Annotated in this window: 45 protein-coding genes and 5 pseudogenes (1 of these 50 running past the window's edge); 15 read left to right on the top strand and 35 right to left on the bottom strand. The window is 70.9% G+C overall.

The features are described 5' to 3' along the window. Positions 1–197, bottom strand: partial view of a DNA alkylation repair protein gene (locus tag ACH4MY_RS35005; RefSeq protein ID WP_398008553.1) — the beginning only. The gene continues 442 nt to the left of window position 1, outside the view; only the first 197 of its 639 coding nucleotides appear in the window; it begins with the start codon at positions 195–197; the stop codon falls past the left edge of the window. Positions 198–360: 163 nt separating this feature from the next. Between ACH4MY_RS35005 and ACH4MY_RS35000 the strand changes: the two genes are divergently transcribed. Then, positions 361–726 (top strand): DUF1304 domain-containing protein, encoded by a 366-nt coding sequence (locus tag ACH4MY_RS35000; RefSeq protein WP_398008424.1) that lies wholly within the window; start codon positions 361–363, stop codon positions 724–726. A 98-nt stretch (positions 727–824) separates the two neighbouring features. Here the strand turns inward: ACH4MY_RS35000 and ACH4MY_RS34995 are convergent, their stop codons facing one another. The 4 genes from ACH4MY_RS34995 to ACH4MY_RS34980 form a co-directional block, all read right to left on the bottom strand. Beyond that, a complete protein-coding gene (locus ACH4MY_RS34995) occupies positions 825–2,405 on the bottom strand; it encodes a hypothetical protein (protein ID WP_398008551.1) in 1,581 nt (526 codons plus the stop codon). Positions 2,406–3,228: 823 nt separating this feature from the next. Continuing rightward, entirely contained in the window at positions 3,229–3,609 is a 381-nt protein-coding gene (locus ACH4MY_RS34990; RefSeq protein WP_398008422.1) for a DUF6113 family protein, read from the bottom strand. Continuing rightward, entirely contained in the window at positions 3,606–4,496 is an 891-nt protein-coding gene (mshB, locus tag ACH4MY_RS34985) for an N-acetyl-1-D-myo-inositol-2-amino-2-deoxy-alpha-D-glucopyranoside deacetylase (RefSeq protein ID WP_398008420.1), read from the bottom strand. Before mshB ends, ACH4MY_RS34990 begins: the two co-directional genes overlap by 4 nt. A gap of 51 nt (positions 4,497–4,547) precedes the next feature. Beyond that, positions 4,548–4,742 carry a hypothetical protein gene (locus ACH4MY_RS34980; protein WP_030207665.1) on the bottom strand — a complete coding sequence of 65 codons (195 nt, stop codon included), beginning with the start codon at positions 4,740–4,742 and terminating at the stop codon, positions 4,548–4,550. A gap of 181 nt (positions 4,743–4,923) precedes the next feature. Here ACH4MY_RS34980 and ACH4MY_RS34975 point away from each other — a divergent pair, with 181 nt between their 5' ends. Beyond that, the gene (locus ACH4MY_RS34975) at positions 4,924–7,095 is read left to right on the top strand and encodes a prolyl oligopeptidase family serine peptidase (RefSeq protein ID WP_398008418.1); all 2,172 of its coding nucleotides are present in this window, start codon (positions 4,924–4,926) and stop codon (positions 7,093–7,095) included. A 1-nt stretch (position 7,096) separates the two neighbouring features. Here ACH4MY_RS34975 and ACH4MY_RS34970 read toward each other — a convergent pair whose 3' ends face one another. The 16 genes and pseudogenes from ACH4MY_RS34970 to typA all read right to left on the bottom strand — a co-directional run bounded on the left by ACH4MY_RS34970 (position 7,097) and on the right by typA (position 25,855). Continuing rightward, positions 7,097–8,035, bottom strand: a complete 939-nt coding sequence (locus ACH4MY_RS34970) for a hypothetical protein (RefSeq protein ID WP_398008416.1) — start codon at positions 8,033–8,035, stop codon at positions 7,097–7,099. A gap of 192 nt (positions 8,036–8,227) precedes the next feature. Further along, positions 8,228–9,391 (bottom strand): ABC transporter ATP-binding protein, encoded by a 1,164-nt coding sequence (locus tag ACH4MY_RS34965; protein WP_398008414.1) that lies wholly within the window; start codon positions 9,389–9,391, stop codon positions 8,228–8,230. Further along, the gene (locus tag ACH4MY_RS34960) at positions 9,384–10,367 is read right to left on the bottom strand and encodes an ABC transporter ATP-binding protein (protein ID WP_398008412.1); all 984 of its coding nucleotides are present in this window, start codon (positions 10,365–10,367) and stop codon (positions 9,384–9,386) included. The genes ACH4MY_RS34965 and ACH4MY_RS34960 overlap by 8 nt, the downstream gene beginning before the upstream one ends. A gap of 6 nt (positions 10,368–10,373) precedes the next feature. Then, on the bottom strand, positions 10,374–11,360 hold the full coding sequence (locus tag ACH4MY_RS34955) for an ABC transporter permease (RefSeq protein ID WP_398008410.1): 987 nt from the start codon (positions 11,358–11,360) through the stop codon (positions 10,374–10,376). Further along, positions 11,353–12,276 carry an ABC transporter permease gene (locus tag ACH4MY_RS34950; RefSeq protein WP_398008408.1) on the bottom strand — a complete coding sequence of 308 codons (924 nt, stop codon included), beginning with the start codon at positions 12,274–12,276 and terminating at the stop codon, positions 11,353–11,355. The genes ACH4MY_RS34955 and ACH4MY_RS34950 overlap by 8 nt, the downstream gene beginning before the upstream one ends. Before the next feature lie 173 nt (positions 12,277–12,449). Beyond that, positions 12,450–14,078: an ABC transporter substrate-binding protein gene (locus tag ACH4MY_RS34945; RefSeq protein WP_398008406.1), complete on the bottom strand. Its 1,629-nt coding sequence runs from the start codon at positions 14,076–14,078 to the stop codon at positions 12,450–12,452. Between the two features lie 152 nt (positions 14,079–14,230). Then, positions 14,231–14,857: a peptidoglycan-binding protein gene (locus ACH4MY_RS34940; RefSeq protein ID WP_398008549.1), complete on the bottom strand. Its 627-nt coding sequence runs from the start codon at positions 14,855–14,857 to the stop codon at positions 14,231–14,233. A 12-nt stretch (positions 14,858–14,869) separates the two neighbouring features. Next, positions 14,870–15,199: pseudogene (locus ACH4MY_RS34935) on the bottom strand (peptidoglycan-binding protein); the annotation flags it as partial. Then, positions 15,193–16,176 (bottom strand): penicillin-insensitive murein endopeptidase, encoded by a 984-nt coding sequence (locus ACH4MY_RS34930; protein ID WP_398008404.1) that lies wholly within the window; start codon positions 16,174–16,176, stop codon positions 15,193–15,195. The pseudogene ACH4MY_RS34935 and the gene ACH4MY_RS34930, both read right to left, overlap by 7 nt. A gap of 25 nt (positions 16,177–16,201) precedes the next feature. After that, positions 16,202–17,278 (bottom strand): N-acetylmuramoyl-L-alanine amidase, encoded by a 1,077-nt coding sequence (locus ACH4MY_RS34925; protein WP_398008402.1) that lies wholly within the window; start codon positions 17,276–17,278, stop codon positions 16,202–16,204. 247 nt (positions 17,279–17,525) lie between these two features. Continuing rightward, positions 17,526–18,614 carry an ABC transporter ATP-binding protein gene (locus ACH4MY_RS34920; protein WP_398008400.1) on the bottom strand — a complete coding sequence of 363 codons (1,089 nt, stop codon included), beginning with the start codon at positions 18,612–18,614 and terminating at the stop codon, positions 17,526–17,528. Next, positions 18,607–19,665: an ABC transporter ATP-binding protein gene (locus tag ACH4MY_RS34915; protein WP_398008398.1), complete on the bottom strand. Its 1,059-nt coding sequence runs from the start codon at positions 19,663–19,665 to the stop codon at positions 18,607–18,609. The genes ACH4MY_RS34920 and ACH4MY_RS34915 overlap by 8 nt, the downstream gene beginning before the upstream one ends. Positions 19,666–19,677: 12 nt before the next feature. Further along, the gene (locus ACH4MY_RS34910) at positions 19,678–20,625 is read right to left on the bottom strand and encodes an ABC transporter permease (protein WP_398008396.1); all 948 of its coding nucleotides are present in this window, start codon (positions 20,623–20,625) and stop codon (positions 19,678–19,680) included. Next, the gene (locus ACH4MY_RS34905; protein ID WP_187622567.1) at positions 20,618–21,550 is read right to left on the bottom strand and encodes an ABC transporter permease; all 933 of its coding nucleotides are present in this window, start codon (positions 21,548–21,550) and stop codon (positions 20,618–20,620) included. Before ACH4MY_RS34905 ends, ACH4MY_RS34910 begins: the two co-directional genes overlap by 8 nt. A gap of 175 nt (positions 21,551–21,725) precedes the next feature. Further along, a complete protein-coding gene (locus ACH4MY_RS34900; protein ID WP_398008394.1) occupies positions 21,726–23,366 on the bottom strand; it encodes an ABC transporter substrate-binding protein in 1,641 nt (546 codons plus the stop codon). A 587-nt stretch (positions 23,367–23,953) separates the two neighbouring features. Then, a complete protein-coding gene (gene typA / locus ACH4MY_RS34895) occupies positions 23,954–25,855 on the bottom strand; it encodes a translational GTPase TypA (RefSeq protein ID WP_398008392.1) in 1,902 nt (633 codons plus the stop codon). Positions 25,856–26,610: 755 nt separating this feature from the next. On the opposite strand from typA, the pseudogene ACH4MY_RS34890 reads away from it, so the two are divergent. After that, positions 26,611–27,189: pseudogene (locus ACH4MY_RS34890) on the top strand (hypothetical protein); the annotation flags it as partial. Positions 27,190–27,357: 168 nt separating this feature from the next. Here the strand turns inward: ACH4MY_RS34890 and ACH4MY_RS34885 are convergent. Continuing rightward, positions 27,358–28,701, bottom strand: a pseudogene (locus ACH4MY_RS34885) (ABC transporter substrate-binding protein); the annotation flags it as partial. Between the two features lie 248 nt (positions 28,702–28,949). Between ACH4MY_RS34885 and ACH4MY_RS34880 the strand changes: the two are divergent. From ACH4MY_RS34880 to ACH4MY_RS34865, 4 genes and pseudogenes are all read left to right on the top strand, one after another. Continuing rightward, positions 28,950–29,177, top strand: a complete 228-nt coding sequence (locus ACH4MY_RS34880; RefSeq protein WP_398008390.1) for a hypothetical protein — start codon at positions 28,950–28,952, stop codon at positions 29,175–29,177. A gap of 118 nt (positions 29,178–29,295) precedes the next feature. Next, positions 29,296–30,125 (top strand): annotated as a pseudogene (locus tag ACH4MY_RS34875) (hypothetical protein). Between the two features lies 1 nt (position 30,126). Further along, positions 30,127–32,022, top strand: a complete 1,896-nt coding sequence (locus tag ACH4MY_RS34870; protein ID WP_398008388.1) for a fumarate reductase/succinate dehydrogenase flavoprotein subunit — start codon at positions 30,127–30,129, stop codon at positions 32,020–32,022. After that, positions 32,019–32,789, top strand: a complete 771-nt coding sequence (locus tag ACH4MY_RS34865) for a succinate dehydrogenase/fumarate reductase iron-sulfur subunit (RefSeq protein ID WP_398008386.1) — start codon at positions 32,019–32,021, stop codon at positions 32,787–32,789. The genes ACH4MY_RS34870 and ACH4MY_RS34865 overlap by 4 nt, the downstream gene beginning before the upstream one ends. A gap of 120 nt (positions 32,790–32,909) precedes the next feature. Here the strand turns inward: ACH4MY_RS34865 and ACH4MY_RS34860 are convergent, their stop codons facing one another. Then, positions 32,910–33,929 carry a hypothetical protein gene (locus ACH4MY_RS34860; protein ID WP_398008384.1) on the bottom strand — a complete coding sequence of 340 codons (1,020 nt, stop codon included), beginning with the start codon at positions 33,927–33,929 and terminating at the stop codon, positions 32,910–32,912. 160 nt (positions 33,930–34,089) lie between these two features. Between ACH4MY_RS34860 and ACH4MY_RS34855 the strand changes: the two genes are divergently transcribed. After that, a complete protein-coding gene (locus ACH4MY_RS34855; protein ID WP_398008382.1) occupies positions 34,090–36,198 on the top strand; it encodes a TPM domain-containing protein in 2,109 nt (702 codons plus the stop codon). A 53-nt stretch (positions 36,199–36,251) separates the two neighbouring features. Beyond that, positions 36,252–36,959 (top strand): PspA/IM30 family protein, encoded by a 708-nt coding sequence (locus ACH4MY_RS34850; protein ID WP_398008380.1) that lies wholly within the window; start codon positions 36,252–36,254, stop codon positions 36,957–36,959. A gap of 122 nt (positions 36,960–37,081) precedes the next feature. Here ACH4MY_RS34850 and ACH4MY_RS34845 read toward each other — a convergent pair whose 3' ends face one another. From ACH4MY_RS34845 to ACH4MY_RS34820, 6 genes are all read right to left on the bottom strand, one after another. Next, a complete protein-coding gene (locus tag ACH4MY_RS34845) occupies positions 37,082–39,652 on the bottom strand; it encodes a SpoIIE family protein phosphatase (RefSeq protein ID WP_398008378.1) in 2,571 nt (856 codons plus the stop codon). Positions 39,653–39,796: 144 nt separating this feature from the next. Next, complete coding sequence (locus ACH4MY_RS34840; RefSeq protein WP_398008376.1) at positions 39,797–40,219, bottom strand: ATP-binding protein; 423 nt, start codon at positions 40,217–40,219, stop codon at positions 39,797–39,799. A gap of 143 nt (positions 40,220–40,362) precedes the next feature. Further along, a complete protein-coding gene (locus ACH4MY_RS34835) occupies positions 40,363–40,815 on the bottom strand; it encodes a (deoxy)nucleoside triphosphate pyrophosphohydrolase (RefSeq protein WP_398008374.1) in 453 nt (150 codons plus the stop codon). 40 nt (positions 40,816–40,855) lie between these two features. Next, entirely contained in the window at positions 40,856–41,035 is a 180-nt protein-coding gene (locus ACH4MY_RS34830) for an SPOR domain-containing protein (RefSeq protein ID WP_398008372.1), read from the bottom strand. Between the two features lie 155 nt (positions 41,036–41,190). Further along, positions 41,191–42,948 carry a purine-cytosine permease family protein gene (locus tag ACH4MY_RS34825; RefSeq protein ID WP_398008370.1) on the bottom strand — a complete coding sequence of 586 codons (1,758 nt, stop codon included), beginning with the start codon at positions 42,946–42,948 and terminating at the stop codon, positions 41,191–41,193. 385 nt (positions 42,949–43,333) lie between these two features. Further along, a complete protein-coding gene (locus ACH4MY_RS34820) occupies positions 43,334–44,086 on the bottom strand; it encodes a GntR family transcriptional regulator (protein ID WP_398008368.1) in 753 nt (250 codons plus the stop codon). A gap of 248 nt (positions 44,087–44,334) precedes the next feature. Here ACH4MY_RS34820 and ACH4MY_RS34815 point away from each other — a divergent pair, with 248 nt between their 5' ends. Then, entirely contained in the window at positions 44,335–45,666 is a 1,332-nt protein-coding gene (locus ACH4MY_RS34815) for a glycoside hydrolase family 18 protein (RefSeq protein WP_398008366.1), read from the top strand. Between the two features lie 194 nt (positions 45,667–45,860). Here ACH4MY_RS34815 and ACH4MY_RS34810 read toward each other — a convergent pair whose 3' ends face one another. Together ACH4MY_RS34810 and ACH4MY_RS34805 are read right to left on the bottom strand one after the other, a co-directional pair. Beyond that, a complete protein-coding gene (locus ACH4MY_RS34810) occupies positions 45,861–47,045 on the bottom strand; it encodes a DUF4190 domain-containing protein (RefSeq protein WP_398008364.1) in 1,185 nt (394 codons plus the stop codon). A 249-nt stretch (positions 47,046–47,294) separates the two neighbouring features. Further along, positions 47,295–48,869 (bottom strand): S8 family serine peptidase, encoded by a 1,575-nt coding sequence (locus ACH4MY_RS34805; protein WP_398008362.1) that lies wholly within the window; start codon positions 48,867–48,869, stop codon positions 47,295–47,297. A gap of 175 nt (positions 48,870–49,044) precedes the next feature. Here ACH4MY_RS34805 and ACH4MY_RS34800 point away from each other — a divergent pair, with 175 nt between their 5' ends. Beyond that, positions 49,045–50,181: a threonine synthase gene (locus ACH4MY_RS34800; RefSeq protein ID WP_398008361.1), complete on the top strand. Its 1,137-nt coding sequence runs from the start codon at positions 49,045–49,047 to the stop codon at positions 50,179–50,181. A gap of 208 nt (positions 50,182–50,389) precedes the next feature. On the opposite strand, the gene ACH4MY_RS34795 is transcribed toward ACH4MY_RS34800, so the two are convergent. The 3 genes and pseudogenes from ACH4MY_RS34795 to ACH4MY_RS34785 all read right to left on the bottom strand — a co-directional run. Then, positions 50,390–51,142 (bottom strand): DUF4232 domain-containing protein, encoded by a 753-nt coding sequence (locus ACH4MY_RS34795; RefSeq protein WP_398008359.1) that lies wholly within the window; start codon positions 51,140–51,142, stop codon positions 50,390–50,392. An 83-nt stretch (positions 51,143–51,225) separates the two neighbouring features. Further along, positions 51,226–53,871 carry a BTAD domain-containing putative transcriptional regulator gene (locus tag ACH4MY_RS34790; RefSeq protein ID WP_398008357.1) on the bottom strand — a complete coding sequence of 882 codons (2,646 nt, stop codon included), beginning with the start codon at positions 53,869–53,871 and terminating at the stop codon, positions 51,226–51,228. Between the two features lie 131 nt (positions 53,872–54,002). Beyond that, positions 54,003–54,349, bottom strand: a pseudogene (locus ACH4MY_RS34785) (ATP-dependent helicase); the annotation flags it as partial. 146 nt (positions 54,350–54,495) lie between these two features. Here ACH4MY_RS34785 and ACH4MY_RS34780 point away from each other — a divergent pair. Both ACH4MY_RS34780 and ACH4MY_RS34775 read left to right on the top strand, forming a co-directional pair. Beyond that, positions 54,496–54,747 (top strand): hypothetical protein, encoded by a 252-nt coding sequence (locus ACH4MY_RS34780; RefSeq protein WP_018845686.1) that lies wholly within the window; start codon positions 54,496–54,498, stop codon positions 54,745–54,747. Next, the gene (locus tag ACH4MY_RS34775; RefSeq protein WP_398008355.1) at positions 54,747–55,139 is read left to right on the top strand and encodes a DNA-binding protein; all 393 of its coding nucleotides are present in this window, start codon (positions 54,747–54,749) and stop codon (positions 55,137–55,139) included. Before ACH4MY_RS34780 ends, ACH4MY_RS34775 begins: the two co-directional genes overlap by 1 nt. A gap of 254 nt (positions 55,140–55,393) precedes the next feature. On the opposite strand, the gene ACH4MY_RS34770 is transcribed toward ACH4MY_RS34775, so the two are convergent. Next, entirely contained in the window at positions 55,394–56,530 is a 1,137-nt protein-coding gene (locus ACH4MY_RS34770; RefSeq protein WP_398008353.1) for a tyrosine-type recombinase/integrase, read from the bottom strand. A gap of 395 nt (positions 56,531–56,925) precedes the next feature. Here ACH4MY_RS34770 and ACH4MY_RS34765 point away from each other — a divergent pair, with 395 nt between their 5' ends. Together ACH4MY_RS34765 and ACH4MY_RS34760 are read left to right on the top strand one after the other, a co-directional pair. Beyond that, positions 56,926–57,192, top strand: a complete 267-nt coding sequence (locus ACH4MY_RS34765) for a hypothetical protein (protein WP_152370712.1) — start codon at positions 56,926–56,928, stop codon at positions 57,190–57,192. After that, complete coding sequence (locus tag ACH4MY_RS34760) at positions 57,189–57,581, top strand: type II toxin-antitoxin system VapC family toxin (RefSeq protein WP_398008351.1); 393 nt, start codon at positions 57,189–57,191, stop codon at positions 57,579–57,581. The genes ACH4MY_RS34765 and ACH4MY_RS34760 overlap by 4 nt, the downstream gene beginning before the upstream one ends. The last annotated feature ends 90 nt before the right edge of the window (positions 57,582–57,671 follow it).

Below are 57,671 nucleotides of genomic sequence, written 5' to 3'. Positions count from 1 at the left end.
TTCGGGCGGCAGATCAGGAGCGCCAGCAGTTTCGCCGCGGTGTCGTCCGTCTCCCAGAGCCCGTACGCGAGGTCCTGCTGCGTCTTCAGCCGCTTCGCGAGCGCGCGCAGCCTGCCGAGGTTCACACCGTGGTCGTCACCGTGCCTCTCGTTCACCGCCCGCGCCTTCGGATCCTCCAGCGCGGCCAGCTCGGCCATCACCCCGGCCACCGTCGTCTCGGCCACCTCAGCCTCCTCACATGCGGAATGCAGCCTACGACGGGAGCCCGCCACCGGGTGTACCCGTCGCTCGCGACGACGGGCGGTGCCGTCGGACGCGTCGCGCACCGGCCCTCCGCCCGCCCGGCGGCAGAATGCGGCCATGCCGCTGACCGCAGACGTCCTCGTCGCCCTCGTCGCCCTGCTGCACGCCTACATCCTGGTGATGGAGATGTTCCTGTGGGAGAAGGAGACCGGCCGTCGCTTCTCCGGCTTCGACGCCAGGATGGCCCGTGACACCGCCGCCATGGCCGCCAACCAGGGCCTCTACAACGGCTTCCTCGCCGCCGGGCTCGTCTGGGGCCTGATCGCCGACGACCCGACCGGCTTCGGCGCCCGGGTCTTCTTCCTGTCCTGCGTCGTCATCGCCGGTCTCTACGGCGCCGCCACGGCCAACCGCCGGATCCTCTTCGCCCAGGCCCTCCCCGGCGCCCTCGCCCTCTCGGCCGTCCTCGTCGCCCGCTACTGAGGGCGCCGCCGCGCGACCCGGCCCACGCGCCGAGCCCCCGGCCGACGGTCGTCGGGCGGGGGCTCGGGGGTGCCGCGTGGCGGGTGTGGCTCCGGCTGTCAGCCCTCGCCGCTCAGGTCGATCCTCTTGGTGCGTTCGGCCTGGGTCTTGCCGAGGAGCGCGTCGCGCATCACGAAGGCCACGTCGTCGGCGGAGACCTCGTGCTTGGTGCCGTCGCCCTTGGTGATCATGACGCCGTCGAAGGCCCCGTCGAGCAGCCGCTCGATCGCCTTCTTGTCGTAGACCTCGACCAGACGGCCGTCGACCGCCTTCATGGAGAGGATCTGCGGCAGGGACCGCGCCGGGCCGAAGTCGATGTACCTCTGGCCCGCGTAGATCCGGATCACACCGGACATCGCGGGGGTGGCGAACTCCTTCATCGCCCGGTCCACCTCCGCCTTGGTGACGCTCGGCTGGCGGTTCGTGACCGGCAGCTCGACCAGCTTGTTCTGCCCCGTCTCCACCTGGGCGCGGAAGGCGTCCCGTACCGAGATCATCGAGCGCTGGATGTCGAGGCCCTTGCCGGGCTTGCCCTCGACGGGCGTCACCTTGTTCGGTGCGAAGAGGATCGTGCCCTCGGTCGCCGACGCGGCCCTGCCGGCCAGGTCGTTCAGCGAGACCGCGAGCTTCTCCTCGTCGACCGGGAAGACCGGCTTGGCGACCCGCTCGCCGCCGAAGAGGGTGCTGATGACGGAGACCGGGTTGTAGTCGCTGCCCGCCGCGGCGCGGACGGTCTCCTGGCTGTCGAGCGCCAGGCCCGCCTTCTCCGGGGCCAGCTGGACCTTCTTGCCGCCGATGCCGAGCTGGAGCGGGGTCCCGGCACGCTTGCCGAGGGCCGCGTCCAGCTTGTTGACGGCCTCCTCCTTCGTACCGCCGCCGATGTCCACACCGAGGACCGTGGTCCCCTTGGGAACGTCGGAGTGGTTGAGGAGCAGTCCGGCGCCGTAGGCGACGCCGGCGAGGCCGACGACCGCGACGGCGACGAGGACCAGCTTGGAGCGGCCCTTCTTCGCCTGGGCGCGGCCGGGCGCCGCCGCCTGGCGCGGTGCGGGGGCGGGGGCGGGGGCGGGGGCCGTCTGCTCCTCGATGCGCGGGGTGAGGTTCGGGCGGGCCGCCTTCGGCGGGACGACGGGGATGCCGCTGGTGAGCGTGTCCCCGGAGATGTGGGCGTTGCCGTCGGCCGGCTGACCCGGTCCGCGCCGGCCGGGGGCCGGCGCGGGCGGCTGCGGGGTGAGGATCGCGGTGTCGTCGGACATACGGGGGGCTCCGCCGGGAGCGCCACCGGGCACACCGCCGGGGAACGGGGAGCCCGCGCCCTGGCCGGGGCCGCCCTGACCGCCCTGGCCGGGGCCGCTCTGACCGGGGCCGCGCTGTCCGCCGCCCGGACCGCCCTGACCCTGACCCTGGAACGGGCCCGTCGCCGGGCCGCCCAGCGAGGCCGTGCCGGTCATCGGGCCCGTGGTGGGGCCGGACGGCGCGGCGGGGCCCTGACCGGGGCCGCGGTACGCGGGCGTACCTCCGGCGGGAGTGCCGTCGTACCTCGGGGTGCCGGCGGCGGGGGTGCCGTCGTACATCGGAGTACCGCCGCCCGGCGTCCCGTCGTACATCGGAGTACCGCCGCCCGGCGTCCCGTCGTACATCGGAGTACCGCCCGCCGGAGTGCCGCTCTCGTACAGCGGGTTGCCGGCGGTGGGCCGGCCTCCCGCGACGGGGCGGCTCGACGGGGTGTTGCCGACCGTCGGAACGCCCGAGGTCGCCGAGCCCGCGAAGCCCGTGCCCTGGGCCTCCGGCCCGCCGAGGGGCGAGGCGGGCTTGGGCGCCGGGGTGGGGGCCGGGGGCAGCGCGGGCGTGGGAGCCGGGCCCTGGGGCGCCGCCTTGCGGGGGGCGAACCAGTCGCTCGTCTCCTTCGCCTTCGGCGCCTCCTCGGCCTGCGGAGGCTCCGGGGCCGCCACCGGCTCGGGCACCGGCTCCACGGCGGGCGCGGGCTCCGGCGCGGGCTCCGGAGACGGCGCGGGCGTCTCGCTGACCGTGGTGCGGACCACGACCGGCGGGATCGGACGCGAACCCGGGATGTTGATCCGGATCCGGGTCGTCAGCGTCGTCTCGGTCTTGGGCTCCTCCGGCGGTGCGGGCGCGACGGCGGTCTCCTCCGGCGCGTCCTGCGAGGGGTGGAGCGACGGATACTGGCGGGATCCGTACGGCGGTGTACCCGAGGGGTACGCGGCTCCGCCGCGCCCCTGGGCGCCGGAGGACGAACTGTCAGTCTCTCGACCAGTTTCACGACTCAAAGCAGGATCTCCCGGTTGGCTCCACCGCCCGCTCTTGCTGATGCTCGTGTAACCCGGGCGGCTCGGCGGCGCGCACCACCATACTGGCCGCCGCCCTCACATACCCGACCCCTGGGTGACCGACCATGGGCAATCCGGCCGAAGTCGGGACGTCCTCGTGCTCAAGTCGTCCTGTTCACGGGGTCGGTCGGGGCAGCCGGGACAGCGTGGTGCACATCACAGCGATCGCCATGCCCCCGAAGAGGAAGAGCAGCTCGCCGACGCCTCCGCCGAACGCCCCGTCACCCTCCGGGCGTCCGAAGCTGAGCAGGATCACGGCGATCAGCCAGCCTCCTCCGGCGGCGGCCACGCCGACCTGGGTCCCGGTGGCCCGCATCCCGCCGTAGAAGAGGCCGGCGGTCGCGAGGAGCGCGAGGATCAGGCCGAGGGGGAGCCAGGCGGCCTGGACGAGGGCTCCGGCGGTGCCGACGAGGAAACCGAGCACGGCCAGGCCCGCGTACCAGGCGAATCGGGCGTTGCGGGAGGCAGGGAGCGTGTCGGGCGTCGTGGGGTTCACGCCGTCACTCCCGCGAACAGGTCGGTCTCGCGGACGCCCGCGGGGGCCCCCGCGGTCCCCCGCACCAACTCGTAGTACTCGGTGGTGAAGATCGGCTGGCCCAGGTCGTTGGAGAGGGCGAAGAACGGACCGTCGACCGCGACTTGGGTGACGTGCGCGGCCATCGCCGCGCTCTTGCGGGCCGTGTGCTCCGGTCCCGCGTCGATCTCGGCGGTGATCCGGTCCTCCTCGACGACTCCGGGGACGTCGTCGATCACGGCGACGGCCGGGAAGGCGGAACCCTCGGCGCGCAGCCGGGCGAACCCGGCCTCGGCGACCGGGCGCGGGACCCTGTTCCAGTAGATCTTGGCGACCGTGTGGGCCGCTCCGAGATCGGGGCGGTAGGCGGGGTCGGCGGCCAGTTCGGCGGCGCGCATCGCGACCCGGTGGGCCTGGATGTGGTCCGGGTGTCCGTAGCCGCCGTCGGGGTCGTAGGTGACGAGGACCTGCGGACGGGTCTCCCTGATCACCTCGACGAGATACGGGGCGGCGGTGTCGACGTCGGTGTTCCAGAAGGCGTTCTCACGCTTGTTCTGTTCGGCGCCCATCATTCCGGAGTCGCGGAAGCGGCCCGGACCACCGAGGAAGCGGTGGTCGGTGACGCCCAGCTCGGTCATCGCGGCGGCGAGTTCGCCGACGCGATGGGGGCCGAGCCGGTCCTCCCGGTCGGGGGCCAGGTGGGCGAGCTCGGGCGGGATGACCTCGCCCTCCTCGCCGAGCGTGCAGGTGACCAGGGTGACGAGGGCGCCCTCGGCCGCGTACCTGGCCATGGTGGCGCCGTTGTTGATCGACTCGTCGTCCGGGTGCGCGTGCACGAGCAGCAGACGGCGGGCGGGGAGATCGGACATGTCCCCACCCTACGAGGTCCGGCCGGAAGACAGGTCAGGACGTGGGGCGGCTCAGAACTTGAGGCCGCCGACCATGTTCGCCACGTTCGTGGTGAGGGTGCTGATGGACGGGGCGATGGACGAGCTCGCCAGGTAGAAGCCCAGGAGCGCACAGACCGCCGCGTGTCCGGCCTTCAACCCGGATTTCCGGATCAGAAGGAAGACGACGATCGCCAGCAGCACCACCACGGAGATCGAGAGTGCCACGGCGGTTCACCTCCACACTTCTTCGGTCGGATATTCGAGTGGTTCGGTCGATCAGCATGTGCCAGAGGGCAGGCCCGTCGGATGCATACCCACCTAGCGCTACGGATCATAACTATCCGTACGGCCGCATCGATCGGCGGACGGAGGCACGAGGGGGGCGCACGGCGCTAGTTTCAGCCGCATGACCTCGTCTCGACAGCAGCCGGCCACACCCTCGGCCGGGCTTTCCTTCCCCCGCCAGCACGCCCGGACGCAGCGGTTCACCCTGGGGGTTCCGCGCGCTTTCTCGGTCTCCCCGGACGGGGAGCGCGTGGTGTTCGTCAGGTCCGCCTCGGGCACGGACCGGTCGCACCGGCTCTGGGTGCTCGACCTTCCGCGCGACGGCGGACCGCCCGTGGAGAGGGTGGCGGCCGACCCCGAGCTGCTGCTCGCGGGCGCGGAGGAGGAGTTGTCGCCGCAGGAGCGGGCGCGCCGGGAGCGGAGACGGGAGGGCTCGGCCGGTGTGGTGGCGTACGCGGTGGACGGAGCCGTGGAGTTGGCGGCCTTCGCCCTGTCGGGGCGGCTGTTCACGGCGGAACTGCGGGCGGGGACGGCGCGGGAACTGCCGGTGCCGGGGCCGGTGATCGACCCCCGGCCGTCGCCGGACGGGCGCCGCGTGGCGTACGTGGCGGAGGGCGCGCTGCGGGTGGTGGACGCGGACGGATCGGGCGACCGGGCGCTGGCCGTTCCGGAGGACGCGCACGTCTCCTACGGATTGGCCGAATTCATCGCCTCGGAGGAGATGACCCGGTACCGGGGATTCTGGTGGTCGCCCGCCTCGGACCGGCTGCTCGTCGCGCGGGTGGACGACCGTGCGGTCGGACGCTGGTGGATCGCGGACCCGGCGCACCCGGAGCGGGCGCCCCAGCAGGTGGCGTACCCGGCGGCGGGCACGGCCAACGCGGAGGTCGGGCTCTTCGTCATGGGCCTCGACGGGGCCCGCGCGGAGGTGCGGTGGGACCGGGAGCGGTTCCCCTACCTGGCGCGGGTGCACTGGTCGGCGGCCGGGGCGCCGCTCCTCCTCGTCCAGGCGCGGAACCAGCGCGAGCAGCTGTTCCTGGCGGTGGATCCGGAGTCCGGGGAGACCACGACCGTACGGACGGAGAAGGACCCGGTGTGGCTGGAGCTGCTGCCGGGGGTCCCGGCGTGGGCTCCGGACGGCCGGCTCGTCCGGCTCACCGACGAGAGCGGCGCCCGCGCCCTGGCCGTGGGCGACCGGACGCTCACCGACGGCGCCCTGCACGTGCGGGCCGTGCTCGACATCGGGGCGGACGACGTCCTCGTGTCGGCGTCGGCCGGCGCGGGCGCCGACGCGGACCGGCCGGAGACCGGCGAGGTCCATGTGTACCGGGTGACCGACGGGGCCGCCGAGCGGCTGTCCGAGGGCGTCGGGACGCACGGGGCGGTGCGCTCCGGCACGGTGACCGTGCTCGTGTCGGCGCGCCCGGAGACGCCGGGGAGCGTGGCGCGGGTGCTGCGGGACGGCGAAGAGGTCGCGGTGGTGGCCTCGTACGCCCAGCGGCCGGTGATCGGCGCCGGCGTACGGCTCACGGAGGCGGGTGTCCGGCGGATCCCGTGCGCGGTGCTGCTGCCCTCGGGGTACGAGGAGGCGGACGGGCCGCTGCCGGTCCTGATGGATCCGTACGGCGGTCCGCACGGGCCGCGTGTGGTCGCCGCGCACAATCCGCATCTGACGTCCCAGTGGTTCGCCGACCAGGGCTTCGCGGTGGTCGTGGCGGACGGGCGGGGCACCCCGGGCCGCTCCCCCGCCTGGGAGAAGTCGATCGCCCGGGACTTCGCGCCGACCCTCGACGACCAGGTGGACGCGCTGCGGGGCCTGGCCGGGCGTTTCCCCCTCGATCTGGAGCGGGTGGCGATCCGCGGCTGGTCGTACGGCGGCTACCTGGCGGCGCGGGCGGTGCTGCGGCGGCCGGACGTCTTCCACGCGGCCGTCGTGGGGGCGCCGGTGACGGACTGGCGGCGGTACGACACCCACTACACGGAGCGGTACCTCGGCACGCCGCAGGACGACCCGGAGGTGTACGCGGCGCAGTCGCTGCTCACCGACGAAGGGCTCTCGGAGCCGGAGGTGCCCGCGCGGCCGATGATGATCGTCCACGGTCTCGCGGACGACAACGTGGTGGTCGCGCACGCGCTGCGGCTCTCCTCCGCGCTGCTGGCGGCGGGCCGGCCCCACGAGGTGCTGCCGCTGTCCGGGGTCACGCACATGACGCCGCAGGAGCAGGTCGCGGAGAACCTGCTCCTGCTGCAGGTGGACTTCCTGAAGCGGTCCCTCGGGATGCGGACGGCCTGAGTCACCAGCCGGGCGGCGGCGGGTAGGGCGGGGCCGGGGGCGGCATCCCGGCCGGTGTGTACGGGCCGGGTGCGGCGGCGGGGGCGCCGCGCCCGGCCAGGAGGACGAGCACCGCGATGCCGGCGAGCAGCTCGAAGAAGGCGCTGACCACGCTCAGCCGGCCGACGGTCGGGAGGTCCGCGAAGTGGCCGACCAGTTCGTAGCGGGTGGTCCGCGCGATCTCGGCGATCCCGCCGGCCGTCAGGAACGCCCCGGCGAGCAGCCCGAAGGCCCGGCCGTGGCGGGCCCGTACGAAGGCGGAGACGGCGGCCGTCCCGTACACGGCGACGAGGACGAGTGACAGCCAGCCCGGCGGGGGCGCGAGGGCCGCCTTGATGACGGACCGGCCGCCGATGAACCGGTCGACGGTGATCTCCAGGGGGAGTTCGGTGGACCAGTACAGCTCCCACAGGATCACGACGAGCGCGGCGGCGGAGAGCAGGACGCCGGCGGCGACGGCGGGGCCGGGGCACGGACGGGTCGGGAGCGGCTCGTACGAGGCGGTGGCGGGGCGGCGGCCGACGGCCGCGGTGACGATCAGACCGGCGGCGAGGGCCAGTTCGAGGAACGCGGTGACGAGGGCCCCGCTGTCGGGGGTCCAGAGACCGGGCAGCCGCAGGGCGAGGGTGACGCTTCCGGTGGCGGCAAGCGCGGAGGCCGCGTGCCGGGAGCGGAGGGCGGCGACGACCGCGGCCACGGAGACGACGAGGAGCACCGCGTCGATCAGGGAGGTGGCGGACCGCCCCCGGATGAGGAAGTGGTGGTCCCCCGCCCAGTACCAGGCGAGGTCGACGGGTGAGCCGAGCGCGGCGAGATCCTTGAGGATCCACACGGCGGCGATGAGGGCGAGCGCGGCGCAGAGCGCGGCGCCCGTGAGTCGTGCCGGTCGTGTCACTGTCACGGACCCGATACTCACGGTCGCCATCGACCGAAACAAGCGATTCCGCGGAACCCGCGCGGCACGGAGGGATCAGGCAGCCGGGCCGGGGCCGCGTACTGCGCCCCGGCCCGGCTTACGGCACCCGCACGGCCGTACGTTGTGGAGTCTGGCGTGTTCGTATATCGGAACCGCTTCCGCCAAGTTGCCTGCTCGTTAAGGCGATTCGGGCTTCCTCAGTCCGGTCGGGCCGTTCTCCGGCGGGCTCTCGGGTCCGGTCGCGCCGTTCTGCGGCGGAGCCACGGGGCCGGTCGCGCCGTTCTCCGGCGGAGTCACGGGGCCGGTCGTGTCGTCCTCCGGGGGGACCACCTGCTTCTCCTCCGCGAAGTGGCAGGCCGAGTCGTGCTTCGCCGGGCTGTCCGTGAGGCGGAAGACGGCCGGGACCGCGAGGGCCGGGACCTCCAGGGCGCAGCGCTCCTGGGCCTTCCAGCAGCGGGTGCGGAAGCGGCAGCCGGAGGGGATGTTGGCCGGGGAGGGGACGTCGCCGGTGAGGATGATGCGTTCGCGGTGGGCCCGCGCCTCGGGGTCGGGGACCGGGACGGCGGACAGCAGGGCCTGGGTGTAGGGGTGGGTGGGGTGGTCGTAGATCTGTGCGTCGCTGCCGATCTCGACGATCCGGCCGAGGTACATGACGCCGACCCGGTCGGAGATGTGCCGCACGATCGACAGGTCGTGGGCGATGAACACGTACGACAGGGAGAACTCGGCCTGGAGGCTGTCGAGGAGGTTGACGACCTGCGCCTGGACGGAGACGTCGAGGGCCGACACCGGTTCGTCGGCCACGATGATCTCGGGCTGGAGGGCGAGGCCGCGGGCGATGCCGATGCGCTGGCGCTGGCCGCCGGAGAACTGGTGCGGGTAGCGGTTGATGTACTCGGGGTTGAGGCCGACGACGTCCAGGAGGTCCTGGACCTTCTGCCGACGGGAGCCCTTGGGCGCGACCTCGGGGTGGATCTCGTACGGCTCGCCGATGATGTCGCCGACGGTCATGCGCGGGTTGAGCGAGGTGTACGGGTCCTGGAAGACCATCTGGATGTTGCGGCGGACGGCCTTCAGGGCGCGGGGTGAGAGCGTGGTGATGTCGTCGCCCTTGTAGCGGATGGTGCCCGAGGTGGGACGCTCCAGGTTGACCAGCATCCTGGCGACCGTCGACTTGCCGCAGCCGGACTCGCCGACGATGCCGAGGGTCTCTCCGGCGGAGAGCTCGAAGTCGACCCCGTCGACGGCCTTGACCGCGCCGACCTGCTTCTTGAAGAGGATGCCCTGGGTGAGCGGGTAGTGCTTGTGGAGGTCCCGGACTTCGAGAATCGCCTCAGCCATGGAGGCACTCCTTCCAGAAGTGGCAGGCGCTGGCGCGCGGCACCGGGGACTCGGTCACGTCGTACAGCGGGGGCACGTCGGTCCGGCAGACGTCCTGGGCCAGGGGACAGCGCGGGTTGAAGGCGCAGCCTGGCGGGATGTTCAGCAGGTTGGGCGGCAGGCCCTTGATCGCGTACAGCTCCTGGCCCTTCTGGTCCAGGCGCGGGATCGATTCGAGGAGGCCCTTGGTGTAGGGGTGGGCGGGGGCCTTGTAGATCTCGTGGACGGGGGCGCGCTCGACGATCCGGCCCGCGTACATGACGGCGATCTTGTCGGCGACGTCGGCGACGACGCCGAGGTCGTGGGTGATGAGGATGAGGCCCATGTTGAGTTCGCGCCGGAGCTCGGCGAGCAGGTCCATGACCTGGGCCTGGACGGTGACGTCGAGGGCGGTGGTGGGCTCGTCCGCGATGATCAGTTCGGGTTCGAGGGCGAGCGCCATCGCGATCATGATGCGCTGGCGCATGCCGCCGGAGAACTGGTGGGGGTACTGGCCGACGCGTTCCTTGGCGCCGGGGATGCGGACCCGGTCCATCAGCTCGACGGCCTTGGCCTTGGAGTCCTTGCGCGACATCCCCTTGTGGACCTGGAACATCTCGCCGAGCTGGTCGCCGACGCTGACGACGGGGTTGAGCGAGGACAGCGCGTCCTGGAAGACCATCGCCATCTTGGCGCCGCGGATCTTGCGCCGCTCCTCCTCCTTGAGCTTCAGGAGGTCCTGGCCCTGGAAGAGGATCTCGCCCTGGGTGATCTTTCCCGGGGGGATGTCGAGGATGCCCATGACGGCCTGGGCGGTGACGGACTTGCCGGAGCCGGACTCGCCGAGCACGGCGAGGGTCTCCCCCGCGTCGACGGAGTAGTCGACGCCGTTGACCGCCTTGGCGACCCCGTCCCGGGTGTGGAACTCCACGTGCAGGTCGCGCACTTCGAGCAGCATGGGTCCCTACCTCAGCTTGGGGTCGAGGGCGTCGCGGACGGCGTCGCCGAGCATGATGAAGGCGAGCACGGTGATGGCCAGTGCGCCGGAGGGCCAGAGGAGCATGTGCGGGGCGTTGCGCACGTAGGGTGCGGCCGAGGAGATGTCGATGCCCCAGGAGACGGTGGGCGGCTTGAGGCCGACGCCGAGGAACGACAGCGTCGCCTCGAGCGCGATGTACGTGCCGAGGGCGATGGTCGCGACGACGATGACGGGCGCGAGGGCGTTCGGCGAGATGTGCCGGAGCAGCATGCGGGAGTTGGACGCGCCGAGTGCGCGGGCGGCCTGCACGTAGTCGTTCTGTTTGACGGTGATGACCGAGCCGCGGGCGATCCGGGAGATCTGCGGCCAGCCGAGCAGCACCATGAAGCCGATGACGGGCCAGACGGTGTTGCTGCTGACGACGGAGAGGAGCACGAGGCCGCCGAGGAGGACGGGGATCGCGAAGAAGACGTCGGTGATCCGGGAGAGGAAGCCGTCCCAGGCGCCGCCGTAGAAGCCGGCGAGGCCGCCGAGCGCGGAGCCGAGGAGGGTCACGCCGAGGGTGGCGAAGACGCCGACCTGGATGGAGGCCCTGGCCCCGTAGACCGTACGGGTGTAGACGTCGCAGCCCTGGCCGTTGAAGCCGAAGGGGTGGCCGGGCTGAGAGCCCTCCTGGGCCTTGGCGAGGTCGCAGTCGAGCGGGTTGCCGCTGGCGATGAGCTGGGGCCAGATGGCGATGATCACGAGGAAGACGATGATCACGCCCGAGATGATGAAGACCGGGTTCCGGCGCAGGTCGTGCCAGGCGTCGGACCAGAGGGAGCGCGGCTTCTTGTCGGGGCCGGTGCCGTCGTGACCGCCGGGCGTCTTCTCCAAGGTCTCGCCCTCGGCCATCGCGAGGTCGGTCGCGCCTCCGGCGCCGGTGTGGTCGATCGCGCGGCCGTCGTCGAACGGCGCAGGCTGCTCAGGCATAGCGGATCCTCGGGTCAAGGACGGCGTACAGGAGGTCGACGAGCAGGTTCGCCACCAGGAAGACCAGGACGAGGACGGTCACGAAGCCGACGACGGTCTGGGTGTTCTGACGGAGGATGCCCTGGTAGAGCTGGTAGCCGACACCGTGGATGTTGAAGATCCGCTCGGTGACGATGGCTCCGCCCATGAGCGCGCCGATGTCGGTGCCGATGAAGGTCACCACGGGGATGAGGCTGTTGCGCAGCAGGTGGCGGGTGATGACCCGGCGGCGGGGCAGCCCCTTGGCCGTGGCGGTACGGACGTAGTCGGCCCGCTTGTTCTCGGCGATCGACGTCCGGGTGAGCCGGGTGACGTACGCGAGGGAGACCGAGGCGAGGACGAGTCCGGGGACGATCAGCTCGTTGAGCGGGGCGCCGGTGGAGACGGCCGGTTCGATCCAGCCCCACTTCACTCCGAACAGCAGCTGGAACAGCAGGCCGGTGACGAAGGTCGGGATGGCGATGACGACCAGGGTCAGCACCAGCACGGTGGTGTCGACGGGGTGGCCCCGCTTGAGGCCGGTGAGGACGCCGAGGCTGATGCCGATGACGATCTCGAAGAAGATGGCCACGAGGGTGAGGCGGATGGTGACCGGGAAGGCGTTGGCCATCAGCTCGGTGACCTCCTGGCCGTTGAAGGCCGTGCCGAAGTCTCCGGTGAAGACGTTGCCCATGTAGGTCAGGTACTGCTGCCAGACGGGCTTGTCGAGGCCGAACTCCTTCTCGAGCTGGGCCGCCGTCGCCGGGTCGCACTGGCGGTCGCCGCACAGTCCGGCGATGGGATCGCCCATCACGTTCACCATCAGGAAGATCAGCAGCGTGGCGCCGAAGAAGACCGGGATCATCTGCAGCAGTCGCCGGATCACATAACGACCCATGAGGGGCTCCGGGGGTTGGCTCCGGGAAAGGGACCGGCTCCGGGGAGGGGCGCTCCGGGGAGGGGGTCTGCTCCGGGAAGGGGGTTCGCTCCGGGAAGGGTGCGGGGAAGGCGTACGGCCCGGCGGCGCGGAGGTCCGCGGGCCGGGCCGTACGCCTCCGACCTGCTACGACGTCAGTTGACCTTGATCTGGTCGTAGACCGGGACGCTGAACGGGTTGAGGGACACGTTGGTGACCCGGTCCGAGTAGCCGGCGCTGCCGTTCTGGTACCAGAGCGGGATGGCGCCCATGTCGTCGCGGAGGACGCCCTCGGCCTGCTGGAAGAGTCCGACGGCCTTGGCGATGTCGGGCTCGGCGTTGGCCTGGTTGACGAGCTTGTCGAACTCGGGGCTCGTCCACTTGCCGTCGTTGGAGGAGGCGTTCGTGTAGTACAGCGGCTGGAGGAAGTTCTGGATGAGCGGGTAGTCCATCTGCCAGCCGGCGCGGAACGGGCCCGTGAGCTTCTGCGAGGTGACCTGGTTGCGGTAGTCGGCGAAGGTGCCGACGGGGTTGCCGACGCAGGCGCGGTCGTTGCCCAGGGAGCGGTTGATGGAGTTGCAGACCGCGTCGACCCATTCCTTGTGGGAGCCGGTGTCGGCGTTGTACGAGATCTTCATCGTGCCGCCGGGGATGCCGCCGCCCTCGGCGACGAGCTTCTTCGCCTCGGCCGCGTCGAACTTGCAGAAGTCGCCGCAGACGTCCTTGAAGCCGCCGTCCTCGCCGAGGACCGGGGAGGTCCAGTCGACGGCCGGGGTGCGGGTCTTCTGGAAGATCGTCTCGGTGATCTGGTCGCGGTCGATCGCCATGGAGAGGCCCTGGCGGAGCTTCTCCTGTCCGGGCTTGTCCCAGGCCGGGTCGTAGAACGGGAAGGACAGGGTCTGGATGATGCCGGCGGGCACGTTGATGTACCGGTCGCCGAGGTCGGCCTCGACGTTCTTGAGCTGGGACGCGGGGATGTCGTCGACGAGGTCGAGGTTTCCGGCCGTCAGGTCGGTGTAGGCGGTGTTGTTGTCGGTGTAGACCTTGAGGGTGATGCCGCCGTTCTGGGCCTTGTCGGCGCCGGGGTAGGCGTCCCAGCGCTTGAGGGCCATCTGGGAGCCCTTGGAGTACGAGTCGACGGTGTACGGCCCGTTGCCGACCGGCTTCGACAGCCAGGCCGCGTGGTCGTCGTAGAAGGCCTGGGGCAGCGGCGAGAAGGCCGCGTAGCCGAGGGTGATGGGCCATGTGGAGAACTTCTGGGTGAGCTTGACCGTGAAGGTCTGGGGGCCGGTGACCTTGAGGCCGGACATGGTCTCGGCCGTCGGCTCGCCCTTCTCGGGGTGGACCTTGTCGTAGCCCTCGATCTGACCGAAGAAGTACGCGTTCTTCTGGTTGTTCTTCAGATGGGCGGCGTAGTTCCAGGCGTCGACGAAGGACTTGGCGGTGACCTTCTCGCCGTTGGAGAAGGTCCAGCCGTCCTTGACCGTGATGGCGAAGTTGGTCGAGTCGGTGGTGTCGATCTTCTCGGCCAGCATGTCCTTGGCCTCGCCGGTCTTGGGGTCGTACTGCTTGAGCCCGCGGAAGATCATGGAGAGGACCTTGCCTCCCTGGACCTCGTTGGTGTTGGCGGGCTCCAGCGGGTTCTGCGGGTCGCCCCACGAGGAACTCACGACGCCGTCGGCCCCTCCGCCACCGCCGCTGTCGTCGCCGCCGCCACAGGCGGTCGCCGCGAGGGCGACGGCGGTGGCCAGAGCGGCCCACTTGGCGTGCGTGGCTCCGCGCATGGAGTGCCTCCCATATGTCCCTAAGCGTGACTTAGAGATCAATATCACCTGAAAACGGAAGGCATGCATGTTCTCGACGCCCATCAGAGCGAGGGCGGCCGGCGGCAGCGAGGTGCGCTGCCGCCGGCCGCCGGCGCCGGGATGACTCGGGATCAGTTCAGGAAGGTGACGTCCCAGTGATTGCCCTCGTCGGCGTAGATGTTGCCCGAGGGGGCGGTGTACAGCTTGGCGTGGTCGCTGCTGCGGGTCCCCGTGTACGGGAAGGTCCCGGTGACGTACCCGGTCAGGCAGGAGGTCCGGGCGAAGTCCAGCTTGTAGCCGTTCCAGTGGCTGTACGTCCCGCTCGCGTGCCCCGCCTCCGTACCGCCCGTGATCGTCAGCGCGCAGGAGCTCGCCCGGCGCAGGGCGACCGCCCCGTCGGCGGACGTCCGGCGCAGGCCGTCGAACGAGGTGCAGCTCGTGCTGTTCCGGTTGGAGCAGTTGCCGGAGGAGGTCCAGCCGACGCCGGCCGCGGTGAAGAGCGAGGCCGCGTCGGCGTGGGTCAGCAGACCACTGCCGCCGCCGCTGCCGCCGGAGCTGCCGGTGACCAGGGCGCGCCAGGTGTCCGGGCCGACGACGCCGTCCGCGTCCAGGCCCTTGGAGATCTGGAAGCTCTTGACCTTGGTGTCGGTGCCGGCGCCGAAGGCACCGTCGACGGCGAGACCCGCCCCGTACCGGTTGAGCTGCGTCTGCGCGGCCTTGACCGCGGATCCGCTGTCGCCGGTGCGGACGGTGACGATCAGCTTGGACCAGGTGTCGGCACCGACGATGCCGTCGACCGGGGTCAGGCCGCTCGCGCTCTGGAAGCTCCTGACCTTGGCCTCGGTGCCGTCGCCGAAGGCGCCGTCGGCTCCGGTGGCCTGGCCGCGGGCCGTCAGCAGATGCTGGACCGTCGTCACCTGGACCCCGGAGTCGCCCTTGCGGACGAGGGGCCAGTCGGCGGCGGAGGCGGGGGCGGAGGCGAGCAGACCGGCCGTCAGCGCGGCGATCAGGGCCGCGATCAGCGCGGCGGCCCGGGCCGGGATCCTTCTCGTCGTGCGCTCCTGCGGGGAACGGGTTCCGGTGCGGGGCGCGGTCAGCATGTGTACGACCCGTTCGGGTGGACCGCCTCGCAGTACCGGATGTGCAGGTGGTTGTCGTGGTTGGGGTACTGGACGGTCAGGCCCTCGGCGATCAGCTGCGGGTCGTTGAAGTAGACGAACTTCACGTGCCCCGGAGCGGCCGCGCGCAGCGCCTTCACCAGCTCGCGGGTCGCGGAGCGGTCGTACGCGGCCGACTGCCAGGTGATCCTGGACCCGCCGCACTGGGCGGCGTCGGTACGGACCGGCCAGAGGTCGGCGTCGAGGCCGACCTGGTGGCTGGCGTGGCCGTTGATGGAGCCGCCGTGCTCGAAGCCGATGTCACCGACGGGGACCTTGCCCCGGCCCAGGGCGGAGAAGCTGCGGGCGGCGGCCTCCAGCTGGGCGACGGCGGCCGCGGTCCCCCAGTCGGCCGAGCTGTTCCCGTCCGGGTTCTGGTTGCAGAGGGTGCCGGAGTTGTAGTCGGCGTACTCGTAGTGCCAGAGCAGATTGGTCCAGGTGTCGGGGCCGACGACGCCGTCCGCGCCGAGACCGGCGTGGCTCTGGAAGGTGCGGACGGCCGAGGCGGTACCGGCCCCGAAGGCGCCGTCGACGGTGAGTCCGGCCCCGCGCTTGGCGTTGAGCAGGTACTGGACGGCCTTCACGGCCTCGCCCCGGCCGCCCTCCCGCACCGTGGGGGTGAGGGCCTTCCAGGTGTTCGGGCCGACGATGCCGTCGGCGTCGAGGCCCTTGGCCGACTGGAAGGAGCGGACGGCGGTGTCGGTACCGGAGCCGAAGACGCCGTCGGCGGTCAGCTGCGCGCCCTGGGCGTTGAGCAGGAACTGCAGGGCCGCGACGTCCGAGCCCCGGTTGCCCTTGCTCTGGGTCGGGACGAAGGCGCCGGAGACGGCCTGGGCGGGGGCGCCGAGACCGATCAGCAGGCTGAGGACGGCGGCGAGCAGAACCGCCCAGCGGGCGGCGAGAGGTGTGTGCGAGGGCATGACGATTGCTCCTCCTGAGGATTGGTCAGCCGAGCAGTCGGCTGAAGGTCCGGGCGTCGACGAGGCCGTCGGCGGGCAGCCCGGCCGTGGACTGGAAGCCGGTGACCGCGGTCCGGGTGCCCGGACCGAAGATGCCGTCGGCCGTCGTGGGAACGCCCCGTGCGGTGAGCAGGAGCTGGACGGCCTCGACGGCCTCGCCGGTGTCGTTCTGCCGTACGGGCGGCACGAGTTGGTGCCACGTCTGATTGCCGGCGAAACCGTCGGCGGTGGCCCCTACGAGGGTCTGGAAGTCCCGTACCGCCTTCTCGGTGGCCGGGCCGAACGACCCGTCGGTGCCGAGCGTCGCGCCCCGGCCGGTCAGCAGGTGCTGGAGCGCCCGCACCCGGTCGCCCGTGTCGCCGTCGCGCAGCAGCGGCCACACCGGCGGCGCCGGATCCCCGCCGATCCGCGCGGCCACGTCCCGGCGCAGCCGGGGCAGCAGGGCGTACAGCCGGTCGCCGGGGCATTCGGTGGCGTTGAAGTCCCGGTGTCCGTAGATCTGGTAGGCCCGCAGGCCGTACTGGCGGCAGATGTGGGCGCAGAGTTCGACCAGCGCCGCGTACTGCTCCGTGCGCGGGTCGACCGAGGTGTAGGTGCCCTCGTTCTCGATGCCGATGGCGACGGTGTTCTGTCCGGTGCAGTGGGCGGACTCCACGGTCCTGGCGCCGCCCTGGAGTTCGGCCAGGCTGCTGTGCCGCCCCTCCATGATGTGGGCGCCGCGGCTGATGGAGAAGTGCTGGCCCGTGTCGATCCAACCGCGTTCGTCCATCGCCCAGTTCTGCATGGAGCGGGCCAGCCGGAAGCCCTGGGCCTGGGAGAGGTCGGTGACGTTGGGGGTCGCCGTGTGGTGCACGATGATCTTCACCGGCGGGCGCGGCAGGATCGTGAGGGGGCTGCTCGCGGGACGGGCGCCCCAGCTGGCGCAGTCCGCGATCGGGGGGACGCCGGCGGCCCGGGCCGCACCGGCGGAGCCCAGGGGCAGCACGGTGGCCGCGCCGAGGGCGAAGGCGCCGGTGAGCAGGGTGCGACGGCGGGGGTGGTTCGGTCCGGTGACCGTTGTCATGGGCGGTCGGTCCTCCGTGGCTGACGGTGTGTCGGGGCTGGTGTGGCGTGACCACGCCGTCGCACACGCTCGCAGAGGAAGGACGGCGGCAGGGCCGTCCCCCGTCCCGTGTCGCGTCCCACGCCGGTCCGGGACGCGTCGGCCCGGAGGAACGGAAGCCAGGAGGAGCGGATCCGGAGCACGCGAAACGGCCGGCCCCCGGCGCCTGTAGGGCGCCGGGGGCCGGCCGTGACGAGCGGGCGGTGCGTCAGTGCACCGGGACGACCTGCTTCTCCTCGGCGAAGTGGCACGCCGAGAGGTGGGCGGCCGGGGTGTCCTGGCCGTCGAAGCGCTGCGGGATCGCGAGGAGCGGAGTCTCCTGCGAGCACTTCTCCTGCACCTTCCAGCACCGGGTGCGGAAGCTGCAGCCCGACGGCGGGTTCGCCGGCGAGGGGACGTCACCGGTGAGGATGATCCGCTCGCGGTGCGCGCGGGCCTGCGGGTCCGGCACCGGCACCGCGGAGAGCAGCGCCTGGGTGTACGGGTGCGTCGGGTGCTCGTAGATCTGCTCGTCCGTACCGATCTCGGCCATCTTGCCGAGGTACATGACGCCGACGCGGTCCGAGATGTGCCGGACGATCGACAGGTCGTGCGCGATGAAGAGGTAGGAGAGGTTGAACTCGTCCTGGAGCTTCTCCATCAGGTTGATGACCTGCGCCTGGACGGAGACGTCCAGGGCCGAGACCGGCTCGTCGCAGATGATGATCTCCGGGTTGAGCGCGAGGCCGCGGGCGATGCCGATGCGCTGGCGCTGACCGCCGGAGAACTGGTGCGGGTAGCGGTTGATGTACTCGGGGTTCAGGCCGACGACGTCGAGGAGCTCCTGCACCTTGCGGCGCCGGTCGCCCTTCGGGGCCACCTCGGGGTGGATGTCGAAGGGCTCGCCGATGATGTCGCCGACCGTCATACGCGGGTTGAGCGAGGTGTACGGGTCCTGGAACACCATCTGGATGTTGCGGCGCACGGCCTTGAGGGCGCGCCCGCCCAGCTTGGTGATGTCCTGGCCCTTGTAGAAGACCTCGCCGGCGGTGGCCTGCTCCAGGTTCATCAGGAGCTTGGCGACCGTGGACTTGCCACAGCCGGACTCGCCCACGATGCCGAGGGTCTCGCCCTGGTAGAGGTCGAAGGAGACCCCGTCCACGGCCTTGACCGCGCCGACGTGCTTCTTGAAGAGGATTCCCTGCGTGAGCGGGAAGTGCTTCTTCAGGTTGCGCACCTGGAGGATCGGCTCGCCGCGGCCCACGGGGGCCTCGACGGCGGCGGCCACGGCCTCGTCGTTCTTGCTGAGGTCAGCCATGGATCGTCTCCTTCCAGAAGTGGCAGGCGCTCTTACGGCCCGGGAGATCCGCGCCGTCCTGCTCGGTGACCGGCGCCAGGGCCGGGATCTCCGTGCGGCAGATGTCGTCGGCCTTGGGGCAGCGCGGGTTGAAGGCGCAGCCGGTGGGCACGCGGAGCAGGTTGGGCGGCAGGCCCTTGATCGCGTAGAGCTCCTGGCCCTTCTGGTCCAGGCGCGGGATCGAGTCCAGCAGGCCTCGGGTGTACGGGTGCGCGGGGCGCCCGTACAGCTCGTGCACCGGCGCCTGCTCGACGATCCGGCCGGCGTACATCACGGCGATCTTGTCCGCGACGTCGGCGACGACGCCGAGGTCGTGGGTGATCAGGATCAGGCCCATGTTGTATTCCTGCTGGAGCTCCGCGAGGAGGTCCATGACCTGGGCCTGGACGGTCACGTCGAGAGCCGTGGTGGGCTCGTCGGCGATGATCAGGTCCGGCTCCAGGGCGAGCGCCATCGCGATCATGATGCGCTGGCGCATACCGCCGGAGAACTGGTGGGGGTAGTCGGAGACCCGCGCCGCGGCGGCGGGGATCTTGACCTTGTCCATCAGCTCGATGGCCTTGACCTTGGCGTCCTTCTTGGACAGGCCCTGGTGCACACGGAACATCTCGCCGAGCTGGTAGCCGACGCTGAGAACCGGGTTGAGGGAGGACAGCGCGTCCTGGAAGATCATCGCGATCTTCCGGCCGCGGACCTTGCGGCGCTCCTCGTCGGACATCTTGAGCATGTCCTGGCCGCGGAACAGGATCTCGCCCTGCGGGATCTTGCCGGGCGGCATGTCGAGGATGCCCATGATGGCCTGCGCGGTCACGGACTTGCCGGAGCCGGACTCGCCGAGGACGGCGAGGGTCTCGCCGGCGTTCACCGAGTAGTTGACTCCGTTGACCGCCTTGGCCACACCGTCACGGGTGTGGAACTCGACGTGCAGGTCACGGACTTCGAGCAGCGGACCGTTGTGGCCGGAGCCGTCGCGGGGCGACGGGACCGTCGCGGTGTTGTCGATGATGGTCACCTTTACGCCCTCCTAGCGCAGCTTGGGGTCGAGGGCGTTGCGGACGGCTTCGCCGAGCATGATGAACGCCAGAACGGTGATGCTGAGCATGATCGAGGGCCACAGCAGGATGTGCTGCGCCACTCGGATCTGGTCGACACCGGTGGAGATGTCCACACCCCACGACACGGTCGGGGCCGCGAGGCCCAGACCCAGGTACGACAGGGTGGCCTCGGCGGAGATGTACCCGCCCAGGGCGATGGTGGCGACGACGATCACCGGAGCCATGGCGTTCGGCAGGATGTGCCGGAGCAGGATGCGGGTCGTGCCGGCACCCAGCGCCTTGGCCGCGTGCACGTAGTCGGCCTGCTTGACGGTGATCACGGCGCCGCGCATGACGCGGGCCATCTGGGTCCAGCCGAGGAACGCGAGGGCGAAGACGACCACCCAGACGGTCCGCTCGACGAAGGACTGCAGGACGACCATGGCACCGAGCAGGAACGGGATGCCGAAGAAGATGTCCGTCAGACGCGAGAGCAGCGCGTCGATCCAGCCACCGAAGTAACCGGCGAGCATGCCCATCACACCACCGACGAGCGTGACGATCGCGGTGACGGTGACGCCGACGATGATCGAGGCACGGGTGCCGTAGATCAGTCGGGCGTACACGGAGCGGCCCTGGCCGTCGTAGCCGAGCCAGCCCTCGGAACCGATGTCGCCGAGTTCCGGCTTCCCGAGGAAGTGCTTCACGAGGTCGCCCTTGGTCGGCGACGCACTGCTGAAGAAGCTCGGGAAGACGGCGATCAGCAGCAGGAAGAAGATCAGCACCGACGCCACGAGGAAGTACGGGTTGCGGCGCAGGTCGACCCACGCGTCGCCCCAGAGGCTGCGCGCCTTCTCCTGCTTCGCCGGAGCGGCGACGTCGGCGGGAAGCGCGACGGCGTCCTCGACGGCGGTCGCGGTCTTGGTCACGTCAGGCATACCGGATCCTCGGGTCCAGGACCGCGTACAGCAGGTCGATGAGCAGGCTGGTGACGAGGTAGATGATCACCAGGATGGTGACCAGACCGACCAGAGTGGAACCTTCGCGCCGGGTGATCGACTCGGCGATGAGGCCACCGACACCCTTGATGTTGAAGATGCGCTCGGTGACGACCGCGCCGCCCATGAGGGCGCCGATGTCGGTGCCGAGGAAGGTGACCACGGGGATCATCGAGTTGCGCATGAGGTGCACACCGATGACGCGACGGCGGGGCAGGCCCTTGGCGACGGCCGTACGCATGTAGTCGGCGCGCAGGTTCTCCGCCATGGACGTGCGGGTGAGCCGGGCGACGTACGCCAGTGACAAACCGCCCAGCACAATGGCCGGCGCGATCATCTCGGACACCAACTGGTCGTTGCTGACGTTCGGTTCGATCCAGCCCAGTTCGAAGGCGAACACCATCTTGATGATGAAGCCGAGGACGAAGACCGGGATCGAGATGATCAGCAGCGTGAAGATCAGGATCGCGTTGTCGGCGAGCCGGCCGGCCTTGAGGCCCGCGATGATGCCGAGGCCGATGCCGAAGACCAGCTCGAACGCGAACGCCAGAGCGGCGAGTTGCAGAGTGACGGGGAACGCCTCACCCAGTACCTCGGTGATCGGGCGACCGTTGCGGATCTGGTTCCCGAAGTCGAAGTGCAGGATGATGTCGGTCATGTAGTTCCAGTACTGCTGCCAGAGCGGCAGATCCAGTCCCAGATCGTGTCTGATCTTCGCGAGGGTCGCGGGGTCAGCGCCCTTGTCCCCGAACATACCCGCCACGGGGTCGCCGGGCAGGCTGTAGACCATGAGGAAGATCAGCAGGGTGGTCCCGAGGAAAACCGGGATCATCTGGAGCAGTCGTCGTGCGACATAGCGCCCCATCATGCCTCCGTTGAAATATGACAGCAGCAGCCGACGGGCCCTCCCTCGGCAACCGCGACCCGTGAACGGGTACGCGAATGACGTGGAAGGGCCCCCCAGCCACATACGTAAGGCGCCGAGGGCGGGGCTGACATCCCGTCAGCCCCGCATCGGCAGGCGGACTACGCTTGGGTGATTACTTCTTGACCTCGACGCCGGTCAGGATCGGGTCGCCGTCCTGGCCGTACGCCACGCCCGAAACCTTCTCGGAGTAGCCCGCGTTGACCTTGTAGTACCAGAGCGGGATCGACGGCATGTAGTTGACCAGGTCCTTCTCGATGGCCTGGAACTGCTTCACCGAGTCGTCCAGCGTCGCCGCGGAGTCAGCCTTGGCGATCTTGGCGTCCAGCTCCTTGTTGGAGAAGTCGCCCTGGTTGCCCGCCGCACCCGTACGGAACAGGTCCGAGATGAAGTTGGCGTTCACCGGGTAGTCGAGCACCCAGCCGGAGCGGTAGAGCGACTTGACCTGCTTGGTCTTGCGAGCGGTCAGGTCGGCCTGGAAGTCCGGCTTGCCGTCGCCGACACACTGGACCGTCGTGGCCTGGGTGATGGAGTTGCAGACAGCGTCCACCCACTCCTTGTGGCCACCGTCGGCGTTGAACTGGATCGAGATCTTGTTGTTCGGGACGCCACCGCCGGCCTTGATGAGCTCCTTGGCCTTCGCGGGGTCGAACTTGGTGACGCCGGCGCCACCGTCCTCCTGGAAGCCCAGGACACCCTTGGCGACCCAGCCGGTCGCGGGCTCACGCGTACCCTGCAGCACCGTCCTGGTGATGGTGGCACGGTCGATCGCCATCGACAGACCCTGGATGACGCGCGGGTCGATCGCCTTCGGCTTCTTCCACTGGTCGGCGTAGAAGGCGACGGCCATGGTCTGGATCGCGGAGTACGGCTGGTCCACGGCGCGGTCGCCGAGGTCCTGGCGGTAGACCGGGAGGTCCTTCGGCGCGATCTGACGCAGAACGTCGACGTTGCCCGACTTCAGGTCCTCGTACGCGGCCTCGAGGGTGGTGTAGTTCTTGAAGACCACACCGCCGTTCTTCGCCTTGTTCGGGCCCTTGTAGCCGTCGAACCGGGTGATCTCGATCTTCTTCTTGTGGTCCCAGCTCTTGAACTTGTAGGGACCGTTGCCGACCGGCTTCTGGCCACCGGCTTCCGGGTCCTTGTAGAAGGACTCGGCCAGCGGGGCGAAGACGATGTAGGCGAGCTTGTGGCCGAAGTACGGAACGGCCTTCGAGAGCTCGATCTTGAAGGTCGTCTCGTCGACGACGGTCAGACCGTCCAGCTTGTCGGAGGTGGGCTTGGCGCCCTCCGCCTCGGGGTGGACCTTGTCGTAGCCCTTGATGTCCGCGAACCACGAGGACAGACCCTGGGCGTTCTTGACGTTGGCGTTCCAGTTCCACGCGTCCACGTAGGACTTGGAGGTCACCGGAGTGCCGTCGTGGAAGGTCCAGCCCGGCTTCAGCTTGACGGTCCACGTCTTCGAGTCCGTCGTGGTGACCGACTCGGCGTTGATCATCTCCAGCGAACCGTCGGCCTTGTAGTCGACCAGGGTCGAGAACAGGCCGGCCATCACGGCGGAGCCGTTGGACTCCATCGTGTCACCGGTGAGCAGGGGCTTCTCAGGCTCGCCCAGCTCGATGGAGAAAATTCCGTTCGGGTCAACAGCGCCCTTGGCGTCACTGCCGCCGTCGCTCTTACCCCCGCCACAGGCGGTCGCAGCAAGGGCAACGATGATCGCGCCCGTTACCCACTTGGCGCTCTTGGCACCGCGCATGGGTTCCTCCTCATGAGTCCACTTTGTCACTACAAGAGGGGCACTCCGAGTTTCGCCGACACCCCTGACGGCTTTGCACTCAAGTGCCCCGAGTGTGCTCGTGAGTCGGCACTCCCCACAGTGCGTGACCCATTGACCCGAGCTCAATGGAGCCAACTATTAAGTACGTCCGGGCTGTAAACCACACTTAAGTGGTCTCGTTTTGACAACATCACCACACCCCCGGATACCGAAATCCGGACAAACTGAGCACAGACAGACACCCGCGAAACGGACCGTTAACACACGTACCGGAGAGCGATGGCCGATATGCGGACACGTGGCCTCTGAAATGGAGTTGACGGAAGTTGACGAAAAGCCCGGACTCACCCACTGCCTGCGGGGGTCCGGGCTCCGGTGCTGACGTCGTGTCGAACCGAAAGCGGGGTAGATCACAGGATCGTGATCTACCCCACTGTCATCGGCCGCATGCGGCCGAACTCAGCCCATCTTGCGCCTGAGTTCGGCGGTGCTCCACATACGGCGCCGTACTGCTCGTGCTGCCGGTACCGCTCGTACCGCTCCCGCTACCGCCGCTGCCGCGTGGTTCAGGCGTTCTTGGCGCGCGAGGACGCACGGCCACGCGCGTTCTGGTCCAGGATGACCTTGCGGATACGCACGGCCTCCGGGGTGACCTCGACGCACTCGTCGTCGCGGCAGAACTCCAGGGACTGCTCAAGGGAGAGCTTCCGCGGCGGGACGATCGCCTCGAAGGAGTCGGCGGAGGCGGAGCGCATGTTGGTGAGCTTCTTCTCCTTGGTGATGTTCACGTCCATGTCGTCGGAGCGCGAGTTCTCGCCGACGATCATGCCCTCGTACACCTCGGTGCCGGGGTCGGTGAACAGGACACCGCGCTCCTGGAGGTTGGTCATCGCGAAGGCGGTGACGGCGCCGGCGCGGTCGGCGACCAGCGAACCGTTGTTACGGGTCGTCAGCGTGCCGAACCACGGCTCGTGGCCCTCGTGGATCGAGTGGGCGATACCCGTACCGCGGGTGTTGGTGAGGAACTCCGTACGGAAGCCGATGAGGCCACGGGACGGAACGACGAACTCCATGCGGACCCAGCCGGAGCCGTGGTTCGACATGTTGTCCATGCGGCCCTTGCGGACACCCATGAGCTGCGTGACCGCGCCCATGTGCTCCTCGGGGACGTCGACCGTGAGGCGCTCGACGGGCTCGTGCGTCTTGCCGTCGACCTGCTTGGTGACGACCTGCGGCTTGCCGATGGTCAGCTCGAAGCCCTCGCGGCGCATCTGCTCGACCAGGATGGCGAGCGCGAGCTCACCACGGCCCTGGACCTCCCAGGCGTCGGGACGCTCGGTGTCGAGGACGCGGAGCGAGACGTTACCGATGAGCTCGCGGTCCAGACGGTCCTTGACCTGGCGGGCGGTGACCTTGCGCTGCTTGACCGCGGACTTGGCCTCCGCGCCCTTGCCCGTGCCACCGCGGCCGACGAGCGGCGAGGTGTTGGTGCCGATGGTCATGGAGATGGCCGGCTGGTCCACCGTGATCAGCGGCAGCGCGATCGGGTTCTCCGGGTCGGCCAGGGTCTCGCCGATCATGATGTCGGGGATACCGGCGACGGCGCAGATGTCACCGGGGCCGGCGACCTCGGCCGGCTTGCGGGTGAGGGCCTCGGTCATCATCAGCTCGGTGATGCGGACGTTGGCGATCGTGCCGTCCCGCTTGATCCACGCGACCGTCTGGCCCTTGCGCAGCTCGCCCTGCTCGACGCGGAGCAGCGCGATGCGGCCGAGGAAGTTGTCGGCGTCCAGGTTGGTGACGTGGGCCTGGAGCGGGGCCTCCTCGTCGTACGTCGGGGCCGGGACGTGCTCCAGGATGGTGGAGAAGAACGGCTCCAGGTTCTCGCTGTCGGCGGGAACGGTGCCGTTCTCCGGCTTGGTCAGCGAGGCGATGCCGTCACGGCCGCAGGCGTAGACGATCGGGAACTCGATCTGGTCCTCGTCCGCGTCCAGGTCGAGGAAGAGGTCGTAGGTCTCGTTGACGACCTCGTCGATCCGGGAGTCCGGGCGGTCCGTCTTGTTGATGCAGAGGATGACGGGCAGGCGCTGCTGGAGGGCCTTGCGCAGCACGAAGCGGGTCTGCGGGAGCGGACCCTCGGAGGCGTCCACGAGGAGGACGACCGCGTCCACCATCGACAGACCACGCTCGACCTCGCCACCGAAGTCGGCGTGACCGGGGGTGTCGATGATGTTGATCGTGATCGGGGCCCCGCCGTCCTTGGGGTGATACTTCACCGCCGTGTTCTTGGCGAGGATCGTGATGCCCTTCTCACGCTCCAGGTCGTTCGAGTCCATCATGCGGTCGTCGAGATGCTGGTGGGCGGCGAAGGCACCGGCCTGCTTGAGCATGGCGTCGACGATGGTCGTCTTGCCATGGTCGACGTGGGCGACGATGGCGACGTTACGGATGTCGTGGCGCGTGGGCATGGGTGCTTGCGCTTCTCTCGGATCGTGGGATGCGGCGTCAGTTCCTCGTACGCCCGCCGGGCGGACGCGCCACGGCTATGTCCTATGGTACGGGGCTGCCGCGCAAGGGGCTTCCCCGCCCGGATCCGAGAGGGTCTACTGGGGTGTTTCGACGTGCGCCCGGGGTGCGGCGCGACGGTGGTAAGACTGCGGTACGACGACGGTGCACGTGCGGGGCGACTGCGAGTGACAGCGGGACGGGCCGGGTCAAGGGGCCGACGCGATCCTGCCCGCCGGGATCACCGGCGGGCAAGGAAATTGAGCTGGTTCTGAGGTTGTGACCAGTGCTTTCAGTGCTTTCAGTGCTTTCAGGGGGTGCGGCTGTTTCGTTCGGCGCCCTTGGAGGTCTCGGCCTTCTTGAAGCCGATGTCCTGGTAGCGGGGACCGGCGAGGCCCCAGGCTCCGGCGTTCACCAGATCGGCCCTCGCGGCGACGAGCTGGGGGCGCTGATAGAGGGGAATGGAGCCGGCGGCCGCCCAGATCCGGGCGTCGGCCTGGCGGACGAGCTCGCGGGCCTCCTCCTCGTCGAGCGTCCCGGCCGCCTGGTCGAAGAGCTGGTCGATGCGGTCGGTGCCGACCCGCGAGTAGTTCTGCTCGACCAGGAGTGAGCCGTCCGAGGCGGGCTCGGGCTTGGCGAAGATCGGCCGGGCGTCGGTGGCCGGGAAGGCGGAGGCCGGCCAGGAGTAGAGGGCCAGGTCGTAGTCGCCCGAGGCGACGTGGTCCTTGAAGAAGCTGTCGTCGGAGACCTTGGTGACCTCGGTACGGATCCCGACGGCGTCGAGCATCCGGACGATCCGGTCGCCGACCGCCCGCAGCGCCTCGGAGCCGGGGCCGGACGGCAGGACGAAGCGGAGGCTGAGCGCCTTGCCGTCCTTGCCGAGGGCCCGGGCGGCGTCGGGAGCCGTGACGGGGGCGGCGGTGCCCCGCGGGGCGTAGGCCCCGGCGACGCCCTTGTCCGTCCCGGAGACCGGCAGGGCGGCGCGGGCGCCGGAGCCCGTACCGGTGTCGAGGGCCTCGGCGCGGGCGAGGAGCGCGGCGCTCTGCCGGGCGGCGGCGGCGGCCGGGGCGAGGATGTGGGTGCCGTTCTCGGGGCCGGCGGCGCCGACGACGGGGGCGGGGGCGGCCCGGCGCGCGCCGGGCTTGTCGTCCCCGACGATGTAGAGGCCCTCGTCGGATGCGGTGTCCTCGGAGGCGGTGTCGTTCCCCTTCTTCTTGGCGTCGGTGGAGCCCTCGGCCTTGGCGGGCTCCTTCTTGGCGCCGTCCTTCGCCGTGCCGTCCTTCGTGGTGCCGTCCTTCGTGGTGCCGTCCTTCGTGGTGCCGTCCTTCGTGGTGTCGGCCGCCTTCTCCGCGGCCTTCTTCTCGGCCTCGCTGCCCGCCTTGGTGCCCGCGCCCGCGGGCTGCTTGACCGCCCCGCCGGGGACCCAGCCCGCGTCGGCGAGGAGTGCCCTCGCCTCCTCGGTGTCCTGGCTGCCGAGGGCGTCGCTGCTGTCCGCGTAGGCGGCCTGGCCGGCGAGGGCCAGATGGCTGCCCGGGGGCTTCGCCGGGAGCCCGAGCGGCTTGAGGACGGATTCGGCGAGCTCCTGGCGGTTGATGGCGCGGGCCACCGCCCGCCGTACCCGCTCGTCGGCGAGCGGCCCGGACTCGCCGTTCAGCGAGAGCTGGGTGTAGGCGGGCTCCAGGGACTTGCGGACCACGTACTTCGCCAGGGTGTCCTGGGCGCTCGCGTACACGGCGAGGGCCTGCTGGTTCTTCGCGCGGGCGGCCTGGACCTCCGCCGCCTTCTCCTCGTCGGAGCCGTGGGCGAGTGCCCAGGACTTCAGGGCCTTGGAGGAGGTGATCGAGGATCCGGGGCCGTGGGCGAGGGCGGCCTGGGCGCCGTTGCGCCCGGCGCGGGCGTCCCGGAGCGCGAGGGCGATCCGTTCGGCGGTGGACCGGTCGATCTCGGCCAGGTCGAGGGTGCCGGCGGCGAGGGCGGCCGCCCGGTCGGCCCGGGGGACGGCCTTGAGGACGACGCTGTCGAGCTTGGCGGGCTGTCCCCACCAGCGGGGGTTGCGGGTGAGGGTGACGGAGCTGTCCTTGCGGTCGATCGCCTTCAGCAGGAACGGTCCTGCGGTGGCCTTGAGGGTGGCGCGGGCCCCGTCGTTGAAGGCGGCCGGGGAGCCCATCACCTGCTTGGGGTACAGCGGGGTGAAGAGGGACTGCCAGTCGGCGTAGGGCTTGGAGAAGGTGACCCGTACCTCCAGGTCGTTCTTGCCCCGCTCGATCTTCTCGATCCGCTCGTAGCCGGAGTTGCGGGCGGTCCAGTACGCGGTGTCGCGGCCGCTCAGCGCCCGCCACTGGGCCACGAAGTCGGGCGCCCCGATCTCGCGGCCGTCGCTCCACACCGCCTGCTGGTTGAGCTTGTAGAGGACGACCTGCTTGGGCTCCGTCTCGATGACCTGCGCGGACTCCAGGTAGTCGGCGTTCCGCCGCGGCCTGCCCCGCTCGTCGATCGTGTAGAGGGAGGGGAGCACGGCTCCGGCGATCCGGGAGCTGGTGCCGTCGGCGTCGGCCTGGAAGGTGTTGAGGGTGGTGGGCAGCGCGTCGACGGCCCAGCGCAGGGTGCCGCCGTCGGCGACCTTGTCGCGTGCGGCGGGCGCGTTGTCCTGCGCCGCGGCCGGGGCCTCGTCGGCCTCGTCGCCGGAGCTGCATCCGGCGAGCACGGTGACGGCGAGGACGGCGCTGGTGAGGGTGGCGACGGAGCGCAGCGTGCGGGAGCGGGGGCTCCTGGAGCATGTCCTCCCGCGAGGGGCGCCGATCTGGGACATGACTTGTACCCCTTCGTCCAGATTCATTCCATTTGGAGATGATCACACCTATTGCTCATACACTGAAAAGGACGGAGCGGATCCGGCCACGGCGACACGGCGGCACATCCGGGAAACCCCACCCGTGCGGCCCAACCCGCCGGAGAAGGAGCGCTCCGGACGAGTGGAATCCCGTGCACATGGCTTCCCAAGCGGGAATGTGACGCGCGACACTCCTGCCGAAGCCGCTCGCGGAAGTGAGGGCAACCATGTCCGTTCAGGACGATCTGGCAGCCGTCAAGCGCTGCCTCGAAGACCTGGTCCGCACCGTCGGACAGCTGGAGGACTCCGTCATGGCGGAGTCGGGCACACCCCGTGCGCCCGCCGCCCGACGCACCGAGAACGTGGTGACCATCCCCGACACCCCGTACGACAGCGGGCTGTGGACGGACACGGACGACGAGGGACTGGGAGCCCGCGACCGCCACGCACCCTAGGCCGCCACGCGCCACGGGCAGCCACCGGTCAGGGGCGGCCACGAGCGGGGGGACAGTCACCCGCCGAAGGCCGCCACGCGCCGCTGGACGTACCGGCAACCGACCGTAGGAGGGCCTGTTGGCCACAGGTACGGAACCCCCGGCACCGACCGCACCGCGACGGGCGTGCGCTCCCCGGGGCGCGCCGCCATCGCCGCCCGCCATCTGCGCACCGACCGCTGGTGGCTCTCCCCCGCCGCCACCGCGGCCGGACTGCTCGCCTTCGTGGCGTACTCGACCTGGCGGGCCTTCGCCAACGCCGACTACTACGCCGCCCCCTACGTCTCGCCGTTCTACTCGCCCTGTCTGGCGGAGAACTGCGTCCCCATGAAGGGCGGGCCGAACTGGGAGATCTTCGGCAGCTGGTGGGGGCTCTCCCCCGCCCTGCTGATCCTGGTCTTCCCCCTGGGCTTCCGGCTGACCTGCTACTACTACCGGAAGGCGTACTACCGCGGGTTCTGGGCGGCTCCCCCGGCCTGCGCGGTCGCCGAGCCCCACCGGACGTACACCGGCGAGACCCGCTTCCCGCTCCTCCTGCAGAACCTCCACCGGTACTTCTTCTACGCGGCGCTGCCGGTGGCCGGAATCCTCACGTACGACACCGTGCTCACCTTCCGGAACGCCGACTACGAGTGGGGCCACGCGGGGCTCGGGACGCTCCTCTTCCTCGTCAACATCACCCTCATCTGGGCGTACACCCTCTCCTGCCACTCCTGCCGGCACATCGTCGGCGGCCGGCTGAAGCACTTCTCGAAGCACCCCGTCCGCTACCGCCTGTGGACCTGGGTGAGCGGGCTGAACGCCCGTCACATGCTCCTCGCCTGGTCCTCCCTGATCAGCGTCGCCCTCTGCGACCTCTACGTGTACCTCCTCGCCACCGGCACCTTCGACGACCCGAGGTTCTTCTGAGATGACGCACGTCGAACGAGAGCAGTGGGACGTGATCGTGGTCGGCGCCGGCGGAGCGGGGCTGCGGGCCGCGATCGAGGCACGCCGTGCGGGCGCCCGTACAGCGGTCATCTGCAAGTCGCTCTTCGGCAAGGCGCACACCGTCATGGCCGAGGGCGGCATCGCCGCCTCCATGGCCAACGTCCACCCGCAGGACGACTGGAAGACCCACTTCCGCGACACCATGCGCGGCGGGAAGTTCCTCAACCAGTGGCGGATGGCCGAGCTGCACGCCCAGGAGGCCCCCGAGCGGGTCTGGGAGCTGGAGACCTGGGGCGCGCTCTTCGACCGCACCCCCGACGGCCGGATCTCGCAGCGCAACTTCGGCGGCCACGAGTACCCCCGGCTCGCGCACGTCGGCGACCGGACCGGCCTCGAACTGCTCCGCACCCTCCAGCAGAAGTCCGTCGGACTCCAGCAGGAGGACCACCGCGAGACCGGCGACCACGAGGCACGCCTGAAGGTCTTCCAGGAGTTCACCGTCACCCGGATCCTGAAGGACGGGGACGGGCGGGTCTCCGGGGTCTTCTGCTACGAGCGGGAGAGCGGGCGCTTTCTCGTCCTGGAGGCGCCCGCGGTCGTCCTCGCGACCGGCGGCATCGGCAAGTCCTTCAAGGTGACCTCGAACTCCTGGGAGTACACCGGCGACGGGCACGCGCTCGCCCTGCTCGCGGGAGCACCGCTGGTGAACATGGAGTTCGTGCAGTTCCATCCGACCGGCATGGTCTGGCCGCCGTCGGTCAAGGGCATCCTCGTCACCGAGTCCGTACGCGGAGACGGAGGCGTGCTCCGGAACTCCGAGGGCCGGCGCTTCATGTTCGACTACGTCCCCGACGTCTTCAAGGAGAAGTACGCGGAGACGGAGGCGGAGGGCGACCGCTGGTACGAGGACCCCGACCACAACCGGCGCCCGCCCGAGCTGCTGCCGCGCGACGAGGTGGCCCGGGCCATCAACTCCGAGGTGAAGGCGGGGCGCGGCTCCCCGCACGGCGGGGTGTTCCTCGACGTGTCGACCCGGATGCCGGCCGAGGCGATCCGGCGCCGGCTGCCCTCGATGTACCACCAGTTCAAGGAGCTGGCCGACGTCGACATCACGGCGGAGGCGATGGAGGTCGGGCCGACCTGCCACTACGTGATGGGCGGGGTCGCCGTCGACTCGGAGACGGCCGCGACCGTGGGTGTGCCGGGACTCTTCGCCGCCGGCGAGGTGGCCGGCGGCATGCACGGTTCCAACCGGCTCGGCGGGAACTCCCTCTCCGACCTGCTGGTCTTCGGCCGGCGCGCCGGGCTCTACGCGGCGCAGTACGCGCTGTCGGGCGTCGGCGGCGGAGTGGTCGCCTCCCAGGTCGAGGCCGCGGCGACGGAGGCCCTCGCCCCGTTCGGCTCCCCCGACGGGCACGCCCCGGAGAATCCGTACACCCTGCACCAGGAGCTCCAGCAGACGATGAACGACCTCGTCGGGATCATCCGGCGGGAGGGCGAGATGGCCGAGGCCCTGGAGCGGATCGCCGCCCTGCGGGCGCGCGCCCGACACGTCTCGGTCGAGGGCCACCGGCAGTTCAACCCCGGCTGGCACCTGGCCCTGGACCTGCGGAACATGCTGCTCGTCGGCGAGTGCGTGGCCCGCGCCGCCCTGGAACGCACCGAGTCCCGGGGCGGGCACACCCGTGAGGACTGTCCCGCGATGGACCGCGCCTGGCGCCCGGTGAACCTGCGGTGCCACCTGGACAGCGAGGGCATCGCGCTCGAACGGACGCGCACGGAGCCCGTCCGGCCCGATCTGCTCGCGCTGTTCGAGCGAGAGGAGCTGGCCAAGTACCTCGCCGAGGACGAACTGGAAGGGGGGCGGGGCGCATGAGTACCTACGACGCGCGGTTCCGGGTGTGGCGGGGGGACGCCGACGGCGGTGCGCTGACCGACTACACCGTGGAGGTGCACGACGGGGAGGTCGTGCTCGACGTGGTGCACCGCCTGCAGGCCACCCAGACGCCGGATCTCGCGGTGCGGTGGAACTGCAAGGCGGGTAAGTGCGGCTCCTGCTCGGCGGAGATCAACGGCCGGCCGCGGCTGCTCTGCATGACCCGGATGTCGGTCTTCGGCCGGGACGAGGTCATCACCGTGACTCCGATGCGCGCCTTCCCCGTCGTGCGCGACCTGGTCACGGACGTGTCCTTCAACTATGCGAAGGCCAGGGAGATCCCCGCGTTCGTGCCGCCCTCCGGGGTCGGACCCGGCGAGTACCGGATGCGGCAGGAGGACGTGGAGCGCTCGCAGGAGTTCAGGAAGTGCATCGAGTGCTTCCTGTGCCAGGACACCTGCCATGTGGTGCGCGACCACGAGGAGAACAAGGAGGCCTTCGCCGGGCCCCGCTTCCTCATGCGGGTCGCGGAGCTCGACATGCATCCGCTGGACGCGGCGGCGGAGGCGGGGCTCGACCGCCGGCGGACGGCCCAGGAGGAGCACGGGCTCGGCTACTGCAACATCACGAAGTGCTGTACGGACGTGTGCCCGGAGTCCATCCACATCACCGACAACGCCCTGATCCCGCTGAAGGAGCGGGTCGTGGACCGCAAGTACGCCCCGCTGGTGTGGCTGGGCGACACGATCAGGCGGCGGCGGACCTGACCGGCGCCGCACCCGTGTCCGTACCTGTACCCGTGTCCCTACCTGTACCTGTACCTGTACCTGTACCCGTACCCGTGTCCGTACCTGCACCCGTATCCGTGCCCCTTCCGGCTTCGGTGCTCAGTGCCAGCCCGCGCGGTAGGCCGCCCAGTCGCCCTCCTCCGCCGCGAAGTCGACGTACAGCGCGACACCGAACCGCTCACGTCCCGGGTCGGTGCGTCCGAGGCCGAGTCTGACGCCCCGGACGGCGGCCTCGACGGTCTCCGCGTTCTCGTGGTGGCCGAGGTCGTCCTCGTGGAAGAAGGGGAGCCCCATCAGCAGATCGGTCGACTCGGGGGTCACTTCGAGGGCCAGGCTGGTCTGCTGGGCGACATACCCGCCGTACAGGCTCTCCAGCGGCATCCAGGTGTCGTACGACATGACGGCGATCTGGTCGACCCGCCGGGCGACCTGCCCGAAGAACTCCTGCGACCACCACTTCTCCCTGCCGGTGAGCGCGCCGTTCACCGAGTGCGCGCCGGGCAGCGGGTCGATCTGGTGGGCCGCGATCGACAGCTGCGCCCTCCGCGCCCGGGTCAGCTTCCGGAGGTCGTCGAGGAGGGAGAGGTAGTCGGCGTCGTCGGAGAGCAGCGGCTCCAGGTCGAAGTGGACCCCGTCGAAGCCGACGTTCAGGATCTGCCGGGCCGAGGTGACGACGGCCGCCCGGGACCCGTCCCTGTCCAGGCGCAGTCCGTCGGGGCCCTCGGTGGCCAGGACGTCACCGAGCCAGGCCTGCACCCGTATCCCGGGCATCGTGCGGTGCACCTCGTCGATGAGCCACTTGGCGCGCGGGTAGCGGGCGGCGGGCAGGGTGCCGTCGTGCTCCAGGGGTCCGGCGTGCACATACAGGTCGCGTATCCCCGTGCCCTTGATCCGGGCGGCGAACGCGGCGAGGTCGGCGTCCTTCTTCCGCCCGTCGACCCAGGCGTGCCCGAGCCAGACGGCGTCCTTGCTCCGGGTCCGCGCGTCCGCCCTGAGGTCGCCCGCGTAGCTGACGCGCAGGGCGAGCGCACCGAACAGCGGGGGCACCACGAGGAGGAGGACAAGGACGAGCACCGGCCAGCGCCCCCGTCGCCACATTCTCCTCAGTCGTCCACTCACCGGAGCCCCCCAAGAGCCGTCGTGTCACTGGTCCCACCGCTTCACACCGTAGCGGCGGCTACTGACAGTGACGCCAGGCTGTGCAGAATGGTTTCCGTCCGGGGCGGGAGGTCCAGCCGTCCGGTCGCGGAGCGACATACCCGGACATAGCCTCCCCCTTGTGACGCGAATAGCCACCCGAGCCCTTCTCGCGGTACTGGTGGCGGCGTGGTGGCTCCTCGTGCCCGCCGTTCACGGTGCCCACGCCGACGACCCCGTCGTCCTGTCCCGGGACGGACAGATCACCGACCGGGTGGACGCCCTCGGCGACCGTCGCACCTCCGTGGCCGAGGCCCTCGACCGGCTCTACGACGAACGGCGGATCCAGCTCTTCGTCGTCTACGTACGGGACTTCTCCGGCCGCACCGGACAGGCCTGGGCCGACGCGACGGCCGAGCGCAACGGCCTCGGACTCGACGACCTCCTGCTCGCCGTCGCCACCCACGACCGCAGGTACGGCTACTCCGCCGACCCGGACGCGCGCTTCACCCAGGCCCAGCTCGACGAGGTCGCGCAGACCGCGATCGAACCCGCGCTGCGGCAGAACGACTGGGCGGGGGCCGCGATCGGCGCCGCCGACGGATACTCCGCCGTCCTCGCCGGGCAGCCCGTCCCCACCCCGGCCGTCACCCCCGGGCCCGCCGATCCCGGCGGAGCGTCCGACGACGGCACCTCGGCGACCGATCTGGTCCTCCCCGTGGTCCTCGTCGGCGGCGCCGGCGCCGTGGCCGCCTACGCCTTCGTCAAGCGGCGCCGCCGGACCGAGACCCGCACCACACCCGGGGGCGGCCGGGGCTGGGGCGCACCCGCGGAGCCCCCGCCGCCGACCCTCGAAGAGCTCGACGGACAGGCCCGGCAGACCCTGGTCGCCACCGACGACGCCGTCCGCACCAGCCAGGAGGAACTCGGCTTCGCGTCCGCCCAGTTCGGCGAGGAGGCCGTACAGCCCTTCACCGAGGCGGTCGCCTTCGCCGAGGAGCAGCTGACGGCCTCCTTCCGGCTGCGGCAGAAACTCGACGACTCCTTCCCCGAGGACGAGTCGACCCGCCGGACCATGCTGGACGAGATCTTGCGGCGCTGCGCGGAGGCGAACGCGCGCCTCGACGCCGAGAGCGAGGACTTCGACCGGCTGCGGGCCCTGGAGCGGACCGCGCCCGAGGCGCTGGACACGGTCGAGGCAGCCTTCCGCGAGCAGACCGGGCGGATGGGCATGGCCGAGGCCGCCCTCACCGCGATGCGCGAGCGGTACGCCGAGACGGCCGCCGCACCCGTCGCGGGCGACGTCGAGCAGGCCAAGGACCGGCTCGTGTTCGCCACCACCCACGTCGACCAGGCGCGCCGGCAGATCGATGCCGGCGACAACGGCGGGGCCGCCGTCCACATCCGGGCGGCCGAGGGCGCCGTGGACCAGGCGGCGCGGCTGATCGAGGCCGTGGACCGGCGGGCGCAGGAACTCGCCGAGGCGGTCGGCAAGCTGCCGGGCGCGCTCTCCGAGACCGACGCGGACCTGGCGGACGCCCGGGGCCTGTTGCAGGGGACCGCCGAAGGGGTGTCCACGGCCGACCTCCGGGGCCGGATCGCCCGCGCGGAATCGGTGCTCGCGGAGGTGCGGCGGGTCGTGGACTCCGGACGGTACGACCCGCTGGACGCCCTGCGCCGGGTCGAGCAGGCCGACACGGCGCTCGACGAGGCGCTCGAAGGCGCGAGGGAGCGCGAATCGGGCGGCCGACGCGCCCGCGCGCTCCTCGACCAGACGATGCTGACGGCCCGCTCGGCGATCGGAGCGGCCGCGGACTACGTCACCACCCACCGGGGCGCGGTGGGCAGCGAGGCCCGCACCCGCCTGGCCGAGGCCCAGCGGCGCTGGGAGAAGGCGCGTGCGCTCGCCGAGGCGGACGACCCGGGGGCCGCCCTCGCGGAGGCCCAGCAGGCGGACGCCCTGGCCCGGCGCGCCCAGGACCTCGCCGAACAGGACGTCCGGACCTATGGGAACCCGAACGGCCTGGGCGGTGTATCAGGGGTAGGCGGTGGAGGTGGCGGCGGGCTCGGCGGTGCGGTGCTCGGCGGCATCATCCTCGGCGGACTGTTCGGCGGGGGAAGGGGAGGCGGACATGGGGGGTTCGGTGGAGGTTCGGGCGGGAGTTCCGGGGGCGGAGGTTTCGGCGGCGGGCCCGGCAGCTTCGGCGGCGGCGGCACGCGCGGCCGGCGGGGCGGCGGAGGCCGTTTCTGAGGAAGGCGCGAGCGGTGCCCTCCCCCTTTCTGTCCCTCTCAAGGAGAAGAGCCATGAGCAAGCAGACCATCCTCGGCCGGGTCACCCAGCTGGCGAAGGCCAACATCAACGCCCTGCTGGACCAGGCCGAGGATCCGCAGAAGATGCTGGACCAGCTGATCCGCGACTACTCGAACAACATCGCGGAGGCCGAGGAGGCGGTGGCCACGACCATCGGGAACCTCCGGCTGATGGAGCAGGACCACCAGGAGGACGTGGAGGCGGCGAAGGAGTGGGGCGGCAAGGCACTCGCCGCCAGCCGCAAGGCCGACGAACTGCGCGGCGGCGGGCAGACGGCCGAGGCGGACCGCTTCGACAACCTGGCGAAGGTGGCGCTGGGCCGCCAGCTCCAGTCGGAGAAGGAGGCCAGGACGGCGGAGCCGACGATCGCCGCGCAGAGCGAGGTGGTGTCGAAGCTCAGGACCGGCCTCGACCAGATGAAGGCCAAGCTCGGCGAGTTGAAGGCCAAGCGGGACGAGCTGGTGGCCCGCTCCCGGTCGGCCCAGGCGCAGAACACGATGATGGACGCCGTGAAGAGCATCGACGTGCTCGACCCGACCAGCGAACTGAGCCGCTTCGAGGACAAGGTGCGCCGGGAGGAGGCGCGGGCGATGGGCAAGCAGGAGCTCGCCGCCTCTTCCCTGGACGCCCAGTTCGAGGCGCTGGACGGGCTGGGCGACAGCGCCGAGATCGAGGCCCGGCTGGCGGCGCTCAAGCGCTGACCGGACGCCCTGCCCCCGGTCGGGCCCGGCCGGGGCCCGGAAGCCGGCCGCGCCGGCTGGGCCGGTCGTGGCGCACGGGCCGGTCGTGGCTGTGGCGGGCGGCCGGTTGGGCGCGGCGGCGGTCAGAACATGCTGAGGAGCTGTTCCACCGTCGGTTCCGCCGCTCCCTCGCCGTCGGGCAGGGCCAGTTCGAACCAGACGGTCTTGCCGCGCGGGGTCCGGCGCGAGCCCCAGGAGGAGCTGAGCAGCCCCACCAGCTGGAGCCCGCGGCCGCCCTCGTCGGTGTCCTTGGCGCGGCGGCGCCGCGGCTGGACCAGGCCGGCGTCCCAGACCTCGCAGACGAGGGTGCGGTCGCGGAGCAGCCGCAGCCGGATCTCCCCCTCGCCGTAGCGCAGGGCGTTGGTGACGAGCTCGCTGACGAGGAGTTCGACGGTGTCGACGAGCGGTTCGAGGTCCCAGGCCTTGAGCTGGGTGCGGGCGAGCTCCCTGGCCCGGCCGACCGAGCGGGGTTCCCTGGGCAGCTGCCAGTCGCCGACCGCCTCGCTGGGCAGTCCCTGGATCCTGGCCATGAGCAGGGCGATGTCGTCCTCGCCGTGCCCGGTCTCCAGGCTGTTGAGGACCCGGTCGCAGACGTCCTCCAGCGGACGGGCCGGATCGGTGAGGGCGCGGCGGAAGGCGCTCAGGCCCTCGTCGAGGGGATGGTCGCGGGACTCGACGAGTCCGTCGGTGTAGAGGGCGAGGAGGGCTCCCTCCGGCAGTTCGACCTCGACCTCCTCGAAGGGCTCGCCACCGACCCCGAGCGGCATCCCGGGGGGCACGTCGAGCAGCAGGGCCTCCTCGCCCGGTTCGACGAGCACCGGCGGGAGGTGACCGGCGTTGGCGAAGGTGCAGCGCCGGGTGACCGGGTCGTAGACGGCGTAGACGCACGTGGCGAGGTAGACCTCGGAGAGTTCCGGGCCGCGGGACTTGTGGCCCCGGGACTGCTGGGCGCCGATGGGGGCGCCGAGGCCGCGGGCGATCTCGTCGAGGTGGGAGAGGACCTCGGCGGGCTCCAGGTCGAGCTGGGCGAGGGTGCGGACGGCGGTGCGCAGTTCACCCATGGCGACGGCGGCGCGCAGGCCCCGGCCCATGACGTCCCCGATGACGAGCGCGGTGCGGTGCCCGGGGAGTTCGATGACGTCGAACCAGTCGCCGCCGACCTCGGTGGCGGCGGTGCCGGGGAGGTAGCGGCAGGCGATGTCGAGGCCGGCCGCCTCGGGGTCGCCGGGCGGCAGCAGGCTGCGCTGGAGGATCAGGGCCCGCTCGTGTTCGCGGCGGTAGAGGCGCGCGTTGTCGATGCAGACGGCGGCGCGGGCGGCGAGTTCGACGGCGAGCGCCCGGTCGCGCTCGCCGAAGGACTCGCTGCCCTTGGTGCGGGAGAACTGGACGAGGCCGACGACGGTGTCGTGGGCCACCATCGGGACGACCAGGGTGGTCTGGACGAGGTCGCCGTCGACCCCGGGCACGGTCCGGAGGCGGCCGGTGCGCAGGGCCCCCGCGCAGGGCGAGTTGAAGGGGTAGCGGTGGACGGCGCCGACCTCGATCGGTTCGGGTCCGCAACAGCCGCCGTCCTGCCGGTGTCCCTCGTCGGTTCTGAGGGGTGTGTCCGAGACGGCGCTGGCGACGGCGACCCTGCGGAGTTCGGCGCTGCCGGCCCCGTAGCCGACGTCGTGGGAGCTCCCCCACCGGCCGGGCGGTGCCTCGTCGCCGGTGAGCAGGCCCTGGTAGAGGTCGACCGAGGCCAGGTCGCAGAAGCCGGGGACGGCGACGGCGAGCAGCTCGCGGGCGGTGGCCTCCAGGTCGAGGGAGTTGCCGATGCGGGCGCCGGCCTCGTTGAGGAGGGCGAGGTTGCGGCGGGCGCTGGCGGCTTCCCTGGCCGCGTTGTGGCGGCGGGTCACGTCGATGCCGAGGCCGGCGACGCCGATCGGGCGGCCGGAGCCGCTGTGCACCCGGTAGAGGTTGATGGACCAGTGGCGGCGGTCCCGGGCGCCGGGCGCGGCGCCGACGATCTCGAAGTCGGTGACGGACTCCCCGGTCTCCAGGACGCTGCGGAGGGCGGCGGTCATCCGGTCGGCCTCGGGCCGGTTGAGGTAGTCGTGGACGGTCCGGCCGCGGTGGTCGTCGGCGGAGCCGCCGAAGACGGTGGCGAAGCGCCGGTTGGCCCGCTTCACGGTGAGGTCGGTGCCGAAGAGGAGAAAGCCGAAGGGGGATTGGCCGAATATCGCCTGGGAAGCGGCGAGGTCCGTCTCGATGCGCCGCAGGGCGCGCACATCGACGACGACGCACAGCGCGGCCCGTTCACCGGACTGGGTCTCGCTCGGCATGACGTACATCTCGGCGATGCCGTGGGGCCGCTCCTCACCGGGAATCCGGAAGGGGACGAGGCCTGTCCACTCCTTGCCGTCGAGGATCTCCCGGACCCGTCGACGGCCCCGCTCGCGCAGGTCGGCGGGCATGAAGGCCTCGACGGGGTCCTTGCCCATGGCCTCCTCGGCGGTGACACCGAAGAGGTCCACGGCCCGTCGGCTCCACTGCTCGACGAGACCGTCGGGCCCGATGGAGAAGGACGCCACCCGGATGTAGTCGTAGATGGAGCCGGGCGGGCTGCTCTGCCACACGACGCCGCCACTCGCCTGCTCAGGTATCTCGCTCACGCGACCGTCCCCTCCAGCTCACCGCACCGGACCGGCCATGCCCGCAGTATTCAATACGGCAGGCCCCGACGGCACGACGTTCACGATCACAGGGTGGTCTCGGTCGTCTCTCGCCGAGTACCGGTGATCGTTGTCCCACCCTGTTTACTCACCAGGGAGAGCCAGCTCGAACCATACGGTTTTGCCGGTCCTTCCCTTACGGGTCCCCCAGCGGCGTGCGGAGCAGGCCACGAGGCCGAGTCCACGGCCCCCTTCGTCCTCGGGCCCGGGGGCGCGCTCGGTCGGCGGATCCGGAAGCGGATCGGAAACCTCCACGAGCAGCGCGGGCTGGTGGTCGGGGTCCGTGCCGTCGGGCCTGGGGCGGACCAGACGGACCCCGATCGGCCCGGAGGCGTACCTCAGCGAGTTGGTCACCAGCTCGCTGACCAGCAGGACGGTCACATCACCGAGGGCCGAGTCGAGCTCCCAGGCCCTCAGGGTTTCGCGCACGGCGTGCCGGGCCGTGCGCACGGCGTTCGCCTCCGCCGGGAAGTTCCACTCGGCGCGGTCGCCGTCGGTGTCGATCACACCCGATCACTTCCCCAGCCGTACGTCAGCAGGAAGGCCCACGTCCTCTTTCAACGGGTCAATCAGGACATACCCGATATTTGGGGCGGGATATCGCGCTGGGCGCAGCAGCGGGCGCACGGTGGCACGAACGGCGTAGAAACTCAGCCGTGCGCTCCGGCATCGGGGGCCGCGGGGAGCCTCAGCGCGGCCTCGGCGACGGCGGGGCGGTCCTGGTCGAGCCAGTCGACCGAGTCGAGCTCGGACCGGGAGAGCCAGCGCAGCGCGTCGTGGTCCTCCAACGGGCGGGGTTCGCCGGAGAGCAGCCGGGCGGTCCACACCCGGAGGACGTATCCGGGCTTCAGCGGCCACTCGCCGGGGATGCGCTCGCCCGGCTCGACCTCGACGCCCAGTTCCTCCCGCAGCTCGCGGACCAGGGCCTCCTCCGGGCTCTCACCCGGTTCCAGCTTGCCGCCGGGCAGTTCCCAGCGGCCGGCGAGCTCGACGGGGGCGCTGCGGCGGGCGGCGAGCAGCCGCCCCCGGTCGTACAGGGCGCCCGCGACGACGACCACGACGGGATCCTGGGGCGCGGCGGGGCGGGTGGTGCGTTCGGTCATGGGCGCGAGCGTAGCCCGGACGGGCCGGCACCCGCCGGGGTCAGAGGGCGGGGGTGCTGATGCGCTCGACCCAGTAGAGCTGCTTGTGGCCGCGGTCGTCGAGGCTGTCCGCGATCCGCTGCGCCTCGTCCTTGGTCGCGTACCGCCCCACCCGGTAGCGGTTGCCGTTGTCGTCCTGCCGAATGACGAGCCAGGCGAGGTCGGGGCCGCTGTCGGTCATCAGACTTCTCCCTCCGCCGGTCCGGATGCCGCCAAGGATCTCCGGGAAACCGCAATCCGCATATGCCGGAGCTTACGCCTGACCTTCACACAGCGGATACGGAATTGCACAAAGAGATACGGATCGGCCGGGAACCGACGGAGGGAGGCCGAAGGTCACGCCCCGGGGGCCGCCCCGGGGACGGTCGGCACGGGCATCAGGACGGGCCCGCCCGCGCCCTCGGGGTCCTTGCGGCAGACGTCCCCGCACGTGGCGTCGAGCGAACAGCAGAGGGAGCAGACGGGACCGGACCGCACCGGGCAGTCGGCGATGTCGGGGAGCTCGTACGCCGTCTCGCACTCGGCGCAGAGATGGGTCGCCCGCTCGTCGAAGGCGCCCGCGGCCGGGCCGTTCACCGTGTTGGGACGGGCCAGGTAGTAGCGGCCCTTGGTCGCCCAGGCGATCAGCGGGCAGAGGACGAGGGAGAGACCGGCGGCGATGAACGTGGAGAAGGCCTGGGGGTAGGTACCGAAGGCACCGAAGAAGGCGAGGATCGAGACCAGGGAGGCGATGACCATCGCGCCGAAGCCCGCCGGGTTCACGGCATACAGATAGGCGCGCTTGAACTCGATGTACGGGGGGCTCCAGCCGGCCCGCTTGTTGATGACGAGGTCGACGGCGACGGCCGTGATCCAGGCGATGCCGACGTTGGAGTAGAACCCGAGCAGCTTGTTCAGGGCCGCGAACATGTTCATCTCCATCAGCGTCAGCGCGATGGCGAGGTTGAGGAAGATGTACCAGACGCGCCCGGGGTGGCGGTGGGTGACGCGGGAGAAGAAGTTCGACCATGACAGCGAGCCGCTGTAGGCGTTGGTGACGTTGATCTTGACCTGGGAGACGATCACGAAGAGCGCGGCGGCGGGCAGGGCGAACGTGCCGAGCCACGGCTTGAGCGCCTCGATCTGCGGGGCGATCGGCTCCAGGGCGTGGGTCGTGCCGACGGCCTCCAGGGCGACGAAGGCGAGGAAGGCGCCGCCCAGCTGCTTGGCCGCGCCGATGACGACCCAGCCGGGCCCGGCGGCGAGGACGGCGAGGTTCCACCGGCGCTTCGTGGCCTCCGTCCTGGCGGGCATGAAGCGCAGATAGTCGGCCTGTTCGCCGATCTGGGCGATCAGGGAGAGCGCGACCCCGGTGCCGAGGCCGAAGCCGATCCACGAGAAGCCCGCACCGGCGCCCTCCGTGCCACCGAAGGAGGCGAAGGCGCCCCAGGCGTCGGGGGCCTCGAAGGCCAGGACGACGAAGGGCAGCACCATGCCGATGAGCCAGATCGGCTGGGTCCAGGCCTGCACCTTGGCGAGGGCGCCCATGCCGCGGAAGACGATCGGGATGACGATCAGGGTCGTGATCAGATATCCGATCTCGACCGGCAGGCCGACGGCCTGATGCATGGCCTGGGCCATGATCGAGCCTTCGAGCGCGAAGAAGATGAAGGTGAAGGAGGCGTAGATGAGCGAGGTGAGCGTGGAGCCGAAGTAGCCGAAGCCGGCGCCGCGGGTGATCAGGTCCATGTCCAGGCCGTAGGTCGCACAGGCCCGGGCGATGGGGATGCCGGTGAGGAAGATGAGCGTGGCGGCGGTGAGGATCGAGGCGAGTCCGCTGCCGAAGCCGTAGGTGAAGACGATCGAGGCGCCGATCGCGAAGTCGGCGAGGTAGGCGATGCCGCCGAGGGCGGTCCCGGCCACCGTCCCGGGCGACCAGCGGCGGAACGAGTGCGGGGCGTAGCGCAGCGAGTAGTCCTCGCGGCTCTCGTCGGCGGCCAGCTTGGCGTAACCGCGGCGGGGGCCGGGTGGCGGCGCGGCCTCTCCCGGTGCCTCAAGGGCCCGGGAGGGGGCCCCGCCCGGCTCCGGGGTAGGGGTGGTGACCGTGTTCGTCATGAGGGTTCCTTCGTCCGACCGGTGCGCGGGTACGGACGAGGAAAGTAGGAGCCCGGCGTGACGGGGGTTGTCGACACACGGTTGCCGGACGGTTAAGCGAGCTGACGCCCCGTTAACTCGCGGTCACGCCGCCCGGACGGCGGGATCCGCTGAACGGTCACGGACGCGGACACCGCCACGAACGGCGCGCCGCCATCAACGGGCGCACCACCACGAACGGACGCCGCAACAGACGCGGGCCACCGCAGAAGGATGCCGCCGCGGCCACCGGCCACCGTAGAACGGACGCCGCCACGGACGCGGGCCGCCGTAGAGCGCGCGCCGCCACGGACACCGGCCGGAGCACCGTCACGAGCGACCGCGGCCGTCCCCCGTCGTCGGCGCCTCAGCGCACCGGCAGATGGTACGAGAGGCGGTAGCGGTCGGCCGGGACCACGACGTCCGCCGTCTCGACGGCCCTGCCCGAGGCGTAGTACGTCCGCTCCACGACCATCACCACGTGCCCCGGCACCCCGCCCAGCGCCAGGAGTTCCTCGGCGAGGCCCGGCCGGGCGCCGACCTCCTCCACCACGTTGTCCACGACCACGTCGATGGCCGCCATCCGCTCGACGACACCGCAGCCGCCGAGGGGGCCCTCCTCGGGCAGCATGACCGGCGTCCGGCCGGTGACGGCGAGCGGCTCCCAGGAGGTGGCGACCATCATGGGCTCGCCCCCGTCCCGGTACACGTACCGCGTGCGCATGACCCGCTCCCCGGGTTCGATGCCGAGCCGCTCGGCGACCTCCCCGCTCGCGGGCTCCTGCTCGCTGCCCGACTCCCAGGTGCCGCGGGCCCCTTCGGCCGCCTGCTCCTGGCGGAAGGGGCTGGCTCCGGCCGCCGGGCGGTAGCCGGAGCGGGCGATGCGGCGCGGCACCGGGCGCTCCCGCACATAGGTGCCCGAGCCGGAGCGGCCCTCCACGAGTCCCTCGGCCATGAGTACCTTGCGGGCCTCCAGCGCGACGGTGTCCGACACCCCGTACTCCTCGCGAATGCGCGCCTGCGAGGGGAGACGGGTATGCGGCGGAAGCGAGCCGTTCGCGATCTTGTCCCGCAGATCGCTCGCCACGCGCAGATAGGCGGGCTGCTCACCGAACGTCACTGGACACTCCCCTCAGCTTGACTTACAGCAACAGCCTGACAACCCACGGTCGCGGTCCGCAAGCATGGGCCAAAGTTTCACTCGAAGTGATGACACCGAGATCACACCTCTTGCTACCCAGGGTCACCCCGGGTAGGCGGTGTCGAACCCCTTGACCAGCATTGGTACAGACCAATACGTTCCTGCTGCACGCTCCCTCCGCACGCTCCCTCCGCACGCTCCATCCCGCCTCGCACAGGAACGAGCCCATGCGTCCCAGAGCCATGACCAAGCTGACCTTCGGCGCGGCCGCCGCGGCCACCCTCGGTCTCCTCGCCACCCTGGCCCCCACGGCCGACGCGCACCAGATCTCCGGGCACAGGCCCGAGCTGAAGCGCATCGGCTACTTCACCCAATGGGGCATCTACGGCCGGAACTTCCAGGTCAAGGACCTGGAGACGAGCGGCACCGCCGCCAAGCTGACCCACATCAACTACGCCTTCGGCGTGGTCGGTTCGGACGGCAAGTGCCTCATGGGCAACCTGCCCGGCTCCGACCCCTGGGCGGACTACGTGCGCCCCGTCGACGCGGCGGGATCGGTGGACGGCGTCGGGGACACCGCCGACCAGCGGCTCGCCGGAAACTTCAACGAACTGCGCGAGCTCAAGGCGAAGAACCCCGGCCTCAAGGTCATGATCTCGCTGGGCGGCTGGAGCGGCTCCGCGCACTTCTCCGACGCGGTGCGCACCGACGCCGGACGCAAGACCCTCGTCGCCTCCTGCATCGACACGTACATCAAGGGCAACCTGCCCGTCGACGGTGCCCGGGGCGGCGCCGGAGCCGCCGCGGGGCTCTTCGACGGAGTCGACCTGGACTGGGAGTGGCCGGGCTCCGAGGGCAACCCCGGGAACGGGATCCGCCCCGAGGACAAGCCCAACTTCACCAAGCTGGTGCGGGAGTTCCGCACCCAGCTCGACACCTACGGGCGCTCGCTGAAGAAGCGCAGGCACTACGACCTCAGCGCGTACGTGCCCACCGCCCCCGCCAAGATCGACGCGGGCTTCGAGGTCCCGAAGATCATGCGGGACTTCGACTTCGTGAACCTCCAGGGCTACGACTTCCACGTCTCCGGCGAGAAGACCACCGCCCAGCAGTCCGCGCTCTACGCCAAGAACGACTTCAGCGTCGACCAGACCGTCAACGCCTGGCTGCGGCGCGGGGCCCCCGCCCACAAGCTGGTGGTCGGCATGCCGTTCTACGGCCAGGGCTGGACCGGCGTCACCGGTGGCGGAGACGGGCTCGGCCAGCCGGCGACCGCTCCCGCCCCCGCCACCTGGACGGCCGGCTCCGAGGACTACAAATTCCTGAAGGCGCTGGCGAACTCGGGGACGTACACGCTGTACCGAGGGCACCGCAACGGCCACGCCTGGCTCTTCGACGGCACCACCCTGTGGACGTACGACGACCCGACCGTGCTGCGCACCAAGGCCTCCTACGTCCGGCAGAACGGGCTCGGCGGCGCGATGGTCTGGTCGCTCGACGGCGACACCGCGGACGGCGAACTGATCACCGCCATCGACCGGGGCCTGTCCCGCCGCTGACACCCCCGCCCCGGCCGCCCGCTCGGCGGCCGGGCCCCCGAACCGCGGACCGGTCCCGCCGATCGCGGTGGGCCGGGAGCGGCGGCCGGTCACGGGCCGCCGCCTCCCGTCCCACCGCACGGTCCGCACACGACGGGGCCGGGTCTCCCCAGGGAGACCCGGCCCCGTTCTCCTACCTCTCGGCGAGCGGGGGCTCAGGCGGCGGTGCCCTCGCCCTCGGGCGGTGTGCCCGTCAGGCCGAGCGCCGTCCGCGCGTCCGCGCCCAGATCCCCGGGCATGGCCTCCCAGGCGATGTCGTACGCCTCCCAGTAGGCCTCCGCGTCGGCCGCCTTCGACAGCTCGGCCCACTCCTTCGAGGCCGCTTCGAGCTCCTTGCGGAGCGCGGCGACGGCGGTGGCGGAGTCGGCGGGCCAGGAGCGCCGCCCGAGTCCCGCGTGCGCCGCGTCGATCGCCGCGAGGAACTCCGCGGACCATGCCTTGTTGGCGGCGAAGTCCTCGTCCGGGTCCTCGTCCGGCTCCCGGTACGAGACCGTCTCAAGCGGGTTGACGGTCTTGAGGAAGTACTCCTGGTCGTCGGTCAGCGTGCTCGCGTCGGACCGCACGGAACCGCTGAAGGACTTCTTCTCGGTGGCGAACGCGCAGGTCACCGCACGATCGCCGAGACGCCAACTCTCCTTGCTGGGAAGGTAGTAGAACAGCCAGACGTCCTTCGGCACGGCCCAGGTGTCCATCGCGTACGCGGCGTTGACCGTCTCGCAGCGCTTCTCCGCGACGGCGTCGATCGCGTCCTCGCCCGGCCACTTGTCGAAGCCGGTGGCCTTGAAGCCGCCACTGACCTCGCCGTCGTGCGGGCGCTCGCAGTCGACGATCGTGACCTCCGTCGTGTACTCCTCCAGCTTCCCGCCGTCGAGGAAGCACTGCCCGGTCCGCAGCGAGAGCGGCGACTTCGAGCGGGACGCCTCGTCCACACCGTCCTTGAAGTCGCTCCAGGCCGAGCCGATGCCGCCGGTGACGAGGCCGATCACCAGCAGCAGACAGCTGACGGCGGAGAGCACGATGCCCGCGATCGCGAGCCCCTTGCCCGACTGGTCCCGCTTCCTGATCTGCGGGAGGGCGGCGAGCCCGAGGATCAGGCCGAGGGGCGGCAGGCAGCAGACGATGCCGGAGACGAGGGAGCCGACGGCGAGCCCGTTCGTGGTACGCCGGGGCTGCCCGTAGGGGCCGGCCCCGGGCCCGCCGGGGTGACCGGGCGGGCCGCCGTAGGGACCGGCCGAGTACGGCATCCCGGGTGAGGTGTACGGCCCCGGAGCGGGCCATCCCCCCTGCTGCGGGCCGCCCTGGGGGGACGGCGGCGGCGGGGGCGGCGGGGTCGGCTCCACGGGTACGGTGCTCCTGTTCGGGGCGGATGGCACGAACAAACGATCGGTCGCGCATCGTACGTGGCCGGGCCGGGAGAGCGGAGCGCGGGGCCGTCCCGTACGGCGGGAACGGCTGCGGCGAGGGGTGCAGGAAGGGGCGGCCGCCCGCAGGCGACCGCCCCTCGTCGTTCGTTCACTCACTCACTCGTGCGGCGTTCGTCGGGCTCAGAACCGCAGGACCCGGAACCGCAGGGCTCAGAACCGCAGGGCTCAGAACTGCAGGGCCCAGGAGTCGATCTTTCCGGTGTCGATGGACGCGTTGTCCGTGACCCGCAGCTTCCACGTGCCGTTCGCGACCTCCGAGGAGGCGTTCACGGTGTACGTGGTGTTGATGTTGTCGGCGCTGCCGCCGGTGCCGAAGGCCTTCAGCGTGTACGCCGAGCCGTCGGGGGCGATCAGCTGGACCTGGAGGTCACCGATGTAGGTGTGGACGATGTTCACGGGGACCTGGAGGGCGGAGGGGGCGTTGCCCGTGACACCGCTGACGGTGACCGGGGACTCGACGGTCGCGTTGTCGGCGATGGCGTAGTCACCGGTGTTCTCGAACTTCGGGCCGGTGGGCGGAGTGGTGGTGCCGCCGCCGACGTAGAGCAGCCGGTTCGGGGAGCCGCTGCCGGGGTTGGTGACGACGTTCGGGGTGGCGGCGGTCGTCAGGGCCGCGGAGACCTGCGCCGGGGTCGCGGTCGGGTTGCCGGCGAGGTAGACGGCCGCGGCGCCCACGACGTGCGGGGTCGCCATGGACGTACCGGAGATGGTGTTGGTGGCGGAGTCGCTGGAGTTCCAGGACGAGGTGATGTTCGAGCCCGGGGCGAAGATGTCCAGGACGGTGCCGTAGTTGGAGAAGCTGGAGCGGGCGTCGGTGTTGGTCGTGGAGCCGACCGTGATGGCCTCGGAGACCCGCGCCGGCGAGTAGTTGGAGGCGTTGGCGCTGTCGTTGCCGGCGGCGACGGCGTAGGTGACGCCGGAGGCGATCGAGTTCCGCACGGCCGTGTCGAGGGCGGTGTCGACGCCGCCACCGAGGCTCATGTTGGCGACGGCCGGCTTGACGGCGTTCTGCGTGACCCAGTCGATGCCCGCGACGACCTGCTCGGTCGTGCCGGAGCCGGAGTTGTCGAGGACGCGGACGCCGACGATCTTCGCCTTCTTGGCGACGCCGTACGACGTGCCCGCGACGGTGCCGGCGACGTGAGTGCCGTGACCGTGGCCGTCCTGGGCGACGTTGTCGTTGTCGATGGCGTCGTAGCCGTTGAAGGCGCGGCCGCCGAAGTCGCTGTGCGAGATCCGCACACCGGTGTCGATGATGTACGCGGTGACGCCCTGGCCCGCGGTGTCCGGGTAGGTGTAGCTCTGGTTCAGCGGAAGGGCCTTCTGGTCGATCCGGTCAAGTCCCCAGGAGGGCGGGGAGGGCTGCGTACCGTCGATCGTGAAGACGCGGTTCTGGACGACCGAGGCCACGGCGGGGTCGGCCGCGAGCTTCTTCGCCTGCGCCTCGGAGAGTTCGACGGAGTAGCCGTTGAGCGCCGAGGTGTACGTCCGCTTGATCTTCGCGCCGAACTTGGCCGCCACGGCCCGGCCCTTGGCGGTCTCCGCCGGCGCCGACTCGTCGAGGGTGACGATGTAGCTGCCCGCGATCGTGCCCTCGGCTCCGGCGTTCTCGATGACGCCTTCCGGGGCGGCCGGTGAGGCGGCGGCCGGGAGGGCGGAGAGGGAGCCGAGGGTGAGGGCGGTGACGGCCATGGCCGCGGCGGTGGCGATTCGGCGTCGTGATCCACGCATCACTGACATGTGAGGGGTCCTCCTCATTGGTGGTGCGTTGCTGTGGGGGTAGGCAGGGACATGACAAGGCAGCGCGAGGGTCGCGCCGCTTCGCACATCCGGCTGCCGAGCGAAAGATTGACTGATCCATAGGAATCCCACAAGGGTTGCCGACACCCCGCAACACCCGCGCCACACGGCTGACATGCTGCCCGGTATGACCTTCTACGTGTGCCACCGTTGCCAGGTTCACTCGCCCGCCGACGCGCTCACCTGGTGTTGTCCGAAGTGCCGCGGCCCCTGGGACCTGGAGTTCGCGAGTGCGCCGATTTCCCTCTCGTCACTCGCGTCACGCCGAAATTCATTGTGGCGTTACGAGGAGGCGCTACCGCCGATGCCGTACGGGCCGGAGGTGACACTCGGAGAGGGCCGCACCCCCCTCGTCCCGCTCATGGAGCGGGAAGCGGGATCGGTTTCGGCCAAGCTCGACTTCCTCATGCCGACCCTGTCCTTCAAGGACCGCGGCGCCGTGATGCTCGCCGCCCACGCCCTCCGCCTCGCACGGAACGGCGGCCTCGACCGGGTCGTCGCCGACAGCAGCGGCAACGCGGGCACGGCGGTCGCCGCGTACGGCGCGCGCGCCGGACTCGACTGCCTCGTGTACGTGCCCGAGGGCACCTCCCCGAAGAAGCTGGAGCAGATCCGGGCGCACGGAGCCCGGGTCGTCGAGGTCCCCGGCGACCGCGAGGCGACGGCCCGCGCCGCGCGGGCGGCCGCCGACGAACCCGGCACCTTCTACGCCTCGCACGTCTTCAACCCGTACTTCCTGCACGGCACCAAGACCTATGTGTACGAGCTCTGGGAGGAGCTCGGCGGGCGCCTCCCCGACACGATCGTCGTCCCGGTGGGGAACGGCACCCTGCTCCTCGGCGCCGCCCTCGCCCTCGACGAACTGCGCCGCCACGGGCTCGTCGACAACCGGCCCGTGCTCGTCGCCGTCCAGGCGGAGGCCGTCTCCCCGCTGGCCGCGGCCTTCCACGCGGGCGCGGACGAACTCGGCGCGCCCACCCCCGTCCGCCCCACCCTCGCCGAGGGCATCGCGATCCCCGCCCCGCCGCGCGCCCACCAGATCCTGCGGGCGGTACGGGCGACGGGCGGCACGTTCCTGACGGTGTCCGAGGAGCAGATCCGCACCGCCCAGCGGGATCTGGCCCGCCGCGGCCTCTTCGTCGAGTCCACCGGCGTGGCCTGCTGGGCCGCGGTCCAGGCCGCCCCGCGGCGCCCCGGGCTCACCGTGGTGCCCCTCTGCGGGGCGGGCGCGAAGACGGGCCTGGCGCCCTGACGCCAGGCCCGTACGGATCGGACCGCGCCGACGCGATCGGACCGCGTCGGCGCTGTGGCACCGGCATCGGCGCCATGGGACCGCGTCGGGCCGACGGGAAAGCGCCGGCCCGATGGGACACGTCGGGGACGCCGGGAAGGCGCCGGCCCGATCAGAACCCCTCGGCCCGATCAGAACACTCCGGCCCGATCAGAGCCCTTCGGCCCGATCAGAACTCGTCGGCGCCGTTGCGGAGCTCGTACGTCCAGTAGCCCGTCTTCGCGGCGGCCTCGTCGACGGCCAGACCGCCCGCGGGGGCGTTGACGACGATGCTGCCCTCGGCCGGGCCCTCGGGGGCGAAGAGGTTCACGTTGAAGCTCTTCACGACCTTGTTGTCCTCGTGCGCGCCGCCGAGCGCGACGCGCACGTTGGCGTACGCGGGCTCGCCCGGCTTCAGGACGATCGGGGCGGCCGGCTTGCTCTTCGCGACGGCCGGGACGTCCTTGGCGGTCTGGATGGGGCCGAAGGCGATCAGCGGGTACTCGAGCAGGGTGCAGGAGCTGCCGGAGGTGTTGGTGGCGGTGAGGACGATGTGCTCGGTCGGGACCTCGTCGGCCTTCTTCGCCGTGACCTTGATGTCGCCGTAGGCACAGGCGGGCGACTTCGCGGAGGTCTTGCCGCCACCGGTGGAGCCGCCGGCCGTGGTACCGGCCGTGGAGCCCTTGCCGCCGGTGCCGCCGGTGGCCGTGGAACCGCCGGTCGAACCACCGGTGGAGCCCGAGCCGCTCTTGGCGGAGGTCTGGTCGGCCTCGCCGCCGGCGCCCGTCCCGGTGTCGGCGGCCCCGGAGCCCTGCTGCGAGGCGCTCGCGCTCCCCGCGTCCTTGGCGGCGGCGTCCTCTCCGCCGCCGCAGGCGGTCAGGCCCAGCGAGAGGGCGGCGATGGCGGCGGCGGCCAGGACGGTGGACTTGTGGTGGGTACGCATGGTGGTTCTCCCCCGTGAAGCGTCAGGACGGTGTGTGCTGCATCCAGCTTCCGGCCCCGCGCTGCCGTCCCGCTTGCGTACCGCTAACGATCCGCTGACAGGCGCGAAAGACGGGCCGCCGCCCGCGCCGAACCCTCGGTGAAACCCGCCGCGTCGGCCGCCACGATCGCGCGTTCCAGCTGGTCGGCGGCCTCTTCGTGGCGTCCGATCCCGGCCAGCGCCTCGCCCCGGACGATCTGCAGCTGGGCATGCACGACCACCGCGTCGGGGGCGACCAGTTCCCCGGCGCGAAGGGTGTGGGCGAGCGCCGCCTCGTAGTCCCCCGCCTTCATGCAGTGATCCGCCAGATGCTGGAGGGTCAGCGCCTGGGTGGACGGATGGCCCGTCCGGTCGGCGAGCGAGACCGCGTGGATCATGAGCAGTCCGGCCCGGTCGTGCTCGCCCGTGGCGTCCAGGACGGCGGCGTAGTTGACGTAGGCGATGGCCTCGCTGACGGTGTCGCCGACGCGGGCGGCCAGACCCGGCGCCTTCTCCAGATGGACGAGCGCCTCGGTGTCCCGTCCCTCCTCGTGCAGGATCCAGCCGAGCAGCGCCCGCGCCCGCGACTGCGCGTCGAAGTCGCCCACGTGCTCGGCCGAGGCGAGCCCGGCCTCCAGGAGCGGCGTCCAGCCGTCCCCGATCCGCATGAGCATCAGCGGCCACTGCACCAGGGCGAGCCGCCAGGCCCTGTCGTGCAGGCCCAGGGCCGCCGCGGCGGTGACCGCGCCCTCCAGGGCGGCGCGTTCTGCCACGTACCAGTCGAGGGCCGCCGTCCGGTCCTCGAACTCGCGTGTCGCGGCGGGCCGCCGGGCGTCGGCGGGCAGCGAGTAGCAGGGCTGGGAGCCCGGCTCGGCGACGGCGTCGGCGGCCAGCCCCGTGTACAGGTAGTGGTCGAGCAGACGGGGCAGGCCCTCGGGGTCGGCGCCCGGGGCGAGATGGCGGGCGTAGAGGCGCACCAGGTCGTGCGGCGTCCAGCGGCCGGGGACGGACTCGGTGAGCAGATGGGCGGCGGCGAGCCGGTCCAGATCGGCGGAGGCCTGGGTGGGGGACGTACCGACGAGGGCGCCCGCCGCGAACCGGTCCAGGTCGGAGCCCGTGTGCAGACCGATCGCGCGGAACAGCCGGGCGGCGGACTCGGGCAGCTGCTGCACGGTGAGGTGCAGCGCGGCGGAGACGCCCCGGTCCTCGACGTCGAGGAGCATCAGCCGGCCCTGCTCGTCGGCGAGTTCGCCGACCATCTCGTCGAGCGTCCACTGCGGGCGCTCGGCGAGCCGGGCCGCCGTCACCCGCAGCGCGAGCGGCAGGCCGTCGCAGAGCCCGGCGAGCCGTGCGGCGGCGGCGGGTTCGGCGGCGACCCGCGTCTCGCCGAGGACGGTGGTGAGCAGCGCCGCCGAGTCGGCCGGCGGGAGGTGGCCGAGCGGCACCGGCCGGGCCGCGTCGGAGGCGATGAGGCCGCCGAGCCGGTCGCGGCTCGTGACCAGGGTCGTGCAGTGGTCGCCGCCGGGCAGCAGGGGCCTGACGTGCTCCGAGGAGCGGGCGTTGTCGAGGACGACCAGCAGCCGGCGGCCGGAGGTCAGGGAACGGAAGAGGGCGCCGCGCGCCTCGACGGCCTCGGGGATCCGCTGCGGCGGTACGCCGAGGGCGAGCAGGAACTCGCGCAGGACCGCGGCGGTCTCGGGCGCCGGGGTGTCGCTGAAGCCGCGCAGGTCGGCGAAAATTCGACCGTCGGGATAGTCGGCGCGGCGCTCGTACGCCCAGTGCACGGCGAAGGCCGTCTTACCGACGCCGGCGGGCCCGGTGACCAGACAGACGGGTCCCTCCCCGACGCGTACGGCCCGGTCCAGGGCGGCCAGTTCGGCACCGCGCCCGGTGAAGCCACGCGGTGCCCGCGGCAGCCCCTCGGGCGCCGGGGCCGCGACGGGAGCGCTCGGCCGGGCCACGGCGACGGGCTCGGCGGAACGGAGCAGCGTCGCGTACGCCTCGCTGAGCGTCTCCCCGGGGTCGACGCCCAGCTCCTCGGCGAGCAGCCGCCGGGTGCGGTGGTACCAGTCGATCGCGTCCGACTGCCGGCCCGAACGGCCGAGGGCCAGCATCAGCGCGGCCGCGAGGGACTCCCTCAAGGGGTGCGCGACGGCCTCGGTACGGAGCACGGCGGCGGCCCTGCCGTGCTCACCGAGCTTCCCGTACGCCTCCGCCAGCGCCTCCACCGAGGCGAGCCGCAGCTCTTCGAGGCCGCTCGCGGCGGCCTCCAGGGGCCGGCTGTGCACGGTCCCGCTGAGCGCGGGCCCCTGCCAGTACGACAGGGCCTCCCGCAGCATCCGCACCGCGTCCGCGGGCTGGCGCTGCACCCCGGCGAGCGCAACAAGCTCCTCGAACCGGTGCACGTCCACCAGCGTCTCCGGCATCCGCAGCACGTACGCCGAACCCTGGGTGGCGAGCTCGACCCCGTACGCGTCCGCCCCGTGCTCGGCGAGCAGCGCCCGCAGCCGCGAGACATGCCCCTGCAGCACGGTCTTGGCATGGGTGGGCGGTTCTTCCTCCCACAGCGCATCGATCAACTGGCCGACGTTCACGGCACTGTTGGGCCGCAACAGAAGCATGACCAGGAGGCTGGACCGTTTGGCGGGCCCCAGGGCTACGTCCCCGTCCTCCGTCACCAGCGCAACGGAGCCGAGCAGCCGGAACTCCACCAGTACACCTCCGCGATCCTTCTCCCCCATTTCCCCAGCAGTCGAGGATACGTGGGGTGGAGGGGTCGAAAGCGACGCGAGATCCCCGATCCCACCCCCACTGTCCGAATCATCACAGCCCACCGAACCCCCACCACCCCCCGGATCTCGGCGACCGCCGCCCACGCGCGGGCCTCTTCTCCCGGCCGGCCAGAAGCATCCGGACCCTCCCGGCGGCGGGCCTCGCGTCGGCCAGCAACGGACCAAGCCGTTCCACCAGGACCTTCTCGACGCTCCCCAGCCGCAGCCGCCCTTCGGTGACGTCCTGCAGCCGGGCGACGGGAATGGCGTCGAGCTCCCGCTTCACCGCCGCGTCGTGGATCGGCCTCAGTGTCGCCCGTACCGCCTCCACCGCCCTTCCGTGGTCACCGACCACTGCCTGCGCCGCCTCATACAGTCGCGCTCCCCTCGCGACTGTGTCCCGCTCGCCACGCCCCACGCTTCCCGCCCCTCTCCGGCCCTCTCCGCATCCTCCCACCGCCCACACCGGGCCTCGCCGGGCATTCGCAGCTCCCTGCGGATCAACCGAACCTCGGGGCGGTCATTCACACCCCCGGACTTACGACCGCCGGTAGGATCAGCACCATGAGCGGTAGTAGGAAGTATTCGATCAGCCTGCCCGAGGATCTCGCCGAGGCCGTACGCGCCCATGTCGGACCCGGCGGTTTCTCCGCCTACGTCGCCGAGGCTCTCGAACAGAGGGTCGCCATGGACAAGCTCCGGGAGATCGTCGCCGACTTCGAGACCGACAACGAAGCCCTCACCCGCGAGGAGGTCGAGGCCGCCCGGGCGCTGCTGCGTCACGACCACCGACAGGCCGGCGGGGCCGCCGCCTGATGCCCGGCACCCTCCTGCTCGACAGCGAAGGACTCTCGAAGCTCTACCGCAAGGACCGCACCATCGCGGCTCTGGTCCAGGCGGCGTCGGAGGAGGGCGTCCGAGTCGCCACCAGCGCCATGACCACGCTTGAGGCCGACTGCGAGCGCGTTCACCCGGCCCGCATCAAGTGGGTCCTCTCCCGCGTCGACGTTCACGACGTCACCAAGGAGATCACCGACCAGGCCGCCGCGCTTCTGCGCGCCCATCACCTCCACGGCCACAAGTACGCCATCGATGCCGCCTTCGCCGTCATCGCCCGCAACGCACCCCGGCCGGTCACCGTCCTCACGTCCGACCCCGAGGACCTGACACTCCTGTGCGGCCCTTCCGTGGAAGTCGTCAAGGTCTGAGGCAGCCTGACGCCGACCAGACCTGCCGCCGCCCCACGTCACAGGGCAAGGACTCCACGCGGACAGACGCCTGTGCCCGACCTGCCAACAGGCGGGTCGGGCACAGTTCTTGACGAGACGTCACACGTTGAAGCGGAACCTGTAGCGCAGAGCTCCCACCTGCGGAAACGCGGTTCTTTCAGGGCGCATCCCAGCACCATCCCAGCACGGGTGCTCCATCCCAGCACCACGCAGGCCAGCCAGCCCTCGTACGCCTACACAGCTCGGTTGCCGGCGCTCGAGCTCGCCTCCTCCGACGGCGGGGACGTCACATCCGGGGGCACGGGCCGCATGGCACGCTGCAAGACTTCCCGGCAGCGCTCCCACGCGCCGGGCAGCAGATGCCCGTAGATATCGACCGTCGTCTTAACCGAACGGTGCCCCAGCCAACGCGACACCTCATGGATCGGCACACCGTTGGCCAGGGCGGTAGAGGCGAAGAAGTGCCGCAGGCTACGAGGCGTGTACTTGGCCTTGCCGTCCAGATCAACCAGGCCGGCCAGGAGGCATGCCTTCTTGAACCGGTAGCCGTAGGACGCGATGGACGGCATCACCCCGGCGCCAGGCTGACGCGGGGCGAAGAAGGTCTCGAGTCGAATCCGCTTGCCCTTCTGCCCGGTAAAAACCACGGGCACCGGCTTCCACCTGCGGAGATGAGCATCAATCTCCTGCTCGACGAACAGAGCGGTGGGAATGTCCCGGCACTCCTTCTCCAGCCGATGCTTCAGGGGGACGAAGGGTGTCCGGCATTCCTCGCGGTGCGCCCTGGCACTCACCTGCCATCGGATCCTGACGAAGCCAGACCGCCTGCACTCGGTGGAGAAGGCCAGGGCCTCGCTTGGTCGCTGGCCTGTGCCGGACTGAAGGTAGACGGCGAGGCGGAACTGTGGCGTGATGTGCCCAGCAATCAGATCCACCTCGGCTGGTGTCGGCACTGCGTCCTCGTCCACCGCCACAGCATCCCTACGGGATATCCGGATGCCTCGAGCAGGGTTCTCCGTGATGCGCTTGTCGACGACCGCCGCCTCCATGATGGCGGCCACCATCACCATGCGGTCATTGACCGTGGAGACCGCCAACCCCTCACCCGAGGCATGCAGGTCCATGGCGAACTCCTCGAGGTCGCGTCGCGCCAGCCCAGCCAGCGTCTTCCGTCCCAGACGCGGCCCGAGATGGTTACGGATGAACCCTTCGTAGTTGCGGCGTGTGAACTCACCAACGACCTGTCTCTCCAGCCACTCCTGAGCCCAGACTCGCAACGCCACAAGCCCTCGCCCGGGATCAAAGCGAATGCTGGCCTTCTTGTCGTTCTCGACCTTGTCGGCGAAAGCGTCCGCACCATCCGTACCCACCCGACGGGGAAACGACCTCTCCCGCTGACGCCCGCGCCTACCGCCCGGCTCCCGGTAGCGCACCGTCCACCCATGCCGACACCGCGGACGATCACAGGGAAAGTTCCGGTCCCGGACGTCCTTCTTGCACCTCTGAAAGACGCTCGCCACCCCAAGCCCCCCACGATCCTCCGCCCGGCCCGTGCTCGAAACCGTGCACCGCCACCTCACGGACGGGCAAGGACTTCACCGCCAAACCCCTCTTTCCTGCGAATGCGGACCCAGCCCCTCCCCACGGTCCCGCGGGCCATCGGATCGGCGAGACCCTCCTCGCTGGATGCGCTCACGCCCTCCGCGCTTGCATGCGTGTGATCCGTGCACAAGCATCGAAGGCCATACCGCGCTATGGTTGATGTATGGCTACCAAGAAGGTGACTATTACTCTCGACGAATCTCTGGTCGAAGCCCTGGCCGGAGCCGCCGAGGAAGAAGGTATCCCGCTCTCTCGTCTCGTCGCCGGAGCAGCCGAACGCGAGCTGCGCCTGCGGGCCGGCCGGGCCGTCATCCAGGAGTGGCAGGCAGAACACGGCGCCTTCACTCCCGAAGAGCTAGCCGCCGCCCGCGCGGACCTTGCCGCCGCCGATGCCGAGTACCTCAGCAGCCCGGGAGCCTCGGCCGCGTGAACATCCCCTACCTGTACGACGCCGGCGTACTCATCGCCATCGACAACGACGACCGACGCATGTGGGCCCGCCACAGCCTGGCCCTCGAAGACGGCCGGGACATCCACGTCCCGTCCGTCATCGTCAGCCAGGCATGGCGGGACTCCCGCCGCCAGGTCAGACTCGGCAGGTTCCTCGCCGGGTGCCACGTCGTACCCGTCGGCCTCGAAACCGCCAAAGCCGCAGGCATCCTCTGCGGCAAGGCCGGCACCTCCGACATCGTCGACGCCACCGTCGTGACCATGGCAGCCAGCCTCGGCGCCATCATCTGGACCTCAGACCCGAACGACATCCGCACCCTCATCGACGCCCAAGACATCAAACCCGCCCCTGTCATCCGCACCGTCTAACCTCGCGCTTTCATGAAGCGGGCTGTCCGACGGGTGGTCAGGTAAGCGAAAAGTGCCTCTGACCAGCAAGAATGAGGATTGTCGAGGTCC

Origin of the sequence: Streptomyces sp. NPDC017246 (assembly GCF_044331325.1) — a bacterium.
Lineage (GTDB): Bacteria > Actinomycetota > Actinomycetes > Streptomycetales > Streptomycetaceae > Streptomyces.
The sequence above is the reverse complement of the archived record's forward strand: the minus strand, read 5'-3'. Positions and strand labels throughout refer to the sequence as shown.

Coding starts and splice junctions, on each gene's coding strand:
- ACH4MY_RS34780 (WP_018845686.1), top strand. CDS start 54,496: ATGAGCGGTAGTAGGAAGTATTCGATCAGCCTGCCCGAGGATCTCGCC.
- ACH4MY_RS34900 (WP_398008394.1), bottom strand. CDS start 23,366: ATGCGCGGTGCCAAGAGCGCCAAGTGGGTAACGGGCGCGATCATCGTT.
- ACH4MY_RS34975 (WP_398008418.1), top strand. CDS start 4,924: ATGACCTCGTCTCGACAGCAGCCGGCCACACCCTCGGCCGGGCTTTCC.
- ACH4MY_RS34965 (WP_398008414.1), bottom strand. CDS start 9,391: ATGGCTGAGGCGATTCTCGAAGTCCGGGACCTCCACAAGCACTACCCG.
- ACH4MY_RS34765 (WP_152370712.1), top strand. CDS start 56,926: ATGGCTACCAAGAAGGTGACTATTACTCTCGACGAATCTCTGGTCGAA.
- ACH4MY_RS34950 (WP_398008408.1), bottom strand. CDS start 12,276: ATGGGTCGTTATGTGATCCGGCGACTGCTGCAGATGATCCCGGTCTTC.
- ACH4MY_RS34960 (WP_398008412.1), bottom strand. CDS start 10,367: ATGCTGCTCGAAGTGCGCGACCTGCACGTGGAGTTCCACACCCGGGAC.
- ACH4MY_RS35000 (WP_398008424.1), top strand. CDS start 361: ATGCCGCTGACCGCAGACGTCCTCGTCGCCCTCGTCGCCCTGCTGCAC.
- ACH4MY_RS34920 (WP_398008400.1), bottom strand. CDS start 18,614: ATGGCTGACCTCAGCAAGAACGACGAGGCCGTGGCCGCCGCCGTCGAG.
- ACH4MY_RS34775 (WP_398008355.1), top strand. CDS start 54,747: ATGCCCGGCACCCTCCTGCTCGACAGCGAAGGACTCTCGAAGCTCTAC.
- ACH4MY_RS34955 (WP_398008410.1), bottom strand. CDS start 11,360: ATGCCTGAGCAGCCTGCGCCGTTCGACGACGGCCGCGCGATCGACCAC.
- ACH4MY_RS34945 (WP_398008406.1), bottom strand. CDS start 14,078: ATGCGCGGAGCCACGCACGCCAAGTGGGCCGCTCTGGCCACCGCCGTC.
- ACH4MY_RS34995 (WP_398008551.1), bottom strand. CDS start 2,405: ATGTACGACGGGACGCCGGGCGGCGGTACTCCGATGTACGACGGGACG.
- mshB (WP_398008420.1), bottom strand. CDS start 4,496: ATGTCCGATCTCCCCGCCCGCCGTCTGCTGCTCGTGCACGCGCACCCG.
- ACH4MY_RS34800 (WP_398008361.1), top strand. CDS start 49,045: ATGCTGCCCGGTATGACCTTCTACGTGTGCCACCGTTGCCAGGTTCAC.
- ACH4MY_RS34795 (WP_398008359.1), bottom strand. CDS start 51,142: ATGCGTACCCACCACAAGTCCACCGTCCTGGCCGCCGCCGCCATCGCC.
- ACH4MY_RS34865 (WP_398008386.1), top strand. CDS start 32,019: ATGAGTACCTACGACGCGCGGTTCCGGGTGTGGCGGGGGGACGCCGAC.
- typA (WP_398008392.1), bottom strand. CDS start 25,855: ATGCCCACGCGCCACGACATCCGTAACGTCGCCATCGTCGCCCACGTC.
- ACH4MY_RS34880 (WP_398008390.1), top strand. CDS start 28,950: ATGTCCGTTCAGGACGATCTGGCAGCCGTCAAGCGCTGCCTCGAAGAC.
- ACH4MY_RS34870 (WP_398008388.1), top strand. CDS start 30,127: ATGACGCACGTCGAACGAGAGCAGTGGGACGTGATCGTGGTCGGCGCC.
- ACH4MY_RS34815 (WP_398008366.1), top strand. CDS start 44,335: ATGCGTCCCAGAGCCATGACCAAGCTGACCTTCGGCGCGGCCGCCGCG.
- ACH4MY_RS34850 (WP_398008380.1), top strand. CDS start 36,252: ATGAGCAAGCAGACCATCCTCGGCCGGGTCACCCAGCTGGCGAAGGCC.
- ACH4MY_RS34910 (WP_398008396.1), bottom strand. CDS start 20,625: ATGCCTGACGTGACCAAGACCGCGACCGCCGTCGAGGACGCCGTCGCG.
- ACH4MY_RS34805 (WP_398008362.1), bottom strand. CDS start 48,869: ATGTCAGTGATGCGTGGATCACGACGCCGAATCGCCACCGCCGCGGCC.
- ACH4MY_RS34835 (WP_398008374.1), bottom strand. CDS start 40,815: ATGACCGAACGCACCACCCGCCCCGCCGCGCCCCAGGATCCCGTCGTG.
- ACH4MY_RS34905 (WP_187622567.1), bottom strand. CDS start 21,550: ATGGGGCGCTATGTCGCACGACGACTGCTCCAGATGATCCCGGTTTTC.
- ACH4MY_RS34830 (WP_398008372.1), bottom strand. CDS start 41,035: ATGACCGACAGCGGCCCCGACCTCGCCTGGCTCGTCATTCGGCAGGAC.
- ACH4MY_RS34925 (WP_398008402.1), bottom strand. CDS start 17,278: ATGACAACGGTCACCGGACCGAACCACCCCCGCCGTCGCACCCTGCTC.
- ACH4MY_RS34930 (WP_398008404.1), bottom strand. CDS start 16,176: ATGCCCTCGCACACACCTCTCGCCGCCCGCTGGGCGGTTCTGCTCGCC.
- ACH4MY_RS34825 (WP_398008370.1), bottom strand. CDS start 42,948: ATGACGAACACGGTCACCACCCCTACCCCGGAGCCGGGCGGGGCCCCC.